This is a genomic window from Pedobacter ginsengisoli (assembly GCF_030244015.1).
GTDB classification, from domain to species: domain Bacteria; phylum Bacteroidota; class Bacteroidia; order Sphingobacteriales; family Sphingobacteriaceae; genus Pedobacter; species Pedobacter ginsengisoli.
Window position 1 is genome coordinate 346,029 of record NZ_JASSYX010000003.1, and the last position, 57,671, is coordinate 403,699.

General features: G+C 43.1%; 49 protein-coding genes and 4 tRNA genes (2 of these 53 cut by a window edge). 16 read left to right on the forward strand and 37 right to left on the reverse strand.

Annotated features, from left to right (window positions below; genetic code table 11):
* From tuf to QEP08_RS13625, 9 genes are all read right to left on the reverse strand, one after another.
* Positions 1–32, reverse strand: partial view of an elongation factor Tu gene (gene tuf, locus QEP08_RS13585; RefSeq protein ID WP_073232494.1) — the start only. Its footprint begins 1,156 nt before the window's first position; 32 of the gene's 1,188 nt are visible here — the first part of the coding sequence; the start codon lies at positions 30–32; its stop codon lies off the left edge, out of view.
* A 119-nt stretch (positions 33–151) separates the two neighbouring features.
* Positions 152–223, reverse strand: a tRNA-Thr gene (locus tag QEP08_RS13590).
* Positions 224–266: 43 nt separating this feature from the next.
* A tRNA-Gly gene (locus tag QEP08_RS13595) sits at positions 267–339 on the reverse strand.
* 10 nt (positions 340–349) lie between these two features.
* Positions 350–432: transfer RNA gene (locus QEP08_RS13600), tRNA-Tyr, on the reverse strand.
* Positions 433–441: 9 nt separating this feature from the next.
* Positions 442–514: transfer RNA gene (locus QEP08_RS13605), tRNA-Thr, on the reverse strand.
* A gap of 207 nt (positions 515–721) precedes the next feature.
* Positions 722–1,069, reverse strand: coding sequence for a ribosome hibernation-promoting factor, HPF/YfiA family (hpf, locus tag QEP08_RS13610; RefSeq protein WP_285058806.1), 348 nt, complete (start codon positions 1,067–1,069; stop codon positions 722–724).
* A gap of 14 nt (positions 1,070–1,083) precedes the next feature.
* Positions 1,084–1,968 carry a tyrosine-type recombinase/integrase gene (locus QEP08_RS13615; protein ID WP_285058808.1) on the reverse strand — a complete coding sequence of 295 codons (885 nt, stop codon included), beginning with the start codon at positions 1,966–1,968 and terminating at the stop codon, positions 1,084–1,086.
* Between the two features lie 129 nt (positions 1,969–2,097).
* Positions 2,098–2,292, reverse strand: a complete 195-nt coding sequence (rpsU, locus tag QEP08_RS13620) for a 30S ribosomal protein S21 (RefSeq protein ID WP_008243148.1) — start codon at positions 2,290–2,292, stop codon at positions 2,098–2,100.
* Positions 2,293–2,585: 293 nt separating this feature from the next.
* Positions 2,586–3,758, reverse strand: coding sequence for an acyl-CoA dehydrogenase family protein (locus QEP08_RS13625; RefSeq protein WP_285058813.1), 1,173 nt, complete (start codon positions 3,756–3,758; stop codon positions 2,586–2,588).
* A gap of 198 nt (positions 3,759–3,956) precedes the next feature.
* Here QEP08_RS13625 and QEP08_RS13630 point away from each other — a divergent pair, with 198 nt between their 5' ends.
* Positions 3,957–4,997, forward strand: a complete 1,041-nt coding sequence (locus QEP08_RS13630; protein ID WP_285058815.1) for an ATP-binding protein — start codon at positions 3,957–3,959, stop codon at positions 4,995–4,997.
* Here QEP08_RS13630 and QEP08_RS13635 read toward each other — a convergent pair.
* The 3 genes from QEP08_RS13635 to QEP08_RS13645 all read right to left on the reverse strand — a co-directional run bounded on the left by QEP08_RS13635 (position 4,994) and on the right by QEP08_RS13645 (position 7,512).
* The gene (locus QEP08_RS13635; protein ID WP_285058816.1) at positions 4,994–5,725 is read right to left on the reverse strand and encodes a LuxR C-terminal-related transcriptional regulator; all 732 of its coding nucleotides are present in this window, start codon (positions 5,723–5,725) and stop codon (positions 4,994–4,996) included. The genes QEP08_RS13630 and QEP08_RS13635 overlap by 4 nt on opposite strands.
* 336 nt (positions 5,726–6,061) lie before the next feature.
* Entirely contained in the window at positions 6,062–6,586 is a 525-nt protein-coding gene (locus QEP08_RS13640; RefSeq protein ID WP_285058818.1) for an adenine phosphoribosyltransferase, read from the reverse strand.
* Between the two features lie 2 nt (positions 6,587–6,588).
* Positions 6,589–7,512 (reverse strand): ComEA family DNA-binding protein, encoded by a 924-nt coding sequence (locus QEP08_RS13645; protein ID WP_285058819.1) that lies wholly within the window; start codon positions 7,510–7,512, stop codon positions 6,589–6,591.
* Positions 7,513–7,653: 141 nt separating this feature from the next.
* On the opposite strand from QEP08_RS13645, the gene QEP08_RS13650 reads away from it, so the two are divergent.
* Positions 7,654–9,405 (forward strand): bifunctional lysophospholipid acyltransferase family protein/GNAT family N-acetyltransferase, encoded by a 1,752-nt coding sequence (locus QEP08_RS13650; protein ID WP_285058820.1) that lies wholly within the window; start codon positions 7,654–7,656, stop codon positions 9,403–9,405.
* A 28-nt stretch (positions 9,406–9,433) separates the two neighbouring features.
* On the opposite strand, the gene QEP08_RS13655 is transcribed toward QEP08_RS13650, so the two are convergent.
* Complete coding sequence (locus QEP08_RS13655) at positions 9,434–10,921, reverse strand: alpha-amylase (RefSeq protein WP_285058821.1); 1,488 nt, start codon at positions 10,919–10,921, stop codon at positions 9,434–9,436.
* Between the two features lie 241 nt (positions 10,922–11,162).
* On the opposite strand from QEP08_RS13655, the gene QEP08_RS13660 reads away from it, so the two are divergent.
* Positions 11,163–11,462: a hypothetical protein gene (locus QEP08_RS13660; RefSeq protein WP_285058823.1), complete on the forward strand. Its 300-nt coding sequence runs from the start codon at positions 11,163–11,165 to the stop codon at positions 11,460–11,462.
* A 50-nt stretch (positions 11,463–11,512) separates the two neighbouring features.
* Here QEP08_RS13660 and QEP08_RS13665 read toward each other — a convergent pair whose 3' ends face one another.
* The 4 genes from QEP08_RS13665 to QEP08_RS13680 form a co-directional block, all read right to left on the reverse strand.
* Entirely contained in the window at positions 11,513–13,117 is a 1,605-nt protein-coding gene (locus QEP08_RS13665) for a RagB/SusD family nutrient uptake outer membrane protein (RefSeq protein WP_285058825.1), read from the reverse strand.
* A 20-nt stretch (positions 13,118–13,137) separates the two neighbouring features.
* Positions 13,138–16,113 (reverse strand): SusC/RagA family TonB-linked outer membrane protein, encoded by a 2,976-nt coding sequence (locus tag QEP08_RS13670; protein ID WP_285058826.1) that lies wholly within the window; start codon positions 16,111–16,113, stop codon positions 13,138–13,140.
* 180 nt (positions 16,114–16,293) lie between these two features.
* The gene (locus tag QEP08_RS13675) at positions 16,294–17,166 is read right to left on the reverse strand and encodes an inositol oxygenase family protein (protein ID WP_285058827.1); all 873 of its coding nucleotides are present in this window, start codon (positions 17,164–17,166) and stop codon (positions 16,294–16,296) included.
* 32 nt (positions 17,167–17,198) lie between these two features.
* Positions 17,199–18,827: a sodium/sugar symporter gene (locus tag QEP08_RS13680; RefSeq protein ID WP_285058829.1), complete on the reverse strand. Its 1,629-nt coding sequence runs from the start codon at positions 18,825–18,827 to the stop codon at positions 17,199–17,201.
* 223 nt (positions 18,828–19,050) lie between these two features.
* On the opposite strand from QEP08_RS13680, the gene QEP08_RS13685 reads away from it, so the two are divergent.
* Entirely contained in the window at positions 19,051–20,115 is a 1,065-nt protein-coding gene (locus QEP08_RS13685) for a LacI family DNA-binding transcriptional regulator (RefSeq protein WP_285058830.1), read from the forward strand.
* 199 nt (positions 20,116–20,314) lie between these two features.
* On the opposite strand, the gene QEP08_RS13690 is transcribed toward QEP08_RS13685, so the two are convergent.
* From QEP08_RS13690 to QEP08_RS13740, 11 genes are all read right to left on the reverse strand, one after another.
* Complete coding sequence (locus tag QEP08_RS13690; RefSeq protein WP_285058831.1) at positions 20,315–21,649, reverse strand: hypothetical protein; 1,335 nt, start codon at positions 21,647–21,649, stop codon at positions 20,315–20,317.
* A gap of 108 nt (positions 21,650–21,757) precedes the next feature.
* Positions 21,758–24,565 carry a TonB-dependent receptor gene (locus QEP08_RS13695; RefSeq protein WP_285058832.1) on the reverse strand — a complete coding sequence of 936 codons (2,808 nt, stop codon included), beginning with the start codon at positions 24,563–24,565 and terminating at the stop codon, positions 21,758–21,760.
* Between the two features lie 112 nt (positions 24,566–24,677).
* Entirely contained in the window at positions 24,678–25,199 is a 522-nt protein-coding gene (locus QEP08_RS13700; protein WP_285058834.1) for an Mpo1 family 2-hydroxy fatty acid dioxygenase, read from the reverse strand.
* Positions 25,200–25,275: 76 nt separating this feature from the next.
* A complete protein-coding gene (gene rny / locus QEP08_RS13705; RefSeq protein ID WP_285058836.1) occupies positions 25,276–26,838 on the reverse strand; it encodes a ribonuclease Y in 1,563 nt (520 codons plus the stop codon).
* 269 nt (positions 26,839–27,107) lie between these two features.
* Positions 27,108–27,398, reverse strand: coding sequence for a cell division protein ZapA (locus QEP08_RS13710; RefSeq protein ID WP_285058837.1), 291 nt, complete (start codon positions 27,396–27,398; stop codon positions 27,108–27,110).
* A gap of 31 nt (positions 27,399–27,429) precedes the next feature.
* A complete protein-coding gene (locus tag QEP08_RS13715) occupies positions 27,430–27,720 on the reverse strand; it encodes a hypothetical protein (protein WP_285058839.1) in 291 nt (96 codons plus the stop codon).
* Between the two features lie 47 nt (positions 27,721–27,767).
* The gene (gene pheT / locus QEP08_RS13720; protein WP_285058840.1) at positions 27,768–30,167 is read right to left on the reverse strand and encodes a phenylalanine--tRNA ligase subunit beta; all 2,400 of its coding nucleotides are present in this window, start codon (positions 30,165–30,167) and stop codon (positions 27,768–27,770) included.
* Between the two features lie 57 nt (positions 30,168–30,224).
* Complete coding sequence (radC, locus tag QEP08_RS13725; protein WP_285058841.1) at positions 30,225–30,923, reverse strand: RadC family protein; 699 nt, start codon at positions 30,921–30,923, stop codon at positions 30,225–30,227.
* Between the two features lie 84 nt (positions 30,924–31,007).
* Positions 31,008–31,262 carry a 30S ribosomal protein S20 gene (gene rpsT, locus QEP08_RS13730; RefSeq protein WP_285058842.1) on the reverse strand — a complete coding sequence of 85 codons (255 nt, stop codon included), beginning with the start codon at positions 31,260–31,262 and terminating at the stop codon, positions 31,008–31,010.
* Positions 31,263–31,407: 145 nt separating this feature from the next.
* Positions 31,408–32,910 (reverse strand): PAS domain S-box protein, encoded by a 1,503-nt coding sequence (locus QEP08_RS13735; RefSeq protein WP_285058843.1) that lies wholly within the window; start codon positions 32,908–32,910, stop codon positions 31,408–31,410.
* 75 nt (positions 32,911–32,985) lie between these two features.
* Positions 32,986–34,140 (reverse strand): dienelactone hydrolase family protein, encoded by a 1,155-nt coding sequence (locus QEP08_RS13740; RefSeq protein WP_285058844.1) that lies wholly within the window; start codon positions 34,138–34,140, stop codon positions 32,986–32,988.
* A gap of 18 nt (positions 34,141–34,158) precedes the next feature.
* Here QEP08_RS13740 and QEP08_RS13745 point away from each other — a divergent pair, with 18 nt between their 5' ends.
* Together QEP08_RS13745 and purN are read left to right on the forward strand one after the other, a co-directional pair.
* Positions 34,159–34,341, forward strand: a complete 183-nt coding sequence (locus QEP08_RS13745; protein WP_285058845.1) for a hypothetical protein — start codon at positions 34,159–34,161, stop codon at positions 34,339–34,341.
* A gap of 83 nt (positions 34,342–34,424) precedes the next feature.
* Positions 34,425–35,003, forward strand: coding sequence for a phosphoribosylglycinamide formyltransferase (gene purN / locus QEP08_RS13750; RefSeq protein ID WP_285058847.1), 579 nt, complete (start codon positions 34,425–34,427; stop codon positions 35,001–35,003).
* 8 nt (positions 35,004–35,011) lie between these two features.
* Here purN and QEP08_RS13755 read toward each other — a convergent pair whose 3' ends face one another.
* The 3 genes from QEP08_RS13755 to QEP08_RS13765 form a co-directional block, all read right to left on the reverse strand.
* On the reverse strand, positions 35,012–36,856 hold the full coding sequence (locus tag QEP08_RS13755; RefSeq protein ID WP_285058849.1) for a redoxin domain-containing protein: 1,845 nt from the start codon (positions 36,854–36,856) through the stop codon (positions 35,012–35,014).
* A gap of 300 nt (positions 36,857–37,156) precedes the next feature.
* Positions 37,157–39,316 carry a caspase family protein gene (locus QEP08_RS13760; protein WP_285058850.1) on the reverse strand — a complete coding sequence of 720 codons (2,160 nt, stop codon included), beginning with the start codon at positions 39,314–39,316 and terminating at the stop codon, positions 37,157–37,159.
* Between the two features lie 17 nt (positions 39,317–39,333).
* Positions 39,334–41,457, reverse strand: coding sequence for a caspase family protein (locus QEP08_RS13765; RefSeq protein ID WP_285058851.1), 2,124 nt, complete (start codon positions 41,455–41,457; stop codon positions 39,334–39,336).
* Positions 41,458–42,055: 598 nt separating this feature from the next.
* On the opposite strand from QEP08_RS13765, the gene QEP08_RS13770 reads away from it, so the two are divergent.
* From QEP08_RS13770 to rodA, 7 genes are all read left to right on the forward strand, one after another.
* Entirely contained in the window at positions 42,056–42,523 is a 468-nt protein-coding gene (locus QEP08_RS13770) for a hypothetical protein (protein WP_285058853.1), read from the forward strand.
* Between the two features lie 291 nt (positions 42,524–42,814).
* A complete protein-coding gene (gene purH, locus QEP08_RS13775; RefSeq protein WP_285058855.1) occupies positions 42,815–44,341 on the forward strand; it encodes a bifunctional phosphoribosylaminoimidazolecarboxamide formyltransferase/IMP cyclohydrolase in 1,527 nt (508 codons plus the stop codon).
* 86 nt (positions 44,342–44,427) lie between these two features.
* Positions 44,428–45,450, forward strand: a complete 1,023-nt coding sequence (locus QEP08_RS13780) for a rod shape-determining protein (protein ID WP_285058856.1) — start codon at positions 44,428–44,430, stop codon at positions 45,448–45,450.
* Between the two features lie 94 nt (positions 45,451–45,544).
* Positions 45,545–46,384, forward strand: a complete 840-nt coding sequence (gene mreC, locus QEP08_RS13785) for a rod shape-determining protein MreC (protein WP_285058857.1) — start codon at positions 45,545–45,547, stop codon at positions 46,382–46,384.
* Positions 46,374–46,889 carry a rod shape-determining protein MreD gene (locus QEP08_RS13790; RefSeq protein ID WP_285058858.1) on the forward strand — a complete coding sequence of 172 codons (516 nt, stop codon included), beginning with the start codon at positions 46,374–46,376 and terminating at the stop codon, positions 46,887–46,889. Before mreC ends, QEP08_RS13790 begins: the two co-directional genes overlap by 11 nt.
* Positions 46,889–48,823 (forward strand): penicillin-binding protein 2, encoded by a 1,935-nt coding sequence (mrdA, locus tag QEP08_RS13795; protein WP_285058859.1) that lies wholly within the window; start codon positions 46,889–46,891, stop codon positions 48,821–48,823. The genes QEP08_RS13790 and mrdA overlap by 1 nt, the downstream gene beginning before the upstream one ends.
* A complete protein-coding gene (rodA, locus tag QEP08_RS13800; RefSeq protein ID WP_285058861.1) occupies positions 48,820–50,088 on the forward strand; it encodes a rod shape-determining protein RodA in 1,269 nt (422 codons plus the stop codon). The genes mrdA and rodA overlap by 4 nt, the downstream gene beginning before the upstream one ends.
* Positions 50,089–50,094: 6 nt before the next feature.
* Here the strand turns inward: rodA and QEP08_RS13805 are convergent, their stop codons facing one another.
* Positions 50,095–51,024 (reverse strand): DUF8457 domain-containing protein, encoded by a 930-nt coding sequence (locus QEP08_RS13805; RefSeq protein ID WP_285058862.1) that lies wholly within the window; start codon positions 51,022–51,024, stop codon positions 50,095–50,097.
* A 98-nt stretch (positions 51,025–51,122) separates the two neighbouring features.
* Between QEP08_RS13805 and QEP08_RS13810 the strand changes: the two genes are divergently transcribed.
* Positions 51,123–51,716 carry a thymidine kinase gene (locus tag QEP08_RS13810; protein WP_285058864.1) on the forward strand — a complete coding sequence of 198 codons (594 nt, stop codon included), beginning with the start codon at positions 51,123–51,125 and terminating at the stop codon, positions 51,714–51,716.
* Positions 51,717–51,728: 12 nt separating this feature from the next.
* On the opposite strand, the gene QEP08_RS13815 is transcribed toward QEP08_RS13810, so the two are convergent.
* The 5 genes from QEP08_RS13815 to QEP08_RS13835 all read right to left on the reverse strand — a co-directional run bounded on the left by QEP08_RS13815 (position 51,729) and on the right by QEP08_RS13835 (position 54,608).
* The gene (locus tag QEP08_RS13815; protein ID WP_285058865.1) at positions 51,729–51,851 is read right to left on the reverse strand and encodes a hypothetical protein; all 123 of its coding nucleotides are present in this window, start codon (positions 51,849–51,851) and stop codon (positions 51,729–51,731) included.
* A gap of 77 nt (positions 51,852–51,928) precedes the next feature.
* A complete protein-coding gene (locus QEP08_RS13820; RefSeq protein WP_285058867.1) occupies positions 51,929–52,459 on the reverse strand; it encodes a ferritin in 531 nt (176 codons plus the stop codon).
* Between the two features lie 100 nt (positions 52,460–52,559).
* Positions 52,560–52,925 (reverse strand): hypothetical protein, encoded by a 366-nt coding sequence (locus QEP08_RS13825; RefSeq protein ID WP_285058869.1) that lies wholly within the window; start codon positions 52,923–52,925, stop codon positions 52,560–52,562.
* 131 nt (positions 52,926–53,056) lie between these two features.
* Positions 53,057–54,127 carry a dipeptidase gene (locus QEP08_RS13830; protein WP_285058870.1) on the reverse strand — a complete coding sequence of 357 codons (1,071 nt, stop codon included), beginning with the start codon at positions 54,125–54,127 and terminating at the stop codon, positions 53,057–53,059.
* Between the two features lie 10 nt (positions 54,128–54,137).
* Positions 54,138–54,608 carry a RidA family protein gene (locus QEP08_RS13835; protein WP_285058871.1) on the reverse strand — a complete coding sequence of 157 codons (471 nt, stop codon included), beginning with the start codon at positions 54,606–54,608 and terminating at the stop codon, positions 54,138–54,140.
* Positions 54,609–54,677: 69 nt separating this feature from the next.
* Here QEP08_RS13835 and QEP08_RS13840 point away from each other — a divergent pair, with 69 nt between their 5' ends.
* Together QEP08_RS13840 and QEP08_RS13845 are read left to right on the forward strand one after the other, a co-directional pair.
* Positions 54,678–55,988 carry a gluconate:H+ symporter gene (locus tag QEP08_RS13840; RefSeq protein WP_285058872.1) on the forward strand — a complete coding sequence of 437 codons (1,311 nt, stop codon included), beginning with the start codon at positions 54,678–54,680 and terminating at the stop codon, positions 55,986–55,988.
* Positions 55,989–56,144: 156 nt separating this feature from the next.
* On the forward strand, positions 56,145–57,671 hold the 5' portion of the coding sequence (locus tag QEP08_RS13845) for an outer membrane beta-barrel protein (protein WP_285058874.1). The gene runs 930 nt beyond the window's last position; the window shows 1,527 of its 2,457 coding nt (coding positions 1–1,527); its start codon is at positions 56,145–56,147; the stop codon falls past the right edge of the window.

The following is a 57,671-nucleotide window of genomic DNA, read 5'->3' on the forward strand; positions in this document are numbered from 1 at the left end:
GGCTTGCTGCGGTCAAACTTTTCTTTTGCCATGTTTTTATACTTATTAGTAGGTTAACTTTTTATTTTATTTATTGTTTTGATACAATTCAATACAAAAAACCTTGTTCACTCTGCTTTTAACCAGATTTAACAAAGCATTCATTTTTTTGAGCCAAAGATGGGACTTGAACCCACGACCTCTTCCTTACCAAGGAAGTGCTCTACCGCTGAGCTACTTCGGCTAATCTCAGCATGCAATCCTATTGCCCACCTTTTTCCATTATGAGCGGAAGACGAGGTTCGAACTCGCGACCTATAGCTTGGAAGGCTATCGCTCTACCAACTGAGCTACTTCCGCTTCTTTATTGTGGGGAGAGAAGGATTCGAACCTTCGAAGTCTTGCGACAACAGAGTTACAGTCTGTCCCATTTGGCCACTCTGGTATCTCCCCCAAAAAAAGAGCCTCCTATCGGGATCGAACCAATGACCTACTGATTACAAGTCAGTTGCTCTACCAGCTGAGCTAAGGAGGCTTATATCATACGCTGCCTAATAAAAGCAAGGCATTTTATAATATTTAATCTTTCATAGAACATTCCATTTCTCTGTCCGCACAAACGCCCTCTCTGAAATGGAATGCAAATCTACAAGAATTTACGTTCTGCACAAAATTATTTTCAAAAAAAAATTGGCGGAAACGACGCCGCCAATTCTTTATTAAAAAGCTTTTAAATATCTGCTTAGTAATCAGACACTTCATCTGCACTTAAAATTGCTTTGTGTTCACTAAGCTTAATTCTGGTTTTATCTTTATGTTTTGTAATTTGTTTTCTTAATGATTCTATCGCCAAATCCGTTGCCTCCTCAAACGTCTTACACTGTTCTTTGGCAAACATGGTACCACCCGGCACAATCAATTTAATTTCACTTATCTTATTCGCCTCATCATCAACATTCTCTAACTTCAAATAAACTTCCCCGCTAATGATCTGGTCAAAAAACTGATCTAACTTATCTACTTTTTTCTGGATGAAATCTAACAACTTGTGGTCCGCGGTAAAATGGATCGATTGAACTGTGATTTTCATATTTTCCTCCTTTTTTATGCCTTTGGATGGGCTTGTTTATATATTGATTTTAATCGTTCTACTGAATTGTGCGTATATACCTGTGTGGCTGCCAGGCTGGCATGGCCCAGCAATTCTTTGATCGCATTCAGGTCCGCCCCCCTGTTCAACAGGCTGGTTGCATAAGAATGCCGCAACACATGCGGACTTTTTTTGTCCTGGGTGGAGATAAATGTCAAATAACGCTGCACGATATTATAAATAAGACCAGGATATGCATCTGCTCCTTTATTGGTAACGAACAATACCCTGCTTTTGTTATTAAAATTTTGAAATGATTTCAGTTCGAGATAGACTTTGATCTCAGCGGCAAGTGATTTACTAATGGGGATGATACGCTGCTTGTTCCTTTTACCGGTAACCACTATGCTCATTTCATAAAAATTGACATCGGATTCTTTCAAAGCAAGTAGTTCTGCGAGTCGCATTCCTGTACCAAACAATGCTTCAATAACCAATTTATCCCTTACTGAATTAAAACTCTCATCAAAAAACTCTCCGGAGTCGAGCAAGGCATCCAACTTTTGATCTTCAACAAATACAGGGATACGTTTGGGAATTTTCGGCGCTTTTATCAGACCCATCGGACTGGCAGGGATCAACCCATGTCTCAGCATATACTTATAAAAACTGCGCAGGGTCGATAACTTTCTTCCTACAGAGCTCTCACTCAGTCCCTCATCTATCAGCATCACCACAAAATCCCTCACATGAACGTGGGCTGCCGACTGAATATCCGTTTCAAAAACCTTATGCATAAAATTTTCAAACTGGGCCAGATCGGCTCTGTAAGACTGAATGGTATGAAGTGAATAGCGCTTCTCGTGTTGGAGATATGTCAAAAATTGCTCAACAGCCATAGAAACCATTTGTAATGCTCGTAGCGTGAATATACGAAACATTATCTTAACATTATTCGATTATTTGAATAAAAAAATGCCCCGGGAAAAAAAATTCCCGGGGCATTTTATATCTATAAACTATCAGGACTAAATCGTTCCTTCCAGCTGCATATTTTGCTTGTAGATTGCGTGTTTCACTAATGTGCGGCGAGCAACAGATTTTTTCTCGTATGCCTGACGACTTCTTAGTTCTCTCAACACTCCAGTTTTCTCAAATTTCTTTTTGAAACGTTTTAACGCTTTATCTAATGATTCGCCGTCTTTAATATTAATAATGATCATAACGTAAAATACCTCCTCTCGTTGTTTTTAAGGACTGCAAAGATACACGTTTCATTTGATTATCAAAACAATAAATTAAAAATCAATTACTCTAACAAAAGAATGGTCAAAGGTTTGCCTGCACTCCGTCTTATACCGGGATTCAACATCAGCAGTCATATAGCCTAATTTCCCGAAAAGGAAGAAGATGTAAAGTACCCAATGGCATAAAAAATCCGGCGACTTTTTTCAAGCACCGGATTAAAAAATTATATTTGGTTAGAATAGGTTTTTAAAGGCATCAATATACTAATCTAGTCTTTTAATATTTCTCTTGCAATAACTATTTTCTGAATTTCTGAAGTTCCTTCACCAATCGTGCATAATTTACTGTCCCTATAGTACTTTTCTACAGGAAAATCCTTGGTATATCCGTAACCGCCAAAAATTTGCACAGCCTCTGTCGATACCTTAACAGCAACCTCCGAAGCGAAATATTTGGCCATAGCTGATTCTTTTGTCATCGGCAACCCTCTGTTCTTGAGATCTGCCGCCTGCCTGATCAGCATTTCTGCACATTCTATCTCGGTAGCCATGTCGGCCAGTTTAAAACTTATCCCCTGGAAACTCGCTATAGGCTGTCCAAACTGATGGCGCTCCTTTGCATAGGCCAATGCAGCCTCGTACGCCCCTTTAGCTATTCCCAATGAAAGCGCCGCTATAGATATCCTCCCACCATCTAATACCTTCATGGCCTGCTTAAACCCCTCCCCTTCGACACCCAGCAGGTTCTCTTTAGGCACACGACAATTGTCAAATATCATTTCAGTGGTTTCAGAAGCACGCATCCCAAGTTTATTTTCCTTCTTGCCGGCTGTAAAACCAGGTGTGCCTCTTTCTACGACAATTGCTGAGATCCCGCCTGCCCTTCCTTTTTCACCGGTCCTCACCATCACTACTGCCATATCTCCGCTTTTGCCATGCGTAATCCAGTTTTTGGCGCCGTTAATCACATACTGGTCTCCATCAAGCACCGCTGTAGTTGCCATCCTCAGGGCATCAGAACCCGTATTTGCCTCAGTAAGTCCCCATGCACCCAGCCATTCGGCTGTGGCCAGTTTAGGCAGCCATCTGCGTTTCTGTTCCTCATTTGCAAAAGCCATGATGTGTCCGGTACATAAAGAATTGTGGGCAGCAAGCGACAAACCTATAGAACCACATACCTTTGCTATACCTGTGATCACATCTACATATTCCTGGTACCCGAAACCCGATCCGCCATAAACCTCTGGCACCAGCACCCCCATAAGACCAAGCTCACCCAGCTGTTTAAATACTTCCACAGGGAAATGCTGGGCCTCGTCCCAGTCCATAACATTTGGCCTGATGTTCTTTTCCGCAAAGTCGCTGACCATTTTCCTGATCAGTTCCTGATTTTCAGATATACTGAAGTTGTATCCAACAGAATTATCTATTGTTTCTAGCATAGTTTTTTTATTTGAATAATGGCAATGTTAGTTAAATATTACCATACAGACATAAGCCAAAAGCTTGCCAAATCATAGAACGGAATGGTATTTAGTCCAATAACCTAACTGCTTGTTTTTAAGCAAGTCAAATAAGCATAAAAGTTTTTTTATTTTTTTTTAGCTTTAGGCGTTAAAAAAATCTAAAAGCGCAGACTCATGCAGTTCATTAACAGACAAGCCGTCATGGCACAGCTTCGTGCCGACCTTATCGGAAAAGATTCTTACAGAGGTGTTACCCTGACTTATTCCTGGCTGGCCAACCAGTTTGGTCACTTCTCGCTGGGGTTTATCCCAACGATACTTGTATATCGCATACTGCAATCTTATCCTTCCATAAACTATCCGGAACTATGGGCCTCATTTGGAGTATGGGGCTTATGGATATTATTTGAAACTTACAATTTTCTGGGCCCGCTGCTGCTAAAGGTCCCTACCAAACGCAGAGCGCTGAACAAGGGCAACTATACCTTTACCCCGGCCTGGACAAACGTAGCTTTCGATACCCTGACTGACCTCGCTTATTTTGGGATCGGTGCATTGTCTGCCAGTCTCATCTGCAAATTTCATGCGGGTATGCTCATCGGATCACTCTCGCTGCTCGTTCTTATTGCCTATCCGGCCTATTACTGGTATACGACCAAGATGTACCTTCAAAATGCAGATTATCCCTTTCAGCTGCGCCTGAGCCAGTGGAACCAAAATATCAAAGAACAGGACAAACAAGCCATACTAAACTTTTTGGACAACAAACAGCAGGGGAAACACATGTTGCTGTTTGGCACAAGGGGCAGCGGAAAAACGATGCTTTCTGTAGGAATAGCCACCGAGGCCTCCATCAAAAGCGGCTGCTGCAGTTACGTGACGGCAGTGAAACTGCTGAGCCTATTCTTTGAAAACGCCAATACTCCCCAAAACAACAGCCGCTTATGGTCCTGGCGAAACTGCAACCTGCTGGTCATCGACGATATCAATCCCGGAAAACCGGTAAAAGGGGATATCATTACAACAAATCTTTTTTATGAACTGCTGAACAATGTAGACTGCGGTCCGGATAACCTGAGACACATCAGGGACAAGAGCATCATTTGGGTGATGGGCAGTGACGATCCGACAAGTTTGCTCGAACAAAAGTGGCAGGCATTATTGGAACAGATCGGTGTTGAGCCTTCCAATATCATTACAATAAACCTGGATTAAGGCAGAATGCTGTTGTCGTAGGCGAAACTCACCAGGTGGGTCAGACTTTTAACTTCAAATCTTTTGTAGAGCGGGATGATCCTTTTTTCTATCGCAGAATGCGATACATTGAATTCATGCGCGATCTCCTTGAAAGAATAACCTTTAGCTACCAGCGACAATGCCTCCTTTTCTTTATTAGATATAGCCAGGTGGTAGAACAGCGCCTTATTGAGTTCCTCTTCAAACTTCTCTTTTTCGGGGCCATAAGCAGCGTAACGCATCACCTTCCCAAAGATCAGGCCTCTGTTGACCTGAAAGCGGCCAATAATAGATTCTATTTTACCGTTTTCCGAGCTCAGAACACCTACTCTGGCAACTATGGGAACCTCATCACCATTTTTATGTATCTTTTTCAATTCTATGGTAAAACTGTAAGCTTCAAGATCTTTGGATTTGCCGTGGATAAACCGAAGGGCCTTATCATTGAGGTCATGAGAAAACGGGGCAAAATCAGGTGCAGACATATTAACTATGGCCAGCATGTTGATCTCATCATCTCTATAACCGACCACTTCTTCCCAGCCGCTTGCAAAGATCATCCTGTTCTCCCTGAAGGAATAGATATAAATGGCCTCTTCAGGAAATTTTGGAATGGTCTTCTTGAAAAACTGCGCACGCTCGCTTTCAAGATCTGCAGGCACGTCCGTTATAAACGTCCTGGAGTAATCCCCAAAATTCTTTTTCATTGTCATTGTCCCATTAGAAAAATCAAAAATAGCATAAACTGCGTATTTTCACAGTTGATACCACCTAAAATCTCTATTAATTTTGTAATAAGTTAAAAATATTTCAGACGTTACCTGACTTACCTTAAAAATTATTGCAACAAAGCCGATTTTAAAACAGAGAAAAAGTAAAGCACTATGCAGACCAACACAATGAACAAGTTATTTTCCCGTAGTTTTTCAATATTTGTTTTGAAACTGATTGCCTTGGCTTTACTGGCTTTATGCTTCTATCAGGCTGGCATTTTAAATTAACCCCCGACAGTCCTTAAATCTGCGGAGACAGCAAACCGCAAACTAGTAAGATGCCAGCGAAAATATATTTCCCGAATAAGCCTTAAGCCTGTCCCGTCCTCCCAGAAAATCCAGTGCTATGATAAAAGAATAGCCGGTAATGCTTGCCCCAAGCTGCATGATCAGTTCTGAAGCTGCAACAACCGTCCCTCCCGTAGCCAGAAGATCATCATGTACCAAAACCTTTTGTCCCCGCAGCACTGCATCCTTATGGCACTCTATAGTAGCACTGCCATATTCGAGGTCATACGATTGCCGGATGGTCGTGTAAGGCAGCTTACCTGCTTTCCTGACCGGCACAAATGGTACATTTAAAAGCTGGGCCAGCGAGGGACCGAAAAGAAAGCCCCTGCTTTCTATACCCGCTACCACGTCAATTTCCAAACCTTTCAGCTGTGCAGCGAGTGCGGTGTTAATTTCCCTGCAAAGGGCAGGGTCTTTTAATATGGGGGTGATGTCCTTAAAAACAATCCCGGGCTTAGGAAAATCGCTGATATCCCGTACAGTCTGTTTGATTTTTGATTCCATGTTTATTGAAAAACTAAATAAGGCGCCATCCTTGCTACGGTTTCAGGATTGAGGAGGAGTACCTTGGTTAAGTCTGCAATATTACTATAATTCCCGTGTTGTTTTCTATACTGGATCAAAGCATTTATTTGTTTGAACCTGAGATAAGGATGGTTCTTCAAATCATCAAACACTACCATATTGATATTGATCTTTCTAATCTGTTCCGGATCTATGCTGATCTGACCGCTTATTTCCCGGTATTTCAGGGAATCAAGGCCGAACACCTCCAGCAACTGGGCCTTCTCATAAAAGCCACCGATGCGTGCTCTGTATTTCATGATTCTTGATGCAAATGCCGGCCCGATACCCTTTATTTCACACAGCGAAGCACTGTCCGCACCGTTGATCTCCACAATTCCCGGCACTATCCTTTCAGGCCGTTCCCCTCCGGATCTTTTATAAAAATCCGGCTCAATTGCTGTTGGAACTATGTTTACATAGGGCGCCAGTGCCTGGTATAATTTCGGGCTGATGGTATACATTTTCCGCAGGTCCTCTTTCTTCCTGAACCTCCCTCCCCTGGCAACATATTTTAAAATTGCTGCCGACTGCTTTGGAGACAAACCCAGTCGCTGCCAGCCGGCCGTGCCAATAGAATTTGGATCAAACCGGAACAGTGAAGTGCGGTGTGTTTTACCTTCTTTATACCGTACTTCACTGTTTGCATCTACCTGCTTATTGTCCGAATATTTAGGTTCAGACTGCAACTGCGCAATCAAAGCCTGCACAATCAACCGGTCTGCAGTTTCCGTATTGTCTTCGTTACAGACTGCCTCATATGCATAAGGAGCAACACTGAGCACCGCGATCAGCCCGATAAGGACCAGCAAACCGTTAAATTCTCTTTTATCCAGGTCAAAATATAAGTTCAGCAATTTTCTCATATCCGGCTAAATTAGTGCAGAGCCACAAGCAAGCGGTAATACCTCCGCTTATTATTTGCTTGCCATGAGATCCTGCAAATGATTATTGAAATATTAATGTTATTTTTGGGGTTGGATTATAAATCATTAAACCATATTTAAATGAAGATCATAACCACCCAGGAGTTTGCAAAGGCCACAAAAATAGATAAGCTGGGTGTACCTGGCCTTGCAGCTTTACTCATGGAGATCATGAAGCTGAATGATATTAATAAGGTTTTTTCAAAGAATGAGCATTTCAGCGGGCTCGAGTTTGTAGATAAAATTCTGGAGACCATAGGTGTAAGCATAGACTTTGACGAAGATGACCTTAAAAATATCCCTAAGACGGGTGGATTTATAGCAATTGCAAACCATCCTTATGGTGGCGTGGAAGGACTGGCACTGGTAAAACTATTGTGCACTGTAAGACCTGAAGCCAAGGTAATGGTCAATTTCATTTTAAAGAAGATTCCAAACCTGAGCGAGTTCTTTGTAGCCGTAAATCCTTTTGAAAATGTACAGCATTCTTCCAGCATCAGCGGACTCAAAGCAACTTTCGATCTGCTGCAAAGCGGCACACCTATCGGAATATTCCCTGCCGGGGAGGTCTCTACCTTCAGCCTTGACAAACAGGAGATCACCGACAGGTTGTGGCATCCGGTAGTCGGAAAATTGATTGCCAGGTCTAAAGTACCAGTAATCCCGATATATTTTCATGGCAATAACGGGGTGCTGTTCAACATCCTGAGCTTCATCCATCCTACTTTGAGAACAGCAAAACTCCCATCAGAGTTTCTCAACAAGCAAGGCTTGAAGATCAAAGTAAGAATAGGAAAACCGATCAACATTGAAGACATTTCCTACAGGAACAACACCAATAAACTGCTTGATTTTTTAAGGGCCCGCACTTATGCACTCGGTACCGGACTGGAAGAGGAAAAGAAACTTTTTAACCCCATCAGTCTTTTTAAAATAAAGAAAAAACCTGAACAGGTTATCGAAGAAACAGACCGCAACTTAATCGTTAACGAAATTGAACAACTTGAAGACTTCAGGGTATGGCAGGAAAAAAACTATGAGGTGTATATCACACCAACAGTAGCCATCCCGAATGTTCTGCGTGAAATTGGCCGTTTAAGGGAAATCACTTTCAGGGAAGTCGGCGAAGGCACCAATAAGAAGATTGATCTCGACAATTATGACATTTATTACAACCATTTATTTATATGGGACAAGACGCTGCAAAACATAGTCGGCGCCTACAGGATCGGTAAGGGGGATGAAATCCTGAATACCATGGGCCGGCGCGGTTTTTACCTGTCAGAACTCTTCAAGATCAAGGAACCATTTTATCCTGTATTGCGAAAAGGAATAGAGCTGGGCAGATCATGGATCCGCAAGGAATACCAGCAGAAACCCCTCCCATTGTTCCTGCTCTGGAAAGGCATTTTAAAATACCTGCTGGACAACCCAAAATACCGTTATATGTTTGGCCCGGTAAGCATTAGTAATAATTTTTCAAAGTTTTCAAAGTCCCTGATCGTCGATTACATTACCAAGAATCACTTCGACTATGAGCTTGCGCACTACGTAAAGCCAAAGAATAAATTTAAAGCCGATCTCTCCGCAATAGACAAAGACCTGCTCATCGAAAGCAGTGAATCTCTAAAAGATCTGGACAGCCTGATCTCCGATATTGAGAATTCACACATTAAGATCCCGGTCTTGCTGAGACAGTACATGAACCTTAACGCAAAGATCATTTGCTTTAACATAGACCCAAAATTTTCAGATTGCCTGGATGGCTTTCTCGTAGTGGACATGCAAAATATTCCTTCTGAAATGCTGGAGAAGATAGGCAAGAACTTTTAGTGTCTACATGCCAAAAAGGCGTGCTTGTTTATCCTTCCGCCGTCCAGACAGACACAGAACCGGCATAAACCTGAAAGTCGCCCCAGCCATCTTCATTTATGATGACCTGCCCGTCTATCTTGCCCAGGTAGTCTGTAAATATCCTACCGGCAAAGGATTTTCCCATCTCCATAGCTTTAGTAGTTCCAAGTCCGTTAGACATGAGCACCGCACAACCGGATTCCGGATGAATTTCATCACCCTGCCGCGTCCAGCCGATACATTGCGGATCATTGAAATAATCAACCTGAATACCATATGCATAGCGTTTTCTAAGAACCAGCAGGGCTTCAAGTTCAGTCATTTTTTCCATAGTGACCTGCTGGGCCTGCCCATCCCTGCCATTGTCCTCATAAGAAGAGCCATAAAGATCGGTATAAAAAACGCAAGGGTATCCATCTGCTCTCAACAAGATCAGTGCATAGGCCAATGGCCTGAACCAGCGCTCTACAGTTTGCTCGAGCGACTGCAGAGGTTGCGTATCGTGGTTTTCTACCAGGGTCACAGCCAGCTCAGGCCTGGCCTGAACCAGGGTGTCATCAAAAACAGTACGCAGGTCATAATTCTTTCCCTCAACTGAGGCCCTGTGCAAATTGGCCTGGAGAGGTGCATCAAAGAGCGACATTCTTTCCTGTGTAAACTCAATGTATCTGAGCATGGCACCCAAATCTCCAGGCGCCCAGTATTCACCAACAGTATAAAATTCGGAATTGAATTCAGCCCGCATATAATCCAGCCATTCATTGAAAAATTCAGGGTTCATGTGTTTAATGGCGTCGAGGCGGAAACCATCAAAGCCCGCAGTTTCATAGAACCATTTCCCCCAGCGTTTTAGTTCTTCACGCACCAGCGGATTGCGGAAATCAATATCAGACAACATCAGATAATCGTAATTGCCCAGTTCGTCTGATATTACATCCTGCCAGTCTTCACCGTATTCATTCTGTATCTTATAAATTGCGGTTTCCTGCTTACGTGCATCATAATCCACCCCGGAAAAGCAGCGGTGATCCCAGGTGAAACCAGAATATTTTCCAGCCCGGGCAGGAAATGTAAATTTCGTAAACGCTTCGATTTCATACGGTTCACTGATGAACTCCATTCGGTTTTCGGGGTTTACTTTCCGGACCGTGATCTCCTCTTTCTCCTCTGCACCCCCCATATGGTTGAGCACTATATCTGCGTAAACCTTTAATCCAGCCTGCTTACCAGCCTGTACCGCATCTATATATTCCTGTTTGGTTCCGTATTTTGTTCGCACTGTACCTCTCTGATTAAATTCTCCCAGATCGTAGAGGTCATAAGAATCATATCCGCTGGCCTGGCCCCCAGCCATTCCCTTATGTGCTGGCGGAAGCCATACAGCATCTATTCCGATATCCTTTAGCCACCGGGCTTCAGATGCGAAAAACCTCCAGAGACTTCCATCTGCCGGATAGTACCATTCAAAAAATTGTAACATGGTAAGGTTTTCCATGAATTGTCTGGGATAAAATGTGTGAAGAGATAAAATTGCACAAAATTGTTCAGCAAGACCAAAAATAAAACCAGAAACCTCTTGTTAACATAAGGAGACATTGTTAACATAATGATAATATCATATCATCTTTAAATTAACGTAATATTGCTATAATTCTTAGGGATCATAGACGGAACATGGCGAATCATTCCAAATCAGACATAAGTTGACTTCATTAAAACACCCAAACCACATTTAAATGAAAAAAGAGGCAATAAAGGCTGCAAAAAAAGCAAAAAAAATTATCCGTAAGGATTTATTCGAAAAACTTTCCATAGAAATAAAAAGTATAATTGAAAAAAGTGGCTATGATTCGAAGAAAGCATCTAAAGAAATAAAGAAAGTAGCCAATCATCTGGCAAAAAAGCTTTCACAGAAACCTTCAGCAGATAAGGCAGTAAAAACAGAAGGTAAGGCTCCGGTAAAAGCCGCAGCACCCACGAAAACCACCAGGGTCAGCGAAAAAGCAAAACCCGAAGCCACAGCAACAGAAAAATAAAAACAATGCCCCGTTTAATTCGGGACATTGTTTTTATTTTTCAGCTATGACTAGTTGGGATAACCGGTGTTTTGGTCAAGCTTAGGGTTTAAAGATTTCTCACTGTTTGGGATTGGAAAAATTCTTCTGAATGTTTCTGTATTTGTTTTATAACCCCACGCACTTTCATACTTTCCAAAGCGGATCAGGTCATTTCTCCTCCAGCCCTCCCAGGCAAATTCCCTCGCTCTTTCATCAAGCAGTTCATCTAGCGTGATGCTTCCTACTTCCGGTGCATTTACACGTTTTTTAATCTTATTAACAAGTACAGGCGCCGTCTGCAATTCACCTTTCACCGTAGTGGCACCAGCACCTCTAAGTATCGCTTCGGCCTTCATCATGATCACGTCAGCAAGCCTGAAAACCGGAAAATCATTGCCTTGATAACGGGTATCCGGATTGGTAGATGGATCAGGGTAGAATTTTATAGACCTTACACCTTTGGCTTTTCCAAGCTCATCATCACCCACATCCATCGTAAGTTCAGAAACCAGGGGCATCTCGGGAGTAAATTCGAGATGGTAGGTAATCTTGGTTGCACCATCTGCTCCTGTATAAGAATTATCCAATCCTTTTTTAGTAGTAGCAATTAAAATTGGACTTCCATCATTTTCATATTGCTTTCCCGCAAGCAAAGTTTTGTTCCTCACATCATTAGGCAGATTGAATTTCAGATAGAAATCCTTTATAGTACTCATAGCGATACTTGGTCTGAAAGGGAGGTTGTATTTTTTTTGCAGTCCAGTGTGTAAACCAAATCTTGAGAAATGATTACCTATCGCTACGTTCGCGTCATAAGGAATTGCAAAAATGGTCTCCTTAACCGCAGGTCCGTTATTAGGAGCAAAAATGGTCATATAATCCGGCTCCAGTGAATAGATAGCGGAAGCTCCGTTCAATATGCTGTCGGCCATTGCAACGGTCTCAGTATATTTAGGCTGACCTATGTAATGCTCGGCATTTAAATACAATTTCTCAAGAAGTGCAAAAGCCATCCATTTAGTTGGCCTTCCATACGTAAGCTGCCCGGCCTGGGTATTTAAGTTGGGATATACTTCTTTCAATTCCGATTCTATAAAGGCAAAAACATCCTTTCTCTGGGCTGTCGACGGGAGTTCCGCAACAATAGCATCTTTTATGATCGGGATGTTTCCGTAAATATCCATCATGTAAAAATAGTACAGGGCCCTCATTGTACGCATTTCTGCTAAAGCTGTGGTTCTGGCTTTACTTTCCGGCGCTGATTGAAAAAGGCTAATGATCCTGTTGGCCGAGTTTATCCCGCCAAAGCCCCATTCCCAAACCGATTTGACGTATGGATGGTCAGGGGTCCAGGTATGATAATGCATCAGGCGGTACTGCCCCCCGTCAACATAGTTTGCAGCCCTCGCGGGGATAATGGCCTCGTCAGTCGATAATTCCTGCATCCTCCAGTAATCCAAAGCATATTGGGACCTTAACTTTGTGTAAACAGGCCCGGTGGCCGCTATAAAGGATTCTTCGTTTGTTGGGAAGTTAGATGGCGTAAGTTCCGATTCAACATCAACATCCAGCTTGGTACATGACCACATGGCCGCTATAGCAAGTATTAAGTTAAATATGGCGAATTTTTTCATGTTGTTTAAATTTCTAATGGTTAAAATGTAACATTGAGGCCAAATATGAACGACCGGGTTTTAGGATAAAAATTATTATTATCTATACCCGGCTGTATGCCACCCATATTGATCTCAGGATCTATTCCTCTATATTTAGTGATGATAAACAGGTTACTTCCTGTCGCATACAACCTTAGTTTTTTAATTGCTTTAATTTTCATATCGAACGAATAACCAACAGTCGCATTTTCCAAACGGAGATAAGACCCGTCTTCAATAAAGCGGTCTGAGATATAGTGTGCATTGATATCTGTAATGGCTTCAGTAAGGGAGAATTTCGGAATGTTATTAATGGTTGCATCCAATGGACTGTTTAATCCCGCTAGTGTGGCATTCAGGATCTGGTTGCCCGACACTCCCCTCACAAAGAAATTAAAATCAAGCTTCTTATAGGTGAAACTGTTACTCCAGCCATAAATAAAATCCGGCTGTGCGTTCCCGGTAATGCTTGAGGCGGCATTCAGTGGTGCTATGGTTAAATAGCCATCTGCCAGGTAATACTGACTGATACCGGCATCATTTTTACCTGCATAACGATACGTATTAAACGAGCCGATAGGCAACCCTTCCTGTATCACCTGCGAAAAATTACTGGTCTGTCCTTTTCCTCCAAGCGAAGCAGTCGGTATGGACGACAAAGAAAATTTATCATTAGAAAGTGAGACCACCTTATTCTTATTGTGTGAGATGTTAAAAGAAGTCTTCCATTTAAAATCACTGGTAATTACCGGCACGACATCTACAACTGCTTCTATACCTTTGTTACTAATTTCACCTACATTGGCCGTAAGGTTTCCTACAAAATATTGAGTTGTGGACACCCGGTAATCCCAGATCAGGTCTGTGGTCTTTTTATCGTAAACATCTACACTACCCTGAAGCCGTCCTTTAAACAGGGAGAAATCAAGTCCAATATTTGTCATTGCTGTTCTTTCCCATTTCAGGTCAGGATTTTCATTTTGGAATGGGCCGACAGCATTGATATATCTTCCGTCATAGTAAAAGCGATCTACCGGTGAATAAAGTGAGAAACGGGTAAACGCATCGAATCCCAGAGAATTTCCGGTCACACCGTAACCAGCACGTATCTTAAGGTCCTCGACGAAGCTTAGGTTCTTCATGAAGTTTTCGGAACTCAGACGCCAGCCAGCAGAAACCGAAGGAAAATATCCCCAACGATTATTGACACCAAAAGCAGAAGATCCGTCCCTTCGTAAAGATGCCTGAAACAAATACTTACCTGCAAAATCATAATTGGCTCTTCCATAAAAGGAAATCAAGCGGAGCGTTTGGATCCTTACTGTTCCGTAGTTTACCACTGCTCCGGGCAGCGGATCACCAAGACCGAGATTGTTATAAGTAAGTTCATCCGTTACAAAACCCTGATTCGATGTAGAAAACCCATCGCCATTTCTGTCTTCCTGAAATGAATAACCAGCAAGAAGCTTTAAGCCATGCTTGTCAAAAGTCTTATCATAATTAAAATAAGTTTCAGCGATTTTCTTTGTATTGGAATAAGAATTACGAGTGGCAACTCCCTTCAAACCTCTGTTGATACCTGAAAGTCGGTTATTATAAAAATTCCCGTTGGTATTCTCATCCTGATAATTGAGACTTAACGTATATCTCAGGCCAGGCAACAGGTCCAGTTCTGCCAGCGCATTTCCCAAAAAAGTCTTGATCTTATTGTTGTTGATGTTGTTGTCTATAAGCGAAACAGGGTTCAGGTAATTTCTCGTTCTGCTAAAGTCTTCGGTATAAGAACCGTCTGACCTTCTAATACCAACAGTAGGCAGGTATGTCAGCATATTCGGATAGACAAAAGCTGAAATATCATTGCGTACCGTCCTGCTGTTCACGACTGAAAGGTTTAGTCTGAGCCTGTCGTTAAATGCTTTTTGACCTACATTTGCTTTTATGATAAATCGTTCCAGGTCAGATCCCTTCATTATCCCCTCACTATTCAGATAATTTGCACTCACACCATACGAGGTCTGCGCAGAGCCCCCATAAAGTGAAAGATTATGATTGGTAGAAAAACCATTCCTCTGCACAGCCTTTTGCCAGTCCGTACTTGATCCGTCATCATCCGAAGGATTTAAACTTTTTTTATTTTCGGCCAGATATGCTCTCAGCTGTTCGGCTGAAAGCATATCAATAGTATTAGATACGCTTTCATTACCAGCATAGCTGCTGTAAGAAAATCCGGCTGCGGAAGCATCACCCCGCTTGGTAGTGATCAGGATTACCCCATTTGCTGCCCTTGCCCCATAAATGGCTGTCGAAGAAGCATCCTTTAAAATGTCTATGGATTTAATGTCATCTGGTGATACCAGGTCTATTGACGCCGCAGGCACTCCGTCAATCACATATAAAGGTTCCTGAGCGCCGACTCTCAAGCTGGAAGGTCCGCGTAAAATGATGGCCCCATTTTCGTTTGGGTTTCCGCTTTTTGTAATATTAAGTCCGGCAACTTTACCTTGCAGCAATTGGGAAGGGGTGCTGATGACACCTCCGTTGAATTCGTCAGGAGTCACAGATGTTACGGCTCCTGTCACATCCTTTCTGCTTGAAGTCCCGTAACCAACCACTACTACATCTTTTAGTGACTCGCTGCTGGCAACAAGTGTGACATTGATCTCCGATTTCGAGTTCGTGCCAATCTCCTGGGTCACCATTCCCAGCATGCTGAATACAAGTATGTCCTGAGTACTGTTTATTTTAATACTATAAACACCATTTTCAGATGTAGAAGCCCCGATATTGGTTCCTTTTATCTTGACAGTAACTCCCGGAAGCGGCGCATCCGTTTCATCGGTAACCCGTCCGGTGATAATTTTGCCCGGCTGTTGTGCAAACACAGTTAGTGACAGCATCATCAGTACCATTGAAAACAAAGTCTTCAATGACAAATGATCGGACATGCGATAATTTAGAATGTAGGTTTTTTTCATAAACGTCATTATTAAATTAATTGATTTAGGTTGTTGGTTTATTTAGGATTTATTGGTAGAAATCGCACAAAGATGCCCTTCTGGCATGAGCAATACAGCCCCACCAGATTATTAAATTGTTAATTAAATCTGACAAATTGCATTAAAAAAGCGCAGCACTGACCTGCTATAAATCCCCTTTTACAAGGCTACAGTCACAGGCAAGTACTTCGCGATCAAGTCTTCGTAATAAGGTTTCAGCTCGCTTACAACCGGAGGTTTAGGGCTTTTTGAATAAAGGTCGTAAGGATTAAATTTATCTACCCACTTAAACATCTCCTGGTCATGTGCATTTAAGATGTGGTCATAAGCATGTTCACGGTGTTGTGAGTAAAAAGAATGGTAGCGGATCATATAGAGGGCCGGTTCAGGCAGGTAATCTTTGGTCAGGTGGTACAGATACTCATCATGCCCCCAGGACATGTGGATGTTGTCGAGCCCGCACTGGTGGCTATATACGCCATATTTCGTGTTGTAACGTTCGTCCCTGCTGTCTGGATTGTCAGCGAAAAATTCAGGGAAAACGATCTTATCTGAGAACTTACATCCAACAGGAAATGAATCCCCGACTACGTTCCATTGCGGTTCACCAAAAAGGCACAGTACTTTACCCAGGTCATGGATGAATCCGGTAAGCACAAACCAGTCGGGATGGCCATCGGCACGAATGGCTTCCGCAGTTTGCAATAAATGCTGCAGCTGGTCCAGTGAAATATCAGGATCAGAATCATCGATCAGCGTATTCAGGTATTCCATAGCCTGCCACCAGGGCATTTCCTTTTTATCAAATTTCAGGAAATTCTCTTTCTTGGCCAGTACATTGTCATAGGTCTGGTACTTGTGGTTCAGACGATAAAACTCCCGTACAGAGTCAATTTCCGGACTGTCATAATTTCTGAATTCCTCTTTGGCCTTTGCCGGAACACCCGGTTCAGGATATCTTTTCAACACATCGTCTTCCCATGCCTCCAGACTCGACAGCGGGTTCTTCTCCTCATTTTGTTGCGCTTTCATAACTTTGTATTTTATAGTTAACAATTCATAATTTACCAGAACACTGTGTACAATGCGGTCAGTATGCCCATGATCAGCACAGAACCTATGGCAAAGCTGGTGCTGACCTTAAACATGGAGGTGTCCACTTCAATTGCATTTTCATCTGCAATTTTTTGCGGCCTGCTCAAACTGATCACGGCCATCAGGATCACGATGACAACAAAATCAATAGCCATCCTATCCAGGAAAGGATAATCCGGGAAAGCCCCGTTTGTCCAGACAGGCAGAAACTTCAACACCGTTGAAAGTGGAATAGTAATCAGCGCTCCGGTCATAGCAGCAGCAGTTGTCGTACGTTTCCAGTAAAAGCCCAGCAAGAATATAGCCAGTACCCCTGGTGAAATAAAGCCCACATATTCCTGGATAAACTGATAAGCCTGATCGAGGGACCTCAATGCCGGGGTAACAATTGCCGCAACAACCATTGACGCCACCACCGCCCATCTGCCGACATTTACCATCTTTTTATCAGACGCTGAGTTATTGAAGTATTTCTTGTAAATGTCCATTGAGAAAATTGTAGAGATGCTGTTTGCCTTACCTGCCAGTGAAGCAACAATGGCAGCCGTAAGAGCGGCAAAAGCGATGCCTTTCAGCCCCGCAGGCAAAAGGTTCATAAGCGTAGGATAGGCGTGGTCAGGCTTCAGCACTCCTGCGTCCGACATTTCTGCCTGGAACAGACCTTTACTATGCAGCACATACATTACAATACCCGGAAGAACTGCAATCACAGGCACCAGTAATTTCAGAAACGCCGCGAATAATATGCCCTTACGCGCTGTATTTAAATCAGCGCCGAGCGCGCGCTGCACAATATACTGGTTACAACCCCAGTATGCCAGGTTGTTGATCAGCATACCGCCAATTAACACAGACAGGCCTGGCAACTCCTTATAATACTTGTGAGAAGAGTCAAATATCATGTGAAAATGACCCGGGGCTTCCTTTCTCAAAACGGAAAGACCGTTAAAGATATCCCCGCCAAATCCGTATTCAGTTGAAAGCAAAGAAAGTGCAAGATAGGTAGTTATTAAGCCGCCAAAAATCAGTACCAGTACCTGGATCACATCTGTATAACCAATGACCTTCATGCCGCCCAAAGTGACCACCATGGAGAAAATGCTGAGCCCCACAATACTCCATTCGAAGCTGATGGGCGATATGGAGGAGATGGCCAGCGCCCCCAGGTAGATGATCGAAGTCAGGTTCACAAAAACATATACCAGCAACCAGAACACAGCCATAATCGTACTTACCTGGTCACTATACCGCTTCGACAAAAATTGCGGCATGGTGAATATCTTGTTTTTAAGGTACACCGGAATGATGAAAATGGCCACGATGATTAATGTTGCGGCAGCCATCCACTCATAAGTAGCGATAGCAAGTCCTAACGCAAACCCGGAACCGGACATCCCGATGAAATGCTCCGCAGAAATATTCGAAGCAATCAGTGACGCCCCGATAGCCCACCAGGTAAGCGAACCTTCTGCCAGGAAAAAATCCTTTGCACTACTGGAAGTAGTTTTTTTCTTATGATAAATGTAATAGCCATAACCAGCTATCGCAATAAAATAAATAAAGAAAACTACATAATCGGCAATGTCGAGTTGATTCATATCAGGTTAGCACTAAATCAGTTTTACTCCTATAAATGAGTTAAATTAATTATCTTACATTTGGTTAAAAGCAAAACCTAAGGCAGGTCTCACTTATCAAAGCTGTATATAAAAATATCAATTCTGAGTTTAGCAGGGTATTTTATTTACGAATACGTTTAAGTGAAACGTCTTTGATATTGCTGACCAGTCTCAAAATTCTATAAATGAAGGGCAACCATAAATGAAGGGCAACGTTACTGTAAAAACTTTAGCTAAGGAATTAAATATATCTATTGCAACTGTATCAAAAGCACTCAATGATAGCTATGAGATCAGCATAGACACCAAGCAAAAAGTATGGGACCTGGCCAAGAAGCTTAAATATGAGCGCAACCCCGCAGCGAGTAACCTCCGCAGCCATAAAACAAAGACCATCGCAGTCATTATACCCGAGATTGCCAACAACTTCTTTTCGCTTGCCATTAACGGGATCGAAGAAATAGCCCGCAAGCGGGATTACCACGTGCTGATCTACCAGACCCATGAAAACAGTGAAACCGAGATCACTTTTACAGACAGCCTTCTGAGCGGACGTGTCGACGGAATACTGATCTCCGTTTCAAGTAATACAGAAAATTATGAGCACTTTAAAGAACTGGTAAAAAAAATACCTGTTGTTTTCTTTGACCGCACCATTGAAGATATTGATGCAGTAAAAATCACCACCGATGATTATGAAAGCGCTTACAATGCCGCATATCATCTGATCGGGAACGGCTGTAAAAATATTGCCTATCTCCATGCACTGGACAATTTGAGCACAGGACAAAAACGATTGTCAGGATACCGGGATGCCTTAAGCGCGCATAATCTGCCTGCAAATCCCGACCTGATCATCAGCTATGATAAGGACACAGAAAAAAACTATGACAACATCAAACAGCTTATTGTTTTGCAAAAGCCTGATGGTATCATTTCATCCATAGAGGAATTTGCGCTTCCGTGTTATTACGTCTGTAAGGAGCTCGGCTTAAACATCCCGCATGACCTGAAGATCATCAGTTTTTCTAATCTAAGCACCGCTCCGCTGCTTAGCCCTTCCTTAAGCACCATTACTCAACCAGCATTTGAAATCGGCAAAGAAGCCGCAGGATTCTTATTTAAGATTCTGGACAAGAAACATTTCGAACCGGATGAAGTCCCAACGCTCAAATCGACATTGATCCAGCGAGAATCGAGCCTTGATAAAAACAAAAGCCCTGGCATCCACCTGGGCTTTCATTATCAACTAAACCTAAACGTATAAATACTAACCAAATATTTACGTCACAAAAGTAGAACCATCATGTTAAGGTGCTGTTAAACATCCATTATGATAAAAATTATAAGCGGCGTTTTGGATAGCAAATCTGCTTGAGAGAGCGGACTTACAACACAGATAAGTTATTCATTAAAAAAGGGGATGCCTTTTTGGACAACCCCTTTTTAATGAAGGTTTTTTTATTTTAATATTTTGTGTTCTGGGCATCCCAGTTTGTCCATCCTGTAGTCCAGTCAGTGGCACCAAATGCACCTCTGTACGTAACAGCTGTTGCCCCTGTTGTTGCAACCCAGGTACCACTCAATGCTGGTGAGCCAGCAGCCGGAAGGAAGTTAGGTGTGGTCAGTGAAAACGGATTATTCAACTTTACGCCTGTGTTTGCATCTGCAAAAGTTACGCTACCATCTACCAGTACTTTAGCCTGAATTTCTGCAGCAGTTATAATAGAAGCCGCAGCATTCGTGATAAAAGGTGCTGTGAAAGGCGCAACGATATTATTTTTGAATTGAGATTCTCCGCTTTTGTAGAATGCAGCAGATTTATCAGATTCAATATTCAAACCACCTTTTTGTGAACCCAGGATAATTGAGTTGTTGAAAATGAATTTTGCACCCCTTCTCCAGCGATTTCCATAAGCATGTCTTGCTGCAGTGTTGGCTGCGTTGTTTGGACCAATAATGGTCATGTTAGAGATTTTAGGCTGAGTGATTGGCGTAGCGTCAGTTCCGTCTTTATCGTTATCACATTCGATACCGTTACCGTCATCAGCTGCGTCAACAAATTTTGGATCTCTTAGTGCTACCGCAAACTGAACGCTTCCGTTAAAACCGAAGTCAAAATCAAAGTCATCGTCTGCGGTTGCAAAAGCAACCAGGTTTTTACAGTTCACCGTTCCGCCAAAGAACTCAAAAGCATCATCATTGGCATAAACAGTCTGAACATTTTCGATGGTTGTTCCGCTACCTACTGCATAGAACGTCAGTGCGTTGATCTCACTATCGTTTACACCTATACCAGCGTACTCGATCCTTACATATCTTAAAATCCCGGAGTTGTCATTGTCAATTTTATCAGTTCCGTAAGTTACTGCTACACCTCCCTCAACAGGCACTGCAGTAGTGCGGTTGGTTGTTGCTTTTCCAACAAGGATAATTCCGCCCCAGTCACCAGGAGCCCTGCTACCGGCATCTTTACCTGAAGTGAAAACGATCGGTTTTGCGGCAGTACCATCGGCGATAATTTTTGCTCCTTTATCTATTACCAAAGCTGCTTTGGTCCCAACTTTCGCCCTTACGATTGTTCCAGGCTCAATAGTCAGTATTGCACCGCTTTTCACGAATACAGTACCATCGAGTATCCATTGTCTATCAGACGTCAATGTTTTATTGGCAGCGATATCACCGCTTATTGCTTCCGGAGTTTTTGCAGGCAATTCCACTTCTGGGTTATCAGATTTTCTGCAAGCAACAAATGTTATTGCCGCTGCTAAAAAAAGAATCGATAGTTTTTGTTTTTTCATTGTTCTATTTGCTATAATTTCTATGTTCAAAGTTATCAACCCAACGTTCACTCAAGATTAAGCCAGGTTTACCATTTAATTATGTCAGCGTTATCTTAATGTTAAGAGCTATTTTTTATCAAGTCCAAAATTGTAGGTAAATGTCAGACTGGCTCCTGTACCAACTTTCGCTGTGTTCATAATGTTGTCCCCTTTCTGATAGGTTTTATTTCCATCATTGTTCTGATAGAAGAATATCTTTTCATTCAGGATGTCTGCCAGGTTCAGCCTTAGCTCTCCCTTGGTTTTCAGGACCTTTTTGGAGATCTGAAAATCTACCATATTCCTGCCCTTTTCATAGATATCGGCATAACCCTGGTAACCAACCTCTGAAATCCGTTCACCTATCCTGTTGTACAATAAGTTAAAGGACAAATTGGTGTTGGGTTCATTATACAATAATCCGGCATTGATCAGGTAAGGTGACTGGCCCTGAAGAGCCCTGTTGGTAATTTCCGAAACCAGACTGTTCAGGTTTACTGTAGAAAAGATTAGGGCAGCATTTGTATAGGCCGTCAGGTTTTGCAGGAAACTTTCTTCTTTTAAAAAACCCAGGTTTTTTCTGAATTCTACTTCCATTCCATATGTCGTCGCAGAATTCGCATTTTGAAACGTTACGTTTTTTACACTTCCAGATGATACGACCTGTTCGATTGGGTTTTTAAAATATTTATAATACCCGGATACAGACAGGATTTGTCCTGCGCCTGGAAAGAATTCATATTTCAGGTCGATGTTCGTATTCTGGCTTCTTTTCAAATCCGGGTTACCGATCAATACCCTTTTAGAGATGTAGTCGAAGAAACCAAAATTGGAAAGCTCCCTCAGTTCCGGACGGGTCACTGTATTGGAAACTGAAAAACGAAGATTAGTTTTATCAGTAAGGTTATAGGTCGCATTCAATGAAGGCAGAATGTCTAGAAACTGATTCTCTACTTTCAGCTTGTTACCCGAATTGTCGGCAGTATTAATGCGCTGATACGAATCTTCAATCCTCGCGCCGAAAACGACTCTGAGTTTCTTTCCAAAACGTGTATCCAGCATTGCGTACCCAGCGTTAAGATCAGAAGTTGCATCATACTTATCTGTCGCTTCCGTTCCTTCATCCAGTACAAATCCGTTGTCATTGAGGTTTGCCGGGTTAAAGATCTCTCCGATCGGTAAGCTCAGGAGGTTTTGGTCAAATTCGCCGGTAGCGAATGACCTGATGTAGCCAAATTTTCTTGCACTGAAATCACGTAGTTTATATTGTTTTAAAGCACCAGCTTTCAATGAACTTTTCTCCTTCAGGAAATTGAACGGCAGGGTTATGTTCAGACCGCCGTTATAACTGTCTTCAAACAATTCTGAAAAGAAACGACTGGCATCAGTTCTGGATGCTGTCCCATTAGGAACCACCGCTTTATATGTAGTTTCTCCTTCTCTAAGGTCATAGTTCACCGATTTCAGGTCAGGCTGCAAACGATCGGAATAAGAATATCCTAAATTCCAATTGATCTTTACTTCCTTCCAGCTCAGCTTGTGCTCGCCTTCAAGCTGGGAATTTAAGAGTGACTTGCTCACCAGGTCAAACGAGTACCCTTTTCTTTTAATCTTATCAATCACCAGCGAACCGTCCCTTTCGGTATAAGAATTATCCAGGGATACGTTGTACAGATTTTTAAAAGCAATCTTGTTACCGCCTTTTATATAAGCAATATTGGCCAGAGCACCCCATGATGCACTGAATTTGTAAGTATCATCATTAAAATCGTATTCTGTTTTATCCTGATTATACTCAAACCGCTCACCCTTAGTCATGTTCTCCGCAGTCCTATAATTAAGGGAGAATATAGCCCCCAGATTGCCCTCATTTTTAAAGGTCTTGCGCAAGCCTGTGCTTAGCTGGTAAGACTGAGATGGAATCGCGTTGCTTCCACTATTGACGTTAAATGAATTTAGAAACATTTTACCTGAAGCAATTTTATCGCGATCAGAAAGCTGCTGATATTTGGCCGTCGAAACTATCCCTTTAGGAATATTGCGGCTGTTATTTATATAACCAAAATTCTCTACTGCGGATTTTTCTCCCAATTGAAAATCTTTAAATGTCGACTGAGAATTGAAACCCGATCCGGCAGAAACAAAAATATAATTCTCTGTAGGAATGTCTTTAGTCAATACCTGCACGACACCCCCTGAAAAATCACCTGGAAGATCCGGTGAAGCCGTTTTATTGATCACAATATTATCGACCATATTTGATGGGATAATGTCAAATGAAAAGGCCTTCCTGTCCGGCTCAGAACTTGGCAAAATCGCGTTGTTGAGCAAGGTGGCGTTGTACCTGTCGCTCAACCCGCGCACAATAATGAATTTATTATCCTGGATACTTGTGCCGCTTACACGCTTCAGAACCTCAGAAGTATTTCTGTCCGGAGACTTCCTGATCTGATCAGCTGAGATCCCGTCAGAGATGCTCGAACTAGTCCTCTGCCGGTTATATAAAGTGTTTACTGATTCTTGTTTAATGGTTGCGGTGATCACGACCTCACTCAGTTTTTGACTGTTTGATTCCTCCATAACCAGATCAGCAATAGCAGTGCTTCCCGCTTTAACCTCTATGTCTGTAATGTTCTTAGTTGAATAGCCAACATAGGAAACTTCCAGGGCATATTTTCCTGCTGCCAGTCCTGAGATGATATACCTGCCCTCTACATCAGTTGCAGATCCTTTTGTTGTACCCTTGATCTTAACCGTAACACCGATCAATGTTTCCCCGGTCTTCCCGTCAGACACCTTACCAGAAATTCTGCCTGTTTGTGCAAATGCTGCCGACCCTATAATTACAAATAATGCTGTAATTATTGCCTTCTTTAGATTTAGTTGTGATTTCAATTTGCTGTAAATTAATTTTCAGCAAAGCTATTACCACAATGTTAGGTCTATGTTAGATGTAAATTACCATTCGTTTATCACAATGTTAATTCTGTGTTAACTGCCAATAGGGTTAATATTTCAAGCCGATTTTCCTGCAGATAAAGTGCAATAACCAAATCGGGCCGATTAACAGGAACTTAACGTCATCCAGAAATGAAGGCTTCTTCCCTTCGATTTTGTGGCCTATGAACTGCCCTATCCAGGCCAGTACAAAGATCACCAGACAGGAAAGCCACAATGCAGGGCCGCCGTCAGCCTGCCATTTCTCCAGCTGGACGATACCCATACTCATCGCAAAAATGATCAATAGCATCAGGTAAGACATCACCGGGGAAAGCTTGTAATAATAATATACAGCAAAAGCGATCAAAAAAGAAGCCCAGTTGAGATATCCATTATACCTGCCCAGAAAATCCAGGTGCGGAAACGGAATGGACCATACCAGCCCCAATAAACTAAAAACAATTGATGGAACGCATATCCAATGGATAATCTCATTGGTGTGGTTCTGATGGCTTTCCGCATATTTGTCAAAAAGAACATCTACCTCTTTCTTAGGTTCAGCCTGAACCGCAGTATTTTGCTTCTTCATGTCATTTGGTTTACTATGTAAAAATAGAAAAAGCGACAGAAGAACCTGCCGCTTTTCAATTATTTAATCAGAACTACTATTTTGCAAAGGCAACAGACCTTGTCTCCCTGATCACAGTCACCTTGATCTGACCAGGATAAGTCATTTCAGTTTGTATCCGGTTAGAAATGTCTGCCGCCAGCAGTTCAGCCTGCTGATCAGTAACCCGTTCGCTCTCTACCACAACCCTCAGCTCACGCCCTGCCTGAATCGCAAAAGTCTTTTCAACCCCCGGATATGACAATGCCAGTTCTTCCAATTCCTTCAAACGCTTGATGTAGCTTTCCACCACCTCACGTCTTGCACCCGGACGTGCGCCAGATATGGCATCACAAGCCTGGATAATGGGCGAGATCATAGACGTCATCTCAATCTCGTCATGGTGAGCTCCAATTGCATTACAGATCTCAGGATGCTCTTTGTATTTCTCTGCAAGCTGCATACCCAAAATAGCGTGTGGCAATTCCGGATTGTCATCAGGCACCTTTCCTATATCGTGAAGCAATCCGGCGCGCTTAGCCATCTTAGCATTCAGCCCAAGCTCGGCAGCCATGGTAGCACAGAAATTGGCTACTTCGCGTGAGTGGTGCAGCAGGTTCTGTCCATAAGACGAACGGTAACGCATACGGCCCACCATTCTGATCAGTTCAGGGTGCAGGCCGTGTATTCCGAGGTCAATCACCGTACGCTCACCGATCTCCACGATCTCATCTTCAATCTGTTTTTTCGTTTTGGCGACAACCTCTTCAATACGCGCCGGGTGTATCCTGCCGTCTGTTACCAAACGGTGCAGGGCCAAACGGGCGATCTCCCTCCTTACCGGGTCAAAGCCCGACAGAATAATTGCCTCCGGTGTATCATCAACAATGATCTCTATACCCGTAGCCGCTTCTAGGGCACGGATGTTACGTCCCTCCCTGCCAATTACACGCCCCTTGATCTCGTCACTTTCTATATGAAAAATAGATACCGTATTTTCTATTGCAGCCTCAACAGCAGTACGCTGGATAGTCTGAATGACTACCTTTTTAGCTTCTTTAGTTGCTGTAAGCTTGGCTTCATCCACAATATCTTTTACCTGTATCATAGCCTGCGTCCGCGCCTCAGACTTCATGGTCTCCACCAATTGACTCCTGGCCTCTTCAGCACTTAATCCGGCAATGGTCTCCAGCTGCTTGACATGCTGGTTCTTCAGGATTTCAACTTCTTCCTGTTTCTTGATGGCCAGATCAGTTTGTCTCTCCAGATTCGTTTTATGATTGTCCAGTTCCTGCTCCTTGCGGGTGGCATTTTCCAGTTTGGAATTTAAAGACTGTTCCTTTTGCTTCAATGAATTTTCCCGCTGGTTGATCTGGTTGTTCTTCGCATTCACTTCCTGTTCATGCTCAGATTTCATTTGCAGGAACTTTTCTTTCGCCTCCAGCAATCTGTCTTTTTTTAAGATCTCTGCATTGGTCTCTGCATCTTTGAGCATCTTTTTTACTTTATTTTGGGCCGCAATTTCCTGGCCCTTAAGCAGGCCGCGCAGCAGGTACCTGCCGATCACCACGCCGACCACTAAACCGGCAAGTACATATCCTAGTATTCCTAATATTTCCATTTTTTATATTTGATCCCCCTATATCATGCCCGGGCATGGCCTTTAAAATATGTTAAAAAAAAAACCGCAACTAACTTTAATGAGCTTCATGTTTTAAAAACCTCAACTAATTATAATTAGGATTTACGTTATTTTCAGGTGCCCGTGGGCAGATGAAATGTACGCTCTCAATCCTATAAATATTGAAGTGTTAAGTTTTAAAAAGTGAAACCCAAAAACCTAGCTGCGGCTAATATCTTTGTAATTCAAACTAAATATAAAGAACTTTCCTATTTTGAGAAAAAATCATTCAATAAATTATCCAACTCTTCCACCTTGCCGGCTACAGCAGTATCCTGATTCTGGACCTTGTTTTCTACCCGGAGTACTGCCGTTGCATAATGCAATACTGCCATAGAAAGCAAATCCTGTTTATCCCTGACTGCATAATTTTCCTGATACTCTTTTATGCGCTCATTGATAATCTTGGCTGCCCGCCTTACAATTTCTTCTTCTTCCATGTTCACCTTTAAGGGGTAAATACGGTCAGAAATGGTTATTTTTATCGAGATTTCTCCCATTTTTAGCTTTGTTTCACTGTACCCATATTACTTATTTTTTAAGCAATACCACACACTTATCTATTTCACGCACAAAATCGTTAATTTTTTGCTTTATATCAAGTGTCTTTTCACTTGTACCTTCAATGCTTTTCGCAATCTTCAAAACTCTTAGCTTTTCTTCAAACTCGGCATTCTCTGCCCTTGCATTGTCCAAAGACGCCTTTACCGATTGATTATCAAGCTTTAACAGATCATTTTCTTCCTGCAGCGCATTACACAACTCTATCAGGCGGGCTGTTTTTTGCAATACTGAACTTAACTGATCGGCAACAGAAGACATGCTTATTTTTTTACTTTTTTATTTACTAATATTTAAAATCAAGGACCTTACTTTCTGATCTCGGCCTTTGCTGTTTGTGCTAAGTTATATATAATCTTTTGCATAACGGCATCAATTTGTTTATCCGTCAGCGTCTGCTCCTCATCCTGTAAAGTAAAGTTCAGTGCATAGGATTTTTTACCCGCAGGTAATTTATCTCCTATATAAACGTCAAATACCTGTACATTCCTGATCAGCTTCTTTTCAGTTTTAAAAGCAATGGACTTGAGGTCGTCGAAACTTACATCGGCGTCAACCAGCATGGAGAGATCGCGTCTTACGGCCGGATATTTCGAAACTTCTTTATTTACAATTTTATTTTTCCTTACAATGTCCAGCAGCAACGCCCAGTCAAAATCAGCGTAATATACTTCTTTGTCTACATCCGCCTTCTTCTTGTCCGCCGCAGTTACCGCACCAAATGAAACAATCGTTTTATCGCCCCTAAAATATTTCAGACCGTATGCAAAGCTTTCGTCCTTTATTTCCGCGGACTGGTAGTTGGAAATACCCAAACGCCCTATTACCGCATCCACCGCTCCTTTCAGACTGTAGAAGCTTACCGGAGAAGTTTTATGGTTCCATTGCTCAGGCAGGCTGGCACCGGACATCATCATGAGCAGCCTCGGGCGTTCCACATACTGTGCATTGATCAGATGATAAGTTTTACCAAATTCATAAAACTTAATATCAGCAATTTTCCTGTTCAGGTTATAAGCCACGCTTTCCAGTGCGGGCATCAGCAGGTCCTGGCGCATTACATTCAGGTCCGAACTCAAAGGGTTCAATATCTGGACCGCTTCCTCCGGATTTTTTGAATAGGCCCCTTTGGTCAGTGAGTTGCACCAGATCTCCAGAAAACCGTTTGCGGTAAGCAGGTCAGCAATCACATGCTGTGTCTGTTCCTTATCCGGCTTGGTGTTATAAGACAAAGACGCATTGATCTTGCGCGGAATTTCAATATTGTTATACCCGTAGATCCTCAAAACTTCCTCGGTGATGTCACACTCACGTGTCACATCTACCTTATAAGCCGGAACCTTCAGTTCAAGTGTTTCTGAAGTCTCTCTATGCACTTCAATACCCAAAGCTGTTATTATAGCTTTTATCTCCCCATTAGGAATCCGGGCGCCGATCAGTTTGTTGATATTGACATAACTAACCTGAACGTCAAATGGCTGGACAGGATTTGGATAAATATCCGATATGGACGAAGAGACAGATCCTCCTGCCAGCTCCTGGATCAGCAAAGCAGCACGTTTCAAAGCAAACACCGTTATTTCAGGATCAGTACCCCGTTCAAACCTAAAAGAAGCATCTGTTTTTAATCCATGCCTTTTAGAAGTCTTACGTACAGATACCGCGTTGAAATAAGCACTCTCCAAAAATATATTTGTAGTTGTTTCGTTTACACCTGAGCTTTTACCACCAAATACCCCTGCGATACACATAGGTTCCTGAGCATTGCAGATCATCAGGTCTTCTGATGAAAGTTTACGCTCCACGCCATCAAGGGTTACAAAAGGTGTACCTTCCGCACATTTCCTAACCAATACTTTAGCACCTTTTACCTGATCTGCATCAAAAGCATGCAATGGCTGGCCAAGCTCATGCAATACATAATTGGTGATGTCCACAATATTGTTGATGGGTCTGATGCCAATCACTTTTAATTTATCCTGCAGCCAGTCCGGTGATGTTTTCACTGTAACGCCGCTAATGGTTAAACTGCTGTAGCGCGGGCAAGCTTCCGCATCTTCAACCTGTACCGTTATGGGCAGACTTTCATTTTCTGTTTTGAATCCGGTAATGTCCGGCATCTGTATTCCGGTGCGGAAATAAGCGGCCAGATCTCTGGCCACACCTAAATGTGAAGCTGCGTCGGCACGGTTGGGGGTCAATCCGATCTCAAACAAGTGATCGTCTTCCAGCTTAAAATATTCCTTTGCGGTGATGCCAATGGCGGTATCTTCAGGCAAAACCAGGATGCCGTCATGTGACACACCCAAACCTATTTCATCTTCTGCGCAGATCATTCCTTCAGACACTTCTCCTCTGATCTTCGATTTATTGATCTTAAAAGGCTCTCCTTCATTTGGATATACAGTTGTACCCACAGTAGCTACGACTACCTTCTGGCCCTGCGCTACATTAGGTGCGCCGCATACGATCTGTAAAATATCCGGCCCGCCAACATCAACAGTAGTTACACGCAGGCGGTCTGCATTTGGATGCTGTATACAACTCAACACATGACCTATGACCAATCCTTCCAAACCACCGGCCACGGGCTGTACTGTCTCTACACTTTCCACTTCCAGACCTATATCTGTCAATACCAGCGAGAGTTCCTGTGGTGTTTTATCTGTTTGAATGAATTGCTTAAGCCAGTTATATGATATCTTCATTTTTCAATTCCGTATAAAACGCAAAGATATTATTTAAAGCCGAAAGCCGAAAGCGATTTAGATCATGCCCTCATCACCAAAACTATAAAATAATTTATTAGTAATGATCAGATGGTCGAGTACATACAAATCCAGCATTTTACCCGCCTCCACCATTTTTTTAGTGATACGGATGTCCTGATCGCTTGGTTTAGGGTTGCCTGAGGGATGGTTGTGTGCCAGTATAATATTTGCAGCATTGTGTTCCAGGGCAGTTTTAAAGATGATCTTTGGATCTGCTATTGTACCTGCCTGGCCACCTTTGCTGATCAGGTACCTGCCGATTACAAAATTGGCCCTGTTCAGCATCAGGATCCAGAACTCCTCATGGTTCAGGTCCGCAAAGACCGGGAGCAGGATCTCAAAAGCATCCCTTGAAGTCACAACCTTAATCACATCCTTTGCCGCCACCTCCCTTCTTCTGCGGCCGAGCTCCAGTGCAGATACTATTGCTATGGCTTTTGCCTCGCCTATTCCACGGAATTTGGACAAATCCTGTACCGACACCCTGCCCAAAGCATCAAGGTCATTATTATAAGTAACCAGGATGCGTTTGCTCAGGTCTACTGCTGTTTCCTCCCTGTTTCCGGAGGCAATCAGGATCGCGATCAGTTCAGCATCAGTAAGGTGCCGTCTTCCGTTCAGCATTAATTTTTCACGGGGCCGGTCTGCCTCCGCCCACAATTTGATATTCAGCTTTTGTTGATATGGCTTCATCCTTTCAATTTGTTTTTTTGAATTTTTGAACAAAAAAAAACGGGGTATGCATTGCATACCCCGTTTTTTTTTGTAAAGCTATATCTATTTCAGGCTATTAACAAACTTAGTCAGTTTAGATTTGTTATTTGCTGCTTTATTCTTGTGAATAATGCTTTTTTTGGCCAAACGGTCCAGCATAGAAACTACTTTAGGAAGCAATTCCAATCCTGTTTTTTTATCTTCAGCAGCACGCAGTCTTTTGATAAAAGTACGTGTTGTTTTAGCTTGATATCTGTTACGTAAACGTTTAGTAGCGTTTGCCCTGATTCTCTTTAATGAAGATTTATGATTTGCCATCTTTTATTGTTAAATATTTTTATTTTAGAGCTAAGCCCTTTTCTTTCTTTATTTTTCGGACTGCAAATATAGAACTAATGTTTTTAAAATACAAAATCATAATAAAAATATTTTCAAGCATTTACAGACAGACATCTGCCGGGTTTCAATTTTTGCTAATTGTTTGTAACAGGTCGGGTATCATAAAATAAAAAGTGGTACCCTTCCCTTCTTCACTTTCTACCCACAGCTCACCGCCATGTTTCAGCACAAAGTCATTGCATAGACTGAGTCCAAGGCCTGTCCCCTTTTCTCCGGCAGTACCATAGGTGGTGTAATTTGAGCTTTTACTAAAAAGCTCAGGAATTCTTTCTTTAGGAATACCCGTTCCAGTGTCCTGAACCATAAATAAAGTTCCGCGCTCAACAGGTTCAGCCTTTATAGAGATTAATCCTCCTGTATTGGTAAACTTTACCGCATTGCTCAGCAAATTACGGATGATGGTTTCCAGCATCCCTGTATCCGCATAGATTGAAATATCATCTGCTACACTTTCGGTAATTGTTACTCCTTTCTTTTCCGCCATCATGCGCACGGTCTGCAAGCTTTTACGAATCAGACCGGGTACGTCATTAATTTCTACAGGATTGAAACTCACGGCATTGAATTGCGATTTGGCCCATGTCAGCAAATCTTCCAGCAGGTTGTTTGCTGTTGACAGCTCCTGTTTCATCATGGACAGATAAGCGTGCACCTCATCCGCGGAGCTGGATTCGAAATCTGTCAATGTGAGGTCCAGCAACTGCAAACTCCCTGATATCGGGTTGCGAAGGTCATGGCCGATAATGGAGAACAGCTTGTTCTTTTGCTCGTTAGAAGCGGTAAGCTCTGTATTCAATGCCTCGAGCGCATTTTCATGAAACTTCCTGGTGGTCACATCCCGCATACTCCCTTCAGTACCGGTGATGACGCCATCTTCAACAATCAGCCTGGCATTTACAGAGGCATAGCGCAGTTCTTCACTTTTAGTTTTCAGCCGGACTTCAAAATCAATCACAAAACCGCTGATGCGCAACTGCTCCACGATCTGCTCCCGGTCCTGTACATAATAATAAAAAGTATCTACCGGCATGCCGATGATCTCAGACCTGCGGTAACCTGAATGCATCTCTATGGACGGGCTGATCTCTGTGACTATTCCCTGCTGATTGGTCTGATAAAACACATCCTGTACATTTTCAAAAATAGTCCTGTATTTCTTCTCACTGAGCACCAGATCGCTCTCGATCTCCTTCCTTTTTGTGATGTCCTCGATCTGCGATACATAATGCAGGGGTTTACCGGCATTGTCGTACAACATGGTAGCTGCAATGACAACCCAAATGTACCTGCCGTCTTTGTGCCGGTAACGTTTTTCGTATTTAACATCCGCTATTTCACCCCTGCTCAACCTGTAGATAAGATTCTCCGTATTGCCCATGTCATCAGGGTGGGTGATGTCTTTAACGTTCAGCCGTTTTAGCTCATCTTCTCCATAACCAAGCATCAGGCACAGACTCCGGTTTGCCCTCTTCCAGTTCCCCTTCATATCGATCAGCGCCATCCCAATCATGGAGTTCTCGAAGATCTGCTGAAACTGCTCACTGTAATTTTCTTTAACTTCAGTCATTACCTGATTATTTTTCTTCAATAGAATATCGTGCTTTTTTTTAAAAACACATAGATGCCCTTTTTGATTTAAATATTACTTGTACACGTGTATAACCTTACCCCTGACCATCAGCATCGCGCTAAAAATAAAACCGGGATCCAGTCTGCAGGCAGTTTGAGCAATGAGCCCGGCATTCCGGCGCACCTTACCCTTAAAAACCACCTCACCATTATAGACCACGTTTATCTTTTTGTCCAGGTCAAGCAAATGGTCGTTCAGGAATATCCTAAGCTCAGGATTTTCATTTTTTTCAATGGTAATCTCATTGCCGGCCACAGTCACAATGGATTCAGCTCCTGTTTTGGCCTGACCGGCAGGGACACCCAGCCAGTAAAAGGTATCATGATGCCTGTCATCCTGTTTCCAGGCTACTTTTGACGGCAGCGGGTTTCTTTTAAACGCAGCCATCCAGGGCACCGCAACCGTATCCTTTCTGCTCATCCAATGGGGTGCTTCAGGATAGATATGCAGGTCATGCTTATAGCTGCCCGGATTGGCGCTTTCCAGGCTGTCCAGTCTTTTTCCCCATACCGCAGCCAGCTCATTGCGTTTGTAGGCGGCATCAGCCCCGCCCATGAATATGGTAAAAGGCAAATTCCTGAGGTTCAGCGCAGCCGCATCACCTGGGTGTCCGGCCATCATCGCTGCTGCAGCCCAGTGATCGGCCATTCTCGGGGCGATTTGAAATACACCATCACCACCGGCGGAATACCCCATGACGTATACTTTATTTGGATTTACCCCTTCCGCCAGTATTGCGGCTTTGATGATCTTCAGGAAAAGGGTATCAATATGGTCTTCATGCCACAAATTCCAGGTATTGGTCGGTGCCCTTGGCGCCAGATAAACCCCTTCGGCGGGCGTGTATAGTGAAATCTGGTTTTTCCATTGCTGATCGTTGGCCTTTGCGGAAGTATTTCCCCCACCATGCAGCGAAATGTAAAGACTGCGTCCGTCTGCAGGTTTATCGCCCAGAATGCGGTAAGAAAATTTCATTTGATAGTCACCAAAGCTGACCTGCTTTTGTTCCCAGTCTGTGAGCAGGGCTGGCTTTTGCAGTTCAACTTGTTTAGCATATTCCGAGGACGCCATTTCAAGCGCCTTTTGTTTAGTGAGCCGCTGCGCATATCCGGAAAAATACAAAAGACAAACTACAGGTAAAATAAAGGAGGTACGAATTTTATACATCGATGACCGTTTATATGAATGTCTTCAAATATAACTAAACCCCGGCTTAATTCATGCCTGTACCGCAAACCTGCAGCCGGCAAGAATCCGACCCATACCACACCCGGGTCTGACGCGTTCCATACCCTGTCAATCCCGGGTGTGACCCGGCTGCAATATGGGTGTGATGCGGCCCTGAGGTTAACCAGGAACCAGGGCTGATGGGAGGAAGATGTAAAGGAAAAACAATAAAACCCTTTCATTCATCACATAAAATTCTATTTTTGATGGCATTACAGCTTCTTATGAAAAAACGCATTGCCATATTTGCTTCGGGATCGGGTTCAAATGCCCAAAAACTAATGGAACTCTACAAACGCAATCCTGAGGTTGAGATTGCACTTGTGCTAACCAATAATCCGGATGCTTACGTGTTACAGCGTGCTGACAACTTTGAGATCCCCACCCATATTTTTGACCGGAATGAATTTTACCGTACAGACAATATTATTGACCTGCTTAAAAATCTGGATATCGACCTGATTGTCCTTGCCGGGTTTTTATGGCTCATTCCCAAAAAACTGGTTAGTGAATATCCGGGCCGCATTGTAAACATCCACCCTGCCATTCTGCCCAAATTTGGCGGAAAGGGTATGTACGGAGACCACGTGCACAATGCGGTAATGGCCGCAGGTGAAACAGAAGGCGGCATCACCATACATTATGTGAACGAAAATTACGACGAGGGAGAATATATTTACCAGGGAAAATACAAGATCGAAAAAGGCGACAGCCTGGAAATGATCAAATTCAAAGGACAGCAGCTTGAACATCAGCATTATCCAAGGATAATAGACGGGCTCATTAAGAAAATAAAAAAATAACGCTGAGCTTAACGGATTGAGTTTAAAGCCCTGGAAAGTTCCAATGCAGAATCTTCAGGATCGCCGCCATTAATAAAAGACTTATACCGTACTATTCCTTTTTTGTCGATGATATAAAACTGCGATGTGCCCTTGAGGCTATAAATATCGGCGGTCTTAAAATAAGATTTTTCCCAATTTGCCGCATCATAGTGAAGATCATCCATCAGCACTTTGAACTTAAAGTCCCTGTTGGCGAGATACTTTCCTACATTTTCCAGCCTCATCTTCTCACGCTTATTTTTATCAGGCTCAGGTATCCAGGTATTGTCGATACCCACAAACAACAGGTCACTCCGGGACTGGTGCGCTGCTGCGATCTCATTGAAATACCCGTTGACATAATACTTGCGTGTATCGGTATGTTTGGTCGTAAAGAAATACAGCACCACTGACTTTCCCCGCTGTTCAGAAAGCGTAAAAAGATTGCCATTGGTGTCTTTCAGGGTAAAATCAATACTTTTTACATCCAGCCGTCCCCGCGAATGGACAGGCCGCTGCCGCAATTCTTTCTGCAACGCCTCATAATAATCTCCGGCACCTTCCGCAGTACCTTTAACTTTTGCATAGCTCTCCAAAATGATTTCCCGGATGGGATTATATCGCGAACTGTAGTCGACGTATTTAGAGGCGACATTCAGTGCAGTATCGTATTGTCCGGCCTCCATGAGGTACTTCAGGTAAGTTTCAATGATGACCGGACCATGTCCCCAAATTTCCAATGATGATTTCAGACTGTTTAGTGCTCCATTGACATTGCCCAGCCTGTGCTGGATCTGTGCATAGGTATACAGATAACCGGCGGCGCTATATTTCTTCTGTTTTGTCATTTCCAGCGCTTTTTGGATATAGGAACTGGCGGTTTCCAGGTGCTTTCCGGAGTAGAGTAAAGTGGCAGCGGCAAACACATATAGTTCTTCCTTTATTTGCTCGCGCTGGATTTTTGAAAAAAAGACGTCTCCCGCAGCAATCTCCCCCTTTTTAAACTCAGTTTTCGCGCAATACAGATAAGCCTGGTCCAGCGCGCCGGATTTGACTTGCAGCGGAAATTGCTGTTCGAGCGTATAAAGTTGCTGTTCACTAAACGGCCCTTTGGTATTTGCAAAAGCAGCTTTAGCCTGGTTGAATGCCAGGGTCCCTTTCGGATATTTTGCCAGGATTTTCTCTTTAAGGCCCTCCTTTATAGGCATGGAGCCATATTTTGAGGTAACTTCAAATAAATCATTCAGAAACTGATCATTTTTACCGTTCTGCAGGGAATCCTGCCAGGTCTTTTCCAGGTCCTTCAGGACGGCCTGGTCTGGTTTCGTTACCGCTGCTGCAAAATACCTGAGCAGGTAATCCGTTTGCAGTTCCGGATGTTGTTCAAATTCCTTTCTGTAAAGCAAGAGTGCTTTCTGCAGATTTTCGGGCCTCAGGTAATAGGGTTCATCGGCATAGAAGCCAGCAGCTTCTGCCCATGAACCTGCAATTGGTTTTCCATTTTTATAAACCTGGAACACATAAGCTTCTGCCGGATCAGCATTTGCTTTAACGCAAAATGCCTTGATAGAGTCCGGAAGCCTAAATGAGCCTTCATTTCTGGATCCTGTAAATTTCCCTTTGATTTCAATTGATGAGATTTCGGTATTCCTTTTATAATAAAGGCTCAGTACGGGATCAAGTTTTTTGGAATTCGTTCCGGTATAAACAAACCGGATGATTTTGCCATGTTCAGGCTTTTCAGTGCTTAACTTAAAGGTATCATAGGACTGAGCATCAGCAAAATAGCTAAGGGTAGTACATATAAGAAGAGCCAAGGCTGCGCGTTTCATCAGCTGAACTTAAGTTTGAGCAAATTAACGATATTTTTTGTCTTTCCTGCGCAATGCCGCGCACTTTCTGCGGCCCTTCTGCGCTAAAGCCGCATAAAGGTACTTTTAGCGCAGAAGCTGCGCAGCAGGTATGCAGAAAGACATAACGAGGTAAGTCATCTGTTGCTATCCATAGTAAATAACAACAGAAAATACAGATCTAATAAGCTTCGATCTAAGCGATTATTAACATTGCTCCAAACAAATTAATCGATTGCTAAACCCCCGCTTAGTCTGACTCCTGTATTAGTAGAAGACACTTCACTTCTTATTAAATATAAAGTCTCCACCCACGTGGCCAGCAAGTTCCAATGTCCCATATCTTGGCTCAGTTTTACTTTCTGTCATTACGGCTTCAAGGATCTGGTTAATGAACATCTTTTGGGCTGTTAAGTATTTCTCCTTGTTTTCGCTCAACGCTTTAACCAGGTACTTCATAAACACGCTCTCATCTGGTACTTCGGTATCATTGCCGGAGGTGATGGCTACCCGACTGATCCTATTTTCCATTTCCCGGATTGCAGGAGGCGCATCTTTCAGGCCCCGGGTTTTAAATACGGAGCCAGAGAAACAAGCATCAGTAATCAGCAAAGTATGGCGTGAGGGCAGCTTTGCAATCAGGTCAAGCACATCTTTGTTGGGCAGCCAGGTGTTACGGTCTTTGTACTGGGCATCGGTCATCAGCCAGTAGCCTTTCTTTTCCTTATCTACCCATATACCGTGGCCGGCATAAAATATCACCAGGTTATCCTCAGGTTGTATGGTGTTGTTAAGCTCAAGGAGCTGGCGTTTTAAATCGGCCGTTTTAGGGTTATACAATGGAATTATGTTGCTTTCTGTAAAATTATATTGGCTTTTTAATACAAGTTTAAGTTTCACAGCATCGGCTATTGGGTTTTCAAGCGATGGAATACTGCTATCGGTATAATTTTGCGCCGCTATGAGCAGGCAATAATTTTTACCTTCTTTTTCCTCAACCGGTACTACTGGTTTAATATCCTTATCTGCAACCTGCGGAGTGGCCTGCTTTTCTATCTCAAATGTTTTTTGGGCTTTGTTGCCGGCCATGTCTGTGGCCGTAACGGTTATTTTATTGATACCCGTCATGGCCACATCGCCCCAAAAGGCTCCACTGGTTTGCGAGTAAACTTTGAGCCCGTTTACAGTCACCTCTTTAATGCCCGAGGGGTCAGTTGCCAGGCCTTTTACCATAACGTTGTTGCCGGCTGTGATCACCTTAAGTCCACGTGCCGGTGTGGGTTCGGTAATATTAATTTCGGGCGGGGTCTTATCAGCTGCTATAATCTGCTCATGACCTGACTCCAGCTTGGCCAGGGCATCTATTGCCGGCTGATAAGCCGGGTAATACAATAGCGCAATATTGTATTGGTCTTTGGCTTTGTCAAATTCGTTCAAACCAGCGAAGGCATCACCATAGGCTTTGTAAACCATCCACTTATCTACCGTACGCATTATCCTTCCTATATCGCGTAAACGGAGGCAATTTTCTATGTTCTGTTTAGCTGATGCAAAGTTTTTCTTGTGCAAGTCAACCAGTGCGAGGTAGTAAAAGTTAAGATTTTGCTCTTTAATATAGTTGTCTACTTTACCATAATGCTCCATTGCTTTATCAGTCTCGCCCCAAAAAGCGTAAACCTGATACAATTGCTGAGCTTTGATAAGTTTATTTCCTATTTCATTTGCCGATTTTAATGCCGAGGCATAGTCATTGGCCTGCTGATAAATTTCAATATGTTCTATTAAACGGTAATCTCTCATATTACCGTTATCAAGCGGGAACATACTTACCGCTTTTTGATAATCAGCACTGTAAAGGGCTAATTTACCTATAAGCGATCTTTGCACATTAACATCAGGGTCGTTTTGGCTCCATGCCTTAAAGGGTTCAAGTTTATACATAGCTGTAGCTTGTAAAACGTTGACATAGGCAGCGCGGTCGCCAAACGAATAATTATAATCCTGAGCGGCTACCAGCCACTGAAATACTGCCCGGTTTTTGGTCATCATCAACGGCTTTTGGATAGTGTTGTAATAAGGTCTTACATACACAACTTCCCCATCACCCTCAAAAGCATGCGTACGGTTTATTATTTTTTGTATAATAAGATTGGCCCCAACTATATCAGAAAGCCTGCCCAATTGCAGGGCATATTGCATGGCCTCAAGGGTAGGATAAGTTTTGATAGAAAGATTAATAAGCGAATCGGCCATTGTCTTATTGCCGGCAGTTAGCTCAGCCTGTGCTTGTAGCGCCAGTTTGTTGGCAGCATCAAATTCTGGAACCTTGGGAGCATTTAAACTACTAAATACGGCATTACTTGGAAATTCATGCATTATTGACCCGGCTTTTACAACAAGCGCAGTCAAACACAGCAACATGACCATTACATTAATTTTCATTATTTTCAAAAGATCAATTATTTATGGGTGAAGATAAAGTCGCCGCCTATATGCCCGGCCAGTTCCAGCGTGCCGTAGCGCGGCTCAGTTTTACTTTCTGTCATTACGGCTTCAATGATCTGGTTAATGAACATCTTTTGGGCTGTTAAGTATTTCTCCTTGTTTTCGCTAAGGGCTTTCACCAGGTACTTCATGAATACACTTACATCTGGCACTTCAGTATCGTTACCAGAGGTGATGGCAACCCTGGTTATCTTGCTGTCCATTTCCCTGATCGCCGCTGGTGCATCTGTGCCAATGCCACGGGATTTAAAAACCGATCCGGAAAAACAGGCATCAGTAATGAGCAGGGTGTGACGGGCCGGTAATTCAGCAATCATATCCAGCACGTTCTTATTGGGTAGCCAGGTGTTTACATCGTTTCTCTGTGCATCGGTCAGCAGCCAGTAGCCTTTCTTTTCCTTGTCAACCCAGATACCGTGGCCTGCATAGAAAATCACCAGCTTATCCTCTGGCTGCAGGGCTTCCCTCAGCTCCAGGAATTTCTTTTTAAAATCATCACGTTGTGGATTGAACAGGGTGTAGATATTATCCTCCGAGAAATTATAGCTGTTCTTGAGGATAAGTTTTAGTTTAATGGCATCTGCAATTGGATTTTCCAAGGATGGAATTGCCGCATCATCGTAATTCTGGCTGGCGATAAATATTGCGTAATTTTTACCTTGCTTTTCTGTGACCGCAATTGGTACGGCATCCACAGGTGCCTTGGTTTTTTCAATCTCGAAGATTTGTTTCGTGGGGTTTCCGGCCAGGTCGGTTACCACAATCTCGATTTTGTTGATGCCGTCTTTCAGTATTACTGATCCCCAGAAATCCCCTTCTTCTTTGGCATAAACATCCAGGCCATTTATCGTCGCAGATTTAAGCCCTGAAGGATCAATAGCCTTTCCTTTGATCATGATATCTTTTCCTGTAGCCACCACAATTAACCCACGCATATTGGCGGGCTCTAATATTTTAATTTCCGGACCAGTTTTATCAGTTTTACGGGCCACAGCCTGACTTCCTTCCAACTTTGCCAAACCATCAAGGGCAGGCTGATAATCCGGGGCCAATACCAATGCCGCTTCGTAATCTTTTTTTGCTAATACAAAATCTTTTAGCCCGATATATGCTTCTGCCCGGTTGGTATAAAACCTAAATTTCCCAGGTCGTTCTACAGTAATGGATAGAAAACGGGCCGGTTTCATCGCTTCTGTAAAAAAGCCAACTGCCTTGTCGTATTCCTTGTTATATAGCGCTCTCAAGCCATAATAGTTGCCCATTGTTCTGTCAGTCATGGCAAAGCCTTTGGCAACCTTGTCTATTGTCAACGACATATTTTGATAATCGCCCTTAGAACTGTAAGCAAGAACTAAAATATATTTTGCCAAATTTTTCGACATCATAAAGCCGGCTCCCTTTTCTGCTATGTCATTTAGGTAGCTAATGGCTTCATCATATTTTTTTTCGGATATTAATAGATAAGCTTTAGCGGTCACCGTTCCGCGTTCACTGCCGATTTTAACAGAAGTATCATACAAAAGTTTAAGGCTGTTAAAATCGTTTAATAAATAAGCATTTTCTACTGCTAAAAAGACTATGGCTTCGAAATTAGTTTTGGCGGCAAACCCATCGTTAATATCTTTCACAAAATTACAAGTTACTTCTACGCCTATTTTGGTATCACCACTGGTAAAGTTCGAGTTGATTTGCGAGTAATAAAGATAGCCAAGTGTATTACTGGCTTTTTGCCCGTTATATGGTTCTTTATTTACGGCGAGTTGCCTAATCCTGTAAATCGCTGCATCCCACAATTTATTTGCTCCTTTAACATCGCCTAGTTTCAGCTTGTCCCTGGCAATTTCATCCAAGCTGAACGGCAATGGATATGCTTCATTTGCATCAAAAACCATTTTGTCGGCTTCCAGCACTCTGCCGTCCTTTCTTAATTTTTCAGCCCCTTTTATTATGGCCATCGCGTCCGTCTCTGCTTTGTACCGGGCTTGACCTATTACGTTCAGCGAAAATATAATCAATACAAGTGTTAGCAGATACCTGGTTTTGATTGATTTCTCAAACTGATTTGCAATTAGTTTCATAAACTTAGTCCTTGTTAGTTCCCTATTTTTTTTCTAAAAATAAAATCGCCTCCCACGTGGCATCAAGTTCCAAGTCTCCCCACCTTGGTTCAGTTTTACTTTCTGTCATCACTCCTTCAATAATCTGGGTAATGAACATTTTTTGGGCGCTTAGGTATTCTCCTTCTTTTCGCTAAACGCCTTCACCAAAAACTTCATGAATACACTTACGTCTGGCACCTCGGTATCGTTACCGGAGGTGATGGCCACCCTGGTTATCTTGCTGTCTATTTCTTCATCGCCGCTGGCGCATCTGCACGGATACTTCTAGTTTTGAAACAGAGCCTGAAAAACTAGCATCGGTAGTGAGCAGGATATGTCAAGCGGGCAATTCTGCAATCAAACCTAATAATTCTTCGTTTGAAATCCAAGTATTCGGTAGTGTATCAGTTTGATTTTTAATTAGCTGTTGAATATAACTTTCCCTTATTAAATTTGATTGAATCAGTGTAACAATTGCTGCAGGATTTTAGTCTTTTAAAATGATTATGCTGCTGAATACAGCCAGAATGGAGCATACTTTGTTCAGGATATTAAGCGTGCTTTAATTACTTAACTTATGAATTTTCCAAAACTTCTTTTTATTATTCTCGCCTGCTTCTTAGCTGCCTGCAATCATTCATCTTCGTTCGACAGAGAGGTTTGGATCGATAATCCAGATATGGAGGATACTTCTAACCCCAGAGCTTGGATGGTCCAGGATGTAATGAAGAACCATTTAAAATCTGGAATGTCAAGAAAGGCAGTTTTAGACTTGTTAGGGAAACCCTACCATGAAGGCATTGAACGTAGATTGTCAAAAAATACTGCATTACCAGACTCTATTTCATTTGAAAATGATGAAAATCTAAAGCCAGAAAATTCGGATAAAGCCATGGATGCTATTAACAATTTTTATAGATTGTATGCAAACCCTGTCATGATAATCAGATATCCTGTAGGCTGGTCAACTATTGATCCTAATTTCTTAATCATAAAACTAAATGACAAACGACAAGTAGAAGAATATTGGGTCGAACAAAGCTAAAACTTAGTATAAAGGATTTTTACCATTAAAAGGGATGGCGTAATATCAGTGCCAATTGAATGCTTTAGCAATCGGCTTTAAGTAAATAGAAATTTCTGCAAGTAGGATTTTATCAAAAAAGGATGGAATAATGAAATGATTATACCGAGACCTTCGTTTTATTGTTATTCTGCAGATCGGTGCACAATCCTGAAAGATAGTGGCAAAATACTGTTGGAGAAATCAGAACAAAAACAAGCATTTGCCAATAACAGAAAAACAGGTAACTTTGCGGCTCAAAATTTTTCTCTGATGAGTCAATCTATAAAGATCAAAAACGCTTTAATTTCAGTTTATTATAAGGACGGGCTGGAGCCTTTGGTCCGCTTACTCGCCAAACAGGGCGTACAATTGTTTTCTACCGGAGGTACTGAACAATTTATTAAAGATTTAGGCCTGCCGGTCACCGCTGTGGAAGACCTTACCGGATATCCGTCAATTTTAGGCGGCAGGGTAAAAACGCTGCATCCAAAGGTATTTGGCGGAATCCTGAACCGCAGGGCATTGGCCTCGGACCAGGAGCAGATCGCTCAATATGAAATTCCGGAGATAGACCTGGTTATCGTTGACCTTTATCCATTTGAAGAAACCGTGAAGGCAGGTGGTTCAGAGTCAGACATTATTGAGAAGATTGACATCGGCGGCATTTCCCTGATCAGGGCAGCTGCAAAAAACTTTAACGACGTAGTGATCCTCGCTTCCAAAGACGATTATGCGGGTCTGCAGGAACAAATGGAGGCTCAAAACGGGGCGACTACCATCCAGCAGCGCAAAGCATTTGCTAAGAAAGCATTTCATGTTTCATCAAATTACGACACTTCAATTTTTAACTATTTCAATACTGAAGAGCCGCTTACGGTCTTCAAACACAGTATAGCACAGGCACAGACCCTGAGGTATGGTGAAAACCCGCATCAGCAGGGTGTTTTTTATGGTGATCTTGATGCCATGTTCACCAAACTGAACGGTAAAGAGCTCTCGTACAACAACCTGGTAGATGTGGACGCAGCAGTAGCACTGATTGATGAGTTTGAGGAACCGACTTTTGCCATTTTAAAGCACACCAATGCATGTGGCGTCGCTTCAAAAACAACTATCCTGGAAGCCTGGAATGTGGCACTGGCCTGTGATCCGGTGTCTGCTTTTGGAGGTGTGCTGATTGCCAACCGTGAAATAGACCTGGCTACCGCAACTGAGATCAATAAATTGTTTTTTGAAGTGCTGATCGCACCGTCCTACGCATCTGAGGCTGTTGAGCTTTTCCGTGCTAAAAAGAACCGGGTGATCCTGCAGCGCAATGAAGTTGAACTGAGCAAAAAACAGTTCAAAACTTTATTAAACGGCGTGATCGAACAGGATAAGGACCTGATCATAGAGGGGCCGGAACAAATGAACCCGGTTACAGTAAAAGTACCTTCTGCCCAGGAGCTGAAAGACCTTTACTTTGCCAATAAAATTGTAAAACATACCAAATCAAATACGATCGTCTTTGTTAAAAATGACCAGTTGCTTTCCAGTGGTGTGGGCCAGACTTCAAGAGTGGATGCATTGAAACAGGCAATTGTAAAAGCAGATGCCTTCAACTTTGACCTGAAAGGGTCTGTTATGGCTTCTGATGCTTTTTTCCCCTTCCCTGACTGCGTGGAAATTGCTGCTGAAGCAGGAATCACGGCTGTTTTACAGCCAGGTGGCTCTATAAAAGATGCAGATTCGATAAATATGGCCAATGAAAAGGGAATTGCTATGGTAACTACCGGCATCAGACATTTCAAACACTAATTTATTTATCAACGAATACAATAAAAAGACGTAGTTTTACATTACTATAGTACACAGAATTTTTAATACTTAATTATCACCTATAAATGGGTTTATTTAACTGGTTCACACAGGAGGTTGCTATCGATTTAGGTACAGCAAACACCCTGATCATACATAATGACAAAGTAGTAGTAGACGAACCTTCAATTGTTGCCTTTGACAGGCAGACCAACAAGATCATCGCAATAGGCAGACAGGCTATGCAGATGGAAGGTAAAACCCATGACAACATACGTACGGTAAGGCCTTTGAAAGACGGCGTGATCGCAGACTTCAATGCTGCGGAGGCCATGATCAAAGGAATGATCCGCATGCTGAATGGTGGAAAGGGCTGGATGTTCCCTTCTTTGAGGATGGTGATCTGTATTCCTTCGGGAATTACCGAGGTGGAAAAGCGGGCCGTGCGCGACTCGGCGGAGATCGCCGGCGCTAAAGAAGTCTACCTGATCCATGAGCCTATGGCTGCGGCTGTAGGTATTGGTATAGATGTGGAAGAGCCTATGGGCAACATGATCATCGATATAGGCGGCGGTACAACTGAGATTGCTGTAATCGCCTTATCAGGGATCGTATGTGACCAGTCTATACGCGTGGCGGGTGATAACTTTGATTCTGATATTGTAAACTATATACGCCGCCAGCACAACATTATGATCGGTGACCGTACTGCGGAGAAGATCAAGATAGAAGTTGGGGCAGCCTTGCCTGAACTGACAGACCCGCCCGCAGACTTTGCGGTACAGGGACGGGACCTGATGACCGGCGTGCCTAAGCAGATCACAGTTTCTTATACTGAAATTGCGCATTGCCTGGATAAGTCGATTTCGAAAATCGAAGAGGCTATTTTGAAAGCACTCGAGATCACTCCGCCGGAACTTTCTGCCGACATCTATCAGACGGGTATTTATCTGACTGGTGGCGGTGCGTTATTGCGCGGACTGGATAAACGTGTGGCGGCAAAGACCAAACTTCCGGTACATGTAGCTGAAGATCCGCTTCGTGCAGTAGTACGCGGTACTGGTATAGCCCTGAAGAATATTGGCACCTTTAAATTCTTAATGCAGTAAACGGGTATTTAGCATCAGGTGATCAGTACTTAGATTTGTGCTTAATCCTGATACTCAGACTTGATACTAAATACTATAAAAAAGATGTAGATATATGCGTAACCTTTGGATTTTCATCAGCAGATACAACGCATTTTTCTTTTTTATCATTTTTTTTATTGTTGGAATTGTCCTTACTGTAAAAAATAATGCGTACCAGCATAGTATCGCTATAAATTCTACAAATCAGATCGTAGGTGATGTATACAATAACCTCAATGTTGTTAAAAAATACATCAACCTGGGTGTGGCCAATGATAGCCTGGCTGCTGAAAATGCCAAACTGAAGACCGAGATCCTTGCGATAAAAAGCGTGGACACGACCAGGGATATAACCGTAAAAGATACAACAGGCACCCCGGTCTATACTTACCTGGCCGCCAGGGTGATCAAGAATTCCATTACGCTCCGCAATAACATCATCACCATCAATAAAGGCAGGATAGATGGCATCGAGAGTGGTATGCCTGTTATTTCGCCGGTAAAGGGGGTAGTTGGCTATATAAGAGATGTGTCTGAGCACCTGGCGACAATTGAGTCCCTGCTGCACCAGAAAACTTATGTGAGTGTAAGTATTAAAAAGAACAACGCGGTGGGTTCATTGGTATGGGGCGAAAGAAATTTTGATTACCGCAAAGCTTATATTAAAGATATCCCAAACCACTTTAAAGTGAACCTAAGAGATACAGTAGTGACTTCAACCTATTCCAAGTTTCCGGCAGGCATCCCTGTCGGGTCGGTCAGTAATACCGGAATTGCCACGGGTGGAAATTTCATGACACTGGAAATCAATCTCTTTAACGATTTTAGTACATTACAATATGTATATGTAATAAAAGATAAATTTGCAAAAGAACAGCAGGAATTAGAAGCAAAGATCCCGGATGAGCAGTAAATTAATATTGGCAAACATTGTACGGTGGGTGATCCTTTTACTGGTTCAAATCCTCCTGCTTAGGAATCTGAGCCTTTATAATATGGCCACTCCTTTTCTCTACATCCTCTTTTTATTGCTGCTTCCCTTCGGGATACCCAATATACTGCTATATATCATCGCCTTTGCCACGGGCCTGACCCTGGATGCATTTTACGATACTTTAGGTGTACACACCGCAGCCTGTGTAATGCTGGCCTTTGTAAGGATCCTGTTCATTTCTGTGACGGTAAGCAGGGATGGTTTTGATGAACCGGAGCCAACGCTTGGCAATATGGGTTTCAGATGGTTCATGCTTTACGCCTTGCTGTGCATTTTTTCCCATCACGTTGTGTTGTTTCTTTTGGAAACATTCAGGTTTACTGAGTTGTCATATACGCTGCTCAGATGCTTGTTAAGTGGCCTCTTTACTTTGTTTACTGTCGTACTGGTAGAATTTATATTCTATAACAGAAAAATGCGCTGATGGATAATTACAATCTGTTCAACCGGAAATATGTGGTACAGGGGTTATTCATTCTGACCGGGCTTATTTTACTTGGCACATTGTTTTACATACAGGTTTATAGTGATCAGTATTTCCGTACTGCAAAGAGTAATGTGTTGCGCCCTATTTACACCTTTCCTGCCCGTGGGGTTATTCTCGACAGAAATGAAAAGGTACTGGTGCAAAATGAACCCGTCTACGACCTGATGGCTATTCCCAATGATGTCAAGCCTTTTGACACACTGGAGCTTTGCAGGATCATCGACGTGGACACTGCCAGATTTGGCAAGAATTTCAGGAAGGCAAGACGGCTTTCCAGGTTCCAGCCCAGTATCATCGAGAAGCAGCTTTCGGTACAGATCTATCAGTCATTATCGGAGCAGCTTTCCCGTTTTCCGGGTTTCTTTGTACAAAGCAGGACGATAAGACAATATCCCGACAGTATCGCCAGCCATTTTCTGGGTTACATTAAGGAAGTAACCCAGAAGGAAATTGACAATTCACAGGGCTATTACCGTCCCGGTGATTACATTGGCCGGCAAGGGGTCGAGCGTGCCTATGAAAAAGTACTGAGAGGGGAACGCGGGGTTGTGAACATGCTTTATGATGTACATAATGTACCTAAGGGAAGCTATGCCGAAGGGAGATTTGACACGGCTGCCATTTCAGGGGAGCAGCTCATCTCCTCGCTGGATTCAAGGATCCAAAAGCTGGGCGAAGAGCTCATGCAGAATAAGATCGGCAGTATTGTCGCCATAGAGCCGGCAACAGGTGAAATACTGGCTTTTGTAAGCAGCCCCAATTACAACCCGAACCTGATGGTGGGCCGTCAGCAGGGCAATAACTATATGGATTTGCTGAAGAATCCGAACCGGGTTTTTAATATCCGGCCTATTCAGGGTTATTATTCGCCCGGGTCAGCGTTTAAGCCGCTTGATGCGCTGATCGGGTTGCAGGAAGGCGTGATCGATGAAAATACAACATTCTTCTGTCCCGGGTATTTCAAAGCGGGGAACCATACCGTAAAATGTGAGCACCGGGACGGCAATGTGGCCGTACGAATGGGACTGGCAAGGTCCTGCAACACCTATGCCTGCTACGTTTTTCAAAAACTATTGACGCAGCGCAAATACAAGAACCAGAAAATTGCTTATGACGACTGGAGGAGCAAGGTAAAGCTATGGGGACTTGGCGACAGCCTTGGGGTCGACCTCCCGAACGAAAGGACCGGCCGGCTGTACGATGCTGCATACTACTCCAGGAAATACAGCAAGTACTGGGGTTATTCAACCGTGATCTCACTGGCGATAGGACAGGGAGAGATGGACGCTACGCCTTTGCAAATGGCAAACATTATGGCTGTTATTGCCAACCGGGGGTACTATATTAAACCTCATCTGGTTAAATCAATTGGCAAGAACCACCTCATTAAGAAAGAATATTTAAAGAAAAATTATGTCGGCGTAGATGCGCAGCACTTTACTCCTGTAATAGATGGAATGCAGGATGCGGTAAATGCACCCTGGGGAACAGCCATTCTTTCCAGGATACCTGATGTAGTGATGTGCGGAAAAACAGGTACTGTTCAAAATCCCAGAGGCAAGAACCATTCTGTTTTTATTGGTTTTGCGCCGAGGGACAATCCTAAGATCGCCATCGCAGTCATTGTAGAAAACGCAGGTTACGGAAGTACCTATGCCGCACCGATTGCCAGTTACCTGACTGAAAAATATTTGAAGGACAGCATAGGCGGATACAGGAAAGCGCAGGTAGAATGGATGAAGAAACAGGTGGTATTGCCGCCGCCGCCAAAGGTTAAAGTTAAGCCGGACGTTAAAAATACAGATAGCCTTAAGTCCGATTCAGCTGCCAGACTAAAGATCAATAAATCCACCATCACTACCAAACAATGAGTAATCCACAAAGCAACAGGTTCTTTTTTAAGGTAGACTGGATCACCATCCTGATCTATATGCTGCTTTGCGCAGTTGGTTTTGTCAATATATACGCTTCTATATTTACCGCTAACGGGGATACTTCTGTATTCAATTTTACAACGAATTCAGGCAAGCAGCTGATATTTATTATCTCAGCCCTGGTACTTGGTTTTTCGATACTGCTGCTGGATGGCAAGTTCTTCAGCATCTTTTCTCCGGTCATATACGGCCTGACTTTACTATTGCTGATCGCAGTATTACTGGTTGGAAGAAATGTTGGTGGTAATCAGGCCTGGATTGCCATTGGAGGGTTCAGACTGCAGCCGTCTGAACTTGCAAAGTTTGGAACCGCTCTCCTGCTCGCCCGTTACATCAGCACCTTTAATCCGAAGTTCAGGGATATTAAATCGATCCTCTTTGCCGCACTGATTATTGGAATGCCCCTGGTGCTGATCCTCCTGCAGCCGGATGCCGGATCTGCTCTGGTCTTCCTCTCTTTTATGTTTCCATTGTACAGGGAAGGGCTGTCAGGATATTTCCTGCTGATCTTTCTGGGGATGATCGTACTATTTGTTGCGGACTTCCTGGTGCCGTTGAAGATTCTGATTCCTGTCATTTTACTGATAGGGAGTTTCTTTATTTATAGCAACAGGAGAAAGCAAAAGATCATGTTCTCTGCCATCATAGCTACTATACTGGCCATCTCCTACTTATTTGTTGTGAAGTTCGCTTATGAGAAAGTACTGAAACAGCACCAGCGTACCCGGATAGAAATTATACTTGGGCTGAAGACTGATCCGAAGGGTGTGGGATACAACGTTATCCAATCCAAAATAGCCATAGGCTCAGGTCAATTGACCGGACGCGGATTTTTGCAGGGCACGCAAACCAAATATGGATATGTTCCGGAGCAAAGCACGGACTTTATATTCTCTACTATAGGCGAAGAATGGGGGTTCACGGGGTGTTTTGTGGTGATCGGATTGTTTATTTTTCTGATGGTAAGGCTCATCAATATGGCGGAGCGACAGCGTTCCAGTTTTTCAAGGGTGTATGGTTATTGTGTAGCCTGCATCCTGTTCTTTCACGTATTCATCAATATAGGCATGTCCATAGGAATAGTCCCTGTGATCGGGATCCCGCTGCCATTTATCAGCTATGGAGGTTCTTCTTTATGGAGCTTTACGGTGCTGCTGTTTATTTTCCTGAAACTGGACTCCAACAGGATGGGTTTTATCTGATTCTGATCAACCGTTTGGAAAACAGCGTGCCAGCAATTCATAGAACTGGTCTACTGTACCCTGCTTTGCTTCCCAGTTGTTTTTCTCCGCATAATTATTCTTGAGGAAATGATCTGCCGTTTTGAGGTCAGGCATTTTATTGATCAGGTCTATGGCCTCAGAATAAGCCAGATTATAGCCGTTAAAAAGATCCTTAATGTACAAAAGCTTTTCATTAAGCGTGATGGCAGTTTTCAGGTCAGTTACAGGGGGCTTACTTTCTTCACCCTTTTGTTTAGGCGAACCACTGTTCTTATTGCTGGCCAGCAGGTCGTTTAAAGTTGGCCTGACAGCACTTGCTGCTTCGTTCTCAGTATTTTCAGCTTCTTCCCTAAACAGGGCGGGCTGTACAACCTGCTTTTCTATTTTATCCTCAACCAGTGATGTTACCGGGGCAGGAATGACTTTTTCTTCGGCAATATCCTCCTTGAGCTCCGGTTCTTTTTCAAAAATTTCGTGTGCAGGCTGTTCGTCAAAATCCAATCTGTCTGATTCAGGAGTATCATTTAGGATAAACTCAAAAGTATGTGTGGTACTTTCGGGCTCCTCATTTACATACTCTACCAGGTCGGCAGGCTTCTCAAAAAATGTATAATCTTTAGGTTCAGGAAGTTCATCCACTACCGGTGCCTGTTCAGGAACCGGGGGTCTGACGGGAATCTGCTCTGCCTGGGTGCTGGAAATCTCTGTGTGCTGTGGCAATTCTTTCGGTACTCTGCCGGTATTGAGCTTGCGGATAATTTCAACATGATCAGATAAAAAGTTGGCATTGGCCAAAAAAAGTTCCAGCTCCAGTTCATTAAGCTGCTCAGGATTTTGAGCTAAAAATTCATATTGTTCCTGAAGCTCACTTAATATTGCCCCTATTTTTTTAAAGATATCAGCCTGGTTCATCATAGTGTTATAACGGTAGAATTGATGTTTTATGTTGGTAACTTGACACCCAAAAGTACTACAAAATTCTGATATTAGCTGGCTACAAGGACTATAAACACATGTTATTCAGCGAACAAAATTTTAGAAAGGGAGAATTCTGCGGCAGTATAGAGGTCATTTGCGGCTCTATGTTTTCGGGCAAAACAGAAGAATTATTGAGGAGATTAAGAAGAGCACAAATTGCAAAGCTGAATATAGAGATCTTTAAACCCAGAACCGACACCCGTTATGATGAGAACGCTGTGGTTTCTCATGATCTGAATTCTGTACAGTCAACTCCGGTAGACCACTCATCCGCTATTTTATTACTTGGTACAGACACCCAGGTGGTAGGGATAGATGAGGCACAATTTTTTGATGAGAATCTTCCCGAGGTATGCAATACACTGGCTCAAAAAGGTATCAGGGTAATAGTAGCGGGGCTTGATATGGACTTCTCCGGAAAACCCTTTGGCCCTGTACCTGCACTTATGGCCATTGCTGAACATGTCACTAAGGTCAATGCTGTTTGCCTGCGCTGCGGTGCCCCGGCGATGTACTCGTTCCGGACAGTAGCCGGTGATGCGAAAGTATTATTGGGTGAAAAGGAAAGTTACGAACCCAGGTGCAGAAGGTGTTATCACATTGGAGATGGCATAATCAGCCTGAACTAGAGGGACAGGTCTCTAGCCAAAAGGACAATTGTCACAGCGTTTGCCTTTGAGGTATTTCTCGCAGCATTCTTTTTTCTTTTTCTTCTTATCCTTTTTCTTTTTATCAGACTTTTTGTCTTTATCCTTTTTTGACATGGTCGTGGTATCAATATACAAAAAAAGGTACACACTGACAAACAGTGTGTACCTCTTAAAATAAACTATTATTTAGTTTAAGCTTCGCTGTCGTATTTGATCTGACCCACGTGCTTGTCGATCTGCCATCTTCCTGTTCCTTCTTCGCCTATTACGTCAAATAGCTCAAGCGCGCGACGGGCTTTGTATTCCTCTTCTCTCTGTTCTCTGAAGAACCAGTTTAAGAATTCTAAGGTTACGTAATCCTGCTCCTTGTGGCACCTGGCCGCAATGTTCTTAATGGACTGGGTTACCGCAATTTCCTGCTCCAATGCTTCTTCAAAGACCTCACGGAAAGAATTGTATTCTATTTTAATGTTGGTCACATCAGGAGATATTGCAGTACCGCCCATGTCTAATATATACTTATAGAATTTTAGCTGGTGCATTCTTTCTTCTTCAGCCTGCTTGAAAAAATATTCAGATGAAAAGTCATAACCATTGCGGTTGCACCATGAAGCCATGGATAAATATATTGATGAAGAGTGGGCTTCTTTTTTTATTTGCTGGTTAATAAGTGTTTCTACATCTGATGAAATTAAACACTTTGCGCGAATGATGTCTTTCATGTTCCTATTGATTTAATGGAATTAATACATCAAAAATAATGCAATAAACCCGCATGCAAGAATAATAACACAATATGGAAAGATTCTAATTCTAAGTTAATCAGGCGACTATCCTGTGAAGGCGGTCGTAAATGATGTGATTGAGGTCCAGCATTACAAATGTGCCCTGCAGCAATTCTTTTAATGCGATAATCTGGATCAGTGACAATACGTAGCAATGGTCACATGCGCAGATAAAGATAATTTCCAGGTCCGGCGCCTTGTCGCTGTTTAGCAGCAGGTTCTCTATATCAATCTGGTAAACTGCTTTTTTGAGTTTGAGTAAATTGCGGTAATCAAAACGGGCAAGCTTGCCTGCAAAGTCAATATACCAGCAATTCTCACTGTCAGACTGGTAAATAGATCCAGATCCGGTACTATATACTTCAGAGAAATCGACAGAAGGCAGTATTGTTAATTCTTGCATATTTTGCATTCAAAACTTACGTTGTGCAAATATTGATATTATTTAGAATTAATCCAAATCGTACGCTGTGTTTTTTAAAAAAAAGTTCAATAATATCTTAAAAGCTGACGACGGTTGCCTCCCGGACTGGTTCAGCCCCAGGCCCGATAAAAAAAATTCAGCCAGTTCTGATGAAAGATATTCTGGAGATCGGCGGCCGAATAACCTCTGCCGGAGAGTATGGTCACCAGTTTCTGCAGATCAGCAATCGTATCGAGGTCAAAGGGTGACTGCTCTGTGCCAAAGGCTCCGTCAAGATCTGAGCCTATACCTGCATGTCTGGAATTTCCGGCCAGCTGGCAGATATGGTCTATATTGTCTGCGACTTTGTCCAGCCCGCAGTTCATGCTTTGAGGGGTAGAAAGCTTTCTTTGCCAGCCAGGGACCAGCATCCATGCGTCAAATGCTCCGCCTATCACCGCGCCCCTTGCAATCAGGGCTTTGATCTGATCGTCGCTGTACTGCCTGTTGTGGTTTACGAAAGCCCTGCAATTGTTGTGGCTCGCCCATACAGGGCCGTTAAAATGGTCAAGCGCCTGCCAAAATGCATCATCACACAGGTGTGTGGCATCGAGTATGATATTCAGCCGTTCCATTTCTTTCAGCAATGCTAAGCCGGCCGCCCCCATCTGACCGGTTGAATCTGTACCATTGGCATACCTGCCCGGACCATAGTGTGCCGGGCCGACAGCCCTGAGTCCATATCCGTAAGCATTTTCGAGGTAACTGAGGTCAACTATAGAGTCTGCTCCTTCTAAACTCAGAATATAGCCGATAGGCTTATTGTCGTTGGGTGTATTGTTATTCCAAAGGTCAAGATGACTTTTTAATGTCGCTTCGTCCCTGATCTGGGCCAGCTCACCGGCTTCTTCCATTGCTTTGTACCAGGCAAGCTGCCCCTGTGTCTGTGCCCAGGCCTGCTCCGGAGATGTCCAGCCCGGTATCAAACTGCCTTGTTTTACATATCTGGCGATCTGGGTGGCCACTACAATTCCTACATTCCCTTTGCGAAGTTCAGGAAAGGATACCGTGCCATTCCCGCGATCAGGTTTGTCTGTCATACCCAGTTCCCGGTTGCGCAATTCCTTTACGGGTTGCCGCAGGTCCCGGTTCCATTCCATGGCATTCATACTCAGGTCAAGGTGTGCGTCTAAGATAAACATACGGGATTGGTTAGGAATGTAACTCGAACACTGCTTCCACCTCTACAGGAATATTGTCAGGCAGCGAACCCATGCCCACTGCACTGCGGACGCCGATCCCGTTTTCGGTTCCCCAAACAGCTGCAAACAGCTCGCTGCAGCCATTGATCACATATGGATGTTTTTCAAAATCCGGTGTACAATTTACCATGCCGAGCACTTTGATCACTCTTCTAATGACATCAAGGCTTCCGAAGTTAGTCACAATTGTGGAAAGCATCGTTAATCCAACCTGACGGGCCGCCAGCTTACCTTCGTCCATGTCCATATCCTCGCCTATGCGTCCAACGATCAGGGACCTGTCAGGCAGTACCGGTCCGTGGCCTGAAAGATAAAGGTATTTGCCGTCTACCAAAAATGGTTTATAAATACCCAATGGTTGTGGTGCAGGGGGCAGCTCAAGGTTTAAGACTGAAAATGCTTGCTGAGGTGATGATGTCATGGCAATATTATAAATTGTATATGTTCAAACTTAACAATTTTATCTAAGTTTGGATAAACCCCTAACCAAATGACCATACTGATCGTTGTCGGCTGCATCCTTTTACTGGTCCTGCTCATTACCTGGGCAAGGATCAATCCGTTCATTGCTTTTTTAATCGTATCCATATTTTGCGGCATTATGCTGGGCATACCGCTCAAAAGCATCACTTCCTCGGTGCAAAAAGGTATGGGGGATATACTCGGGTCATTGGTATCCATCATTGTTTTTGGTGCCATGCTGGGCAAGCTGGTCGCGGAGAGCGGCGCCGCACAAAAGATTGCATCGGTAATGATGGGTCTGTTTGGCACCAAATATATTCAATGGGGCTTAGTCCTGACAGGATTCATTGTCGGCATTCCCTTATTTTACAATGTCGGTTTTGTACTGATGGTGCCGCTTATATTTTCGGTAGTTTACAAATACAAACTGCCTGCTGTTTATATCGGTCTGCCCATGCTGGCTGCACTGTCTGTAACTCACGGTTTTTTACCGCCGCATCCCTCGCCTGCTGCGTTGGTACTGCAGTTCAACGCAAATATGGGACTGACCCTCCTCTATGGAATTGTACTGGCTGTTCCTGCGATTGTACTGGCCGGCCCTGTTTATTCGGGAACTTTAAAGAATATGGTATCTGTTCCGCTCAAGGCTTTTATATCAGAAGATCTGCCCGAAAATAAACTCCCCGGCGCTGCCAATAGCCTGCTCTCTGCACTTCTGCCGGTGATCCTGCTTGGAGCTGCAGCAATTTACGGATTATCGGAACCTGATGAAAATTTCAAAAGCATAGTCAGCTTTTTGTCTGAGCCAACAATTGTAATGCTCATTACGCTTATTGTCACAACTTACACGCTTGGACTGAGGATGGGGAAAAGTATGAAGGACATTATGACTATTTATGTATCCGCAGTTAAAGATATTGCAATGATCCTGCTCATCATTGCGGGTTCCGGAGCATTGAAACAAGTTCTGGCCGACAGCGGTGTTAGCAATCAGATCGCTAATGCATTGAATGATCTTCATTTTGAGCCTTTAGTGCTTGGATGGCTCATAGCGGCCCTGATTCGGGTCAGTGTGGGTTCAGCTACCGTTGCAGGGCTTACCGCAGCAGGCATCATCGCACCGGTGATGCTGCAGGCACACACCAATCCAAACCTGATGGTGCTTTCAATTGGTGCGGGCAGTCTGATGTTTTCCCATGTAAATGACCCCGGATTTTGGATGTTCAAAGAATATTTTAATCTGACGATGAAACAGACCATTTTGTCCTGGTCCGTCATGGAGACCATTGTGGCTGTAGTAGGCCTGCTGGGGGTTTTGCTCTTAAATCTGTTGGTTTAAAATCTAAGCTATAACACGGCTTCTTGCCTTTTTTTGATTTTTCATGTAACCTTTTGCCGGTTTAGATCATCTTATAAACAGATAACCTAAAATACCACAACAATTTACATATGCTTAAGGATATGCTGAAAGGCGTATGCAGAAAAACTATGCCTTATGAAAATCAAATTATATTCCCTGATTGCTTTTTTTGCTTTCCTGCTTATGCTTGCCGGGTCTTATGCCCAGTCGCCGGTCAATGATGACGGGGAAATTTCCGGAAAAGTACTGGATGAAACCCAAAAGGAATTTCCGTATGCTACGGTAAGCCTGATGAACAGTAAAGACTCTACTGTGGTACGGGGAACACTGACCGGTGATAACGGAAGTTTTCAGTTTAAAGAAGTAAAACCCGGAAATTACCTGATCTCAATTTATGTGGTTGGCTATAAAAAAGCTTTTAAAGGCCCCCTTGCCATTACATCATCCCATAAAAAACACATTTTGGATCAGGTTCAGCTGACAACTGATGCCCAAATGCTAAAAGGAGTCGACATAGTTAAACAAAAGCCATTAATAGAAAGACAGATCGACAAAACCGTAATCAATGTAGAGAACAGTGTGCTGGCTGCAGGAAATTCTGCGCTGGAGGTTTTGGCGAAAGCCCCGGGCGTAACGGTGGATAAAGACGGAAAGATCAGCCTGAGGGGCAAACAGGGGGTAACTGTTATGCTCGACGGTAAGCCTACTTATTTATCGGCAGAACAACTGGCCAACCTGCTTCGTTCAACAGAGGGTAATGCGATACAGTCTATAGAACTCATTACCAATCCTTCTGCCAAATATGATGCGGCGGGCAATTCGGGTATCATTAACATTAAACTAAAAAAGAACCGTAATTATGGGACCAATGGTTCTATATTGGCCGGAGCCGGATATGGAAAGTATTATAAAGCCAATGGCGGACTCACTTTGAACCATCGTGAAAAGAAGTTCAACGTGTTTGGAAACTTTGATTACGGGCGCAATAAGAGGTTTGGCGGCACAGATATCATGAGGGTGAACAATACCGCTAAAGACAAAACCTATTTTGATCAGACCAGTCTGAGTGTAAGGTTTCGGAATAACAGCAATTATAAGGCTGGCATTGATTATTTCATCAACGACAATAACATCATCGGTTTTACAGTCAATGGTTACAACAGCAACGGAGATAACGCAGCGGATGTATTAACGCTAATTGGTGACAGGCCAGGCAAAACGGATTCATCTGTGGTAGCCAGCAATCCGAATTCTTTTAAATATACAGGCATCACGTATAATATTAGTTATAAAGGAACTCTCGATACAATGGGTCAGGAAATTAGCGTGGATGCTGATTATTCTGAATATATGGGAAATGACAGGACCAATTTCAACAACAGGTACCTGGATGCCCAGACACAACCGATAAGGGATTATCTGTTCAGAAATGAAACTCCGACGACCACAAAGATATGGGCGGCAAAATCAGATTACACTTATCCTCTCAATAAAGAAATGAAGCTGGAGCTGGGTTTGAAGACCAGCTTTGTAAAAACAGACAACAATTTTAGGTTTGAGAATTTTGAAAACGGAAACTGGGTGAACGACATCAGGCGAAGCAACCAATTTCTATACGATGAAAATATCAATGCGGCGTACGCAAATGTAAACCGGAAATTT

What these genes read in the sequence shown, in the direction of transcription:
- rpsU (WP_008243148.1), bottom strand. Translation starts at nt 2,292, where the DNA reads ATGATCATTATTAATATTAAAGACGGCGAATCATTAGATAAAGCGTTA.
- QEP08_RS13675 (WP_285058827.1), bottom strand. Translation starts at nt 17,166, where the DNA reads ATGAAAGCGCAACAAAATGAGGAGAAGAACCCGCTGTCGAGTCTGGAG.
- QEP08_RS13655 (WP_285058821.1), bottom strand. Translation starts at nt 10,921, where the DNA reads ATGGAAAACCTTACCATGTTACAATTTTTTGAATGGTACTATCCGGCA.
- QEP08_RS13665 (WP_285058825.1), bottom strand. Translation starts at nt 13,117, where the DNA reads ATGAAAAAATTCGCCATATTTAACTTAATACTTGCTATAGCGGCCATG.
- QEP08_RS13715 (WP_285058839.1), bottom strand. Translation starts at nt 27,720, where the DNA reads ATGTCTTCTGTTGCCGATCAGTTAAGTTCAGTATTGCAAAAAACAGCC.
- purN (WP_285058847.1), top strand. Translation starts at nt 34,425, where the DNA reads ATGAAAAAACGCATTGCCATATTTGCTTCGGGATCGGGTTCAAATGCC.
- QEP08_RS13710 (WP_285058837.1), bottom strand. Translation starts at nt 27,398, where the DNA reads ATGGGAGAAATCTCGATAAAAATAACCATTTCTGACCGTATTTACCCC.
- QEP08_RS13760 (WP_285058850.1), bottom strand. Translation starts at nt 39,316, where the DNA reads ATGAAAATTAATGTAATGGTCATGTTGCTGTGTTTGACTGCGCTTGTT.
- QEP08_RS13805 (WP_285058862.1), bottom strand. Translation starts at nt 51,024, where the DNA reads ATGATGAACCAGGCTGATATCTTTAAAAAAATAGGGGCAATATTAAGT.
- QEP08_RS13835 (WP_285058871.1), bottom strand. Translation starts at nt 54,608, where the DNA reads ATGACATCATCACCTCAGCAAGCATTTTCAGTCTTAAACCTTGAGCTG.
- mreC (WP_285058857.1), top strand. Translation starts at nt 45,545, where the DNA reads ATGCGTAACCTTTGGATTTTCATCAGCAGATACAACGCATTTTTCTTT.
- QEP08_RS13765 (WP_285058851.1), bottom strand. Translation starts at nt 41,457, where the DNA reads ATGAAACTAATTGCAAATCAGTTTGAGAAATCAATCAAAACCAGGTAT.
- QEP08_RS13700 (WP_285058834.1), bottom strand. Translation starts at nt 25,199, where the DNA reads ATGAAGAAGCAAAATACTGCGGTTCAGGCTGAACCTAAGAAAGAGGTA.
- QEP08_RS13630 (WP_285058815.1), top strand. Translation starts at nt 3,957, where the DNA reads ATGCAGTTCATTAACAGACAAGCCGTCATGGCACAGCTTCGTGCCGAC.
- QEP08_RS13745 (WP_285058845.1), top strand. Translation starts at nt 34,159, where the DNA reads ATGTCTTCAAATATAACTAAACCCCGGCTTAATTCATGCCTGTACCGC.
- QEP08_RS13840 (WP_285058872.1), top strand. Translation starts at nt 54,678, where the DNA reads ATGACCATACTGATCGTTGTCGGCTGCATCCTTTTACTGGTCCTGCTC.
- rodA (WP_285058861.1), top strand. Translation starts at nt 48,820, where the DNA reads ATGAGTAATCCACAAAGCAACAGGTTCTTTTTTAAGGTAGACTGGATC.
- QEP08_RS13815 (WP_285058865.1), bottom strand. Translation starts at nt 51,851, where the DNA reads ATGTCAAAAAAGGATAAAGACAAAAAGTCTGATAAAAAGAAAAAGGAT.
- QEP08_RS13650 (WP_285058820.1), top strand. Translation starts at nt 7,654, where the DNA reads ATGAAGATCATAACCACCCAGGAGTTTGCAAAGGCCACAAAAATAGAT.
- QEP08_RS13640 (WP_285058818.1), bottom strand. Translation starts at nt 6,586, where the DNA reads ATGGAATCAAAAATCAAACAGACTGTACGGGATATCAGCGATTTTCCT.
- rpsT (WP_285058842.1), bottom strand. Translation starts at nt 31,262, where the DNA reads ATGGCAAATCATAAATCTTCATTAAAGAGAATCAGGGCAAACGCTACT.
- hpf (WP_285058806.1), bottom strand. Translation starts at nt 1,069, where the DNA reads ATGAAAATCACAGTTCAATCGATCCATTTTACCGCGGACCACAAGTTG.
- QEP08_RS13660 (WP_285058823.1), top strand. Translation starts at nt 11,163, where the DNA reads ATGAAAAAAGAGGCAATAAAGGCTGCAAAAAAAGCAAAAAAAATTATC.
- QEP08_RS13810 (WP_285058864.1), top strand. Translation starts at nt 51,123, where the DNA reads ATGTTATTCAGCGAACAAAATTTTAGAAAGGGAGAATTCTGCGGCAGT.
- QEP08_RS13790 (WP_285058858.1), top strand. Translation starts at nt 46,374, where the DNA reads ATGAGCAGTAAATTAATATTGGCAAACATTGTACGGTGGGTGATCCTT.
- QEP08_RS13670 (WP_285058826.1), bottom strand. Translation starts at nt 16,113, where the DNA reads ATGAAAAAAACCTACATTCTAAATTATCGCATGTCCGATCATTTGTCA.
- QEP08_RS13690 (WP_285058831.1), bottom strand. Translation starts at nt 21,649, where the DNA reads ATGAAAAAACAAAAACTATCGATTCTTTTTTTAGCAGCGGCAATAACA.
- QEP08_RS13615 (WP_285058808.1), bottom strand. Translation starts at nt 1,968, where the DNA reads ATGGCTGTTGAGCAATTTTTGACATATCTCCAACACGAGAAGCGCTAT.
- rny (WP_285058836.1), bottom strand. Translation starts at nt 26,838, where the DNA reads ATGGAAATATTAGGAATACTAGGATATGTACTTGCCGGTTTAGTGGTC.
- QEP08_RS13735 (WP_285058843.1), bottom strand. Translation starts at nt 32,910, where the DNA reads ATGACTGAAGTTAAAGAAAATTACAGTGAGCAGTTTCAGCAGATCTTC.
- QEP08_RS13625 (WP_285058813.1), bottom strand. Translation starts at nt 3,758, where the DNA reads ATGCTAGAAACAATAGATAATTCTGTTGGATACAACTTCAGTATATCT.
- QEP08_RS13830 (WP_285058870.1), bottom strand. Translation starts at nt 54,127, where the DNA reads ATGTTTATCTTAGACGCACACCTTGACCTGAGTATGAATGCCATGGAA.
- QEP08_RS13820 (WP_285058867.1), bottom strand. Translation starts at nt 52,459, where the DNA reads ATGAAAGACATCATTCGCGCAAAGTGTTTAATTTCATCAGATGTAGAA.
- QEP08_RS13645 (WP_285058819.1), bottom strand. Translation starts at nt 7,512, where the DNA reads ATGAGAAAATTGCTGAACTTATATTTTGACCTGGATAAAAGAGAATTT.
- QEP08_RS13635 (WP_285058816.1), bottom strand. Translation starts at nt 5,725, where the DNA reads ATGAAAAAGAATTTTGGGGATTACTCCAGGACGTTTATAACGGACGTG.
- radC (WP_285058841.1), bottom strand. Translation starts at nt 30,923, where the DNA reads ATGAAGCCATATCAACAAAAGCTGAATATCAAATTGTGGGCGGAGGCA.
- mrdA (WP_285058859.1), top strand. Translation starts at nt 46,889, where the DNA reads ATGGATAATTACAATCTGTTCAACCGGAAATATGTGGTACAGGGGTTA.
- pheT (WP_285058840.1), bottom strand. Translation starts at nt 30,167, where the DNA reads ATGAAGATATCATATAACTGGCTTAAGCAATTCATTCAAACAGATAAA.
- QEP08_RS13740 (WP_285058844.1), bottom strand. Translation starts at nt 34,140, where the DNA reads ATGTATAAAATTCGTACCTCCTTTATTTTACCTGTAGTTTGTCTTTTG.
- QEP08_RS13755 (WP_285058849.1), bottom strand. Translation starts at nt 36,856, where the DNA reads ATGAAACGCGCAGCCTTGGCTCTTCTTATATGTACTACCCTTAGCTAT.
- QEP08_RS13770 (WP_285058853.1), top strand. Translation starts at nt 42,056, where the DNA reads ATGAATTTTCCAAAACTTCTTTTTATTATTCTCGCCTGCTTCTTAGCT.
- QEP08_RS13780 (WP_285058856.1), top strand. Translation starts at nt 44,428, where the DNA reads ATGGGTTTATTTAACTGGTTCACACAGGAGGTTGCTATCGATTTAGGT.
- QEP08_RS13680 (WP_285058829.1), bottom strand. Translation starts at nt 18,827, where the DNA reads ATGAATCAACTCGACATTGCCGATTATGTAGTTTTCTTTATTTATTTT.
- QEP08_RS13685 (WP_285058830.1), top strand. Translation starts at nt 19,051, where the DNA reads ATGAAGGGCAACGTTACTGTAAAAACTTTAGCTAAGGAATTAAATATA.
- purH (WP_285058855.1), top strand. Translation starts at nt 42,815, where the DNA reads ATGAGTCAATCTATAAAGATCAAAAACGCTTTAATTTCAGTTTATTAT.
- QEP08_RS13825 (WP_285058869.1), bottom strand. Translation starts at nt 52,925, where the DNA reads ATGCAAGAATTAACAATACTGCCTTCTGTCGATTTCTCTGAAGTATAT.